The following is a 57,671-nucleotide window of genomic DNA, read 5'->3' as shown; positions in this document are numbered from 1 at the left end:
GACAAGAAGAACGCGTAACGAAACGCGGCTTATGACGACCGGCCCCGCTTGCCAGACGGCAGGCGGGGCCGTTTCATAAAACTTGCATCATTCGACCGGGCGCCCATGTCAGCAGACATGGTCTTTGGGTCATTCGCGACCGCACGATCCGAGGCTCAACACGGACGGCGGGCGCCGAGAAAAGTAAGAGGACGAACGCCTGATGGCGCAGCGTGACTATTACGAAATCCTGGGGGTCGAGCGCACGATCGACGCGCCGGGCCTGAAGTCGGCCTATCGCAAGCTGGCCATGGTTCACCACCCGGACCGCAACGGCGGCTCGGAAGACTCCCTCGCCAAGTTCAAGGAAATTTCCGAGGCCTATACGGTCCTGTCGGACGAACAGAAGCGCGCGGCCTATGACCGTTATGGTCATGCGGGCGTGAACGGCGGCGCCGGCGGCGGCGACCCGTTCGGACGCGGCGGCGGCCAGGGCTTCCACGACATCAACGACATCTTCTCCCAGGTCTTCGGCGACGCCTTCGGGGACGCCTTCGGCGGCCGGGGCGGCGGGCGTCAGCAGCAGGGCGGACCGCGTCGCGGCTCGGATCTGCGCTACGATCTCGAGATCACCCTGGAGCAGGCCTACAAGGGCGCCGAGGTCGAGATCGCGGTGCCCACCACCATGACCTGCGAGGTCTGCGACGGCTCGGGCGCCAAGGCCGGGACCAAGCCGACCATCTGCTCCACCTGCGGCGGCGCCGGGCGCGTGCGTCAGGCCAACGGCTTCTTCCAGGTCGAGCGCACCTGCCCCCGCTGCGGCGGCTCGGGCGAGATGATCGCCGACCCCTGCGGGACCTGTCACGGTCACGGCCAGGTCCGCAAGAACCGCCAGCTCAGCCTCAAGATTCCCGCCGGCGTCGACGACGGCTCACGCATCCGCCTGTCGGGCGAGGGCGAGGCCGGTCAGCGCGGCGGTCCGCGCGGCGACCTCTATGTCTTCCTGTCGGTGCACGACCACGAACTGTTCGAGCGCGACAACCTGGACCTGCTGGTCACGGTGCCGGTGCCGATGACGGTGGCGGCCCTGGGCGGCGTCGTCGACGCCCCCTGCCTGGTGTCCGAGGCCTGCGACGGCAAGTGCAAGGCCACGGTCGAGGTGCCCGCTGGCGCCCAGACCGGCAAGACCATCCGCATCAAGGGCAAGGGCATGCCCCACCTGAACGGCCGCCAGCGCGGCGATCTGGTGGTGGAACTGTTCGTCGAGACCCCCGCCGATCTGACCCCGCGTCAGAAGGAACTGATGCAGGAGCTGGCCGCCTCGTTCGGGGAAAGCCAGAATCCGCGCAACTCCAGCTTCGCGGGCAAGGCCAAGCGGTTCTGGGCTGATATCCTGGGCGGCGACGCTGACAATCCGAAAGAGACTGTGTGAGCGACATCTTCCACGCCGGCATCTCCGGCGCCCGGGGCCGTATGGGCCGCGCCGTTTCGCAAGTTCTGGACGCCCGTGAGGACGTGGTGGTCGCTGCCCGTTTCGACCGCGGCGAGACGCCCGACCTGAAGCTGTGCGACGTCATCATCGACTTCTCGACGCCTGAGGCCTCGGTCGAACTTGCGCGCGCCTGCGCCGAGCGCGGCGGTCCGGCCCTGGTCATCGGCTCCACCGGCCTGTCGCCGGAACAGGACGCCCTGATCGAGGCGGCGGCGGAAAAGATCGCCATTGTCCGCAGCGGCAACTTCTCGCTGGGTCTCAACATCCTGATCGGTCTGGTCGAGCACGCGGCCCAGCGTCTGGACGGGCGCGACTGGGACATCGAGGTGCTGGAGACCCATCACCGGCGCAAGGTGGACGCCCCCTCGGGCACCGCCCTGATGCTGGGCGAGGCCGCCGCCAACGGCCGGGGTCGCGATCTGGAAGAGCTGAAGACCGCCCCCTACGACGGCATCACCGGCCCGCGCGAACCGGGCAAGATCGGTTTTGCGTCCTTGCGCGCCGGCGGCGTCATCGGCGAGCATACGGTCCTGTTCGGATCGGAAGACGAGCTGCTGACCCTGTCGCACTCGGCCATCGACCGCTCGCTGTTTGCCAAGGGCGCCGTGGCCGCCGCCGCCTGGGTCCGCAACCGCCGCCCCGGCCTCTATGACATGCAGGACGTGCTCGGCTTCCGTCAGGCCTGACCGGCGGATGAGCCGCCAGGGCGTCAGACAGGGGACCAGCTACGGCATGGCGCTGCGGGCCGCAGCCGCCCTCAGCTTCTCCCTGATGTACGCCCTGATGAAGTGGGCGGCGACGCTGGAGCCCGTCTCGGCGGGCGAGATGGTCTTCTACCGCTCGCTCTTCGGCCTGCCGGTGGTGTTGTTCTGGGTTCAGAGCGCGAAGGGCGGGCTGGCCTCGCTCTCGACCCGCCGACCCATGGTTCATGTCTGGCGCTGCGCCCTGGGCGTGACCGGCATCCTGCTGATCTTCCAGGGGCTGAAGCTTCTGCCTCTGGCCGACGCCACGACCATCGGCTTCACCGCCCCCATCTTCGCCACCCTGCTGTCCATCCTCTTCCTGAAGGAGAAGGTGGGGCGGCATCGCTGGACGGCGGTCGTGCTGGGCTTCCTCGGCGTTCTGGTCATGGTGCGTCCCGGCGCCGAGGGCGCGCCGCCGCTGGCCGGCCTGCTGTTCGCCCTGGGCGGGGCCTTCGTCGCCGCCGCCGTCACCGTCACCCTGCGTCAGCTGGGCAAGACGGAATCGGCCACCGCCATCGTCTTCTGGTTCTTCGTCGCCTGCGCCACGGTCGGCGGGGTCCTGACCTTGATCGACGGCCACAGCCATAGCTGGGCGGTGCTGGCCGTTCTGGCGGCGGGCGGTCTGGCGGGCGGTCTGGCGCAGCTGCTGATGACCACCTCGCTGCAACACGCGCCGGTTTCGGCCCTGGCCCCGCTGGACTATCTGCAGATGGTCGGCGCGGTGGTTCTGGGCTGGCTGCTGCTGAGCGACGCGCCGACGGCGGCGACCCTGGCGGGGGCCGCGCTGATCGTCGGCAGCGGTCTCTACACCGCCTGGCGCGAACGGGTCCTGCACCGCGAGATCACGCCGCCGTCGCCCAACGCCTCTGTTTGACGGGCCGCGCCACGCATCTTGTTCGGCCACACGGGCCGCAACCGCGCGACCTGTGGATCACCCAGGCCTCGATCAGGCGTCGGCGCCCCAGGCCAACTGGTCGTGGACGATGCGCCAGCCGTCTTCGGTGCGGCGCAGGACGCGGGTGAAGAGGCCGCGATGGGTCTTGCCTTCACGACGCATCACCACGCGGCCCGAGACGACCGTGGTGTTGACGTCGAACTGCAGGGTCTCGAACCACTCATAGGTCATCTGACCCAAGCCGCCGGGCTGGACGGCGCGAGCTTCCAGGGCGGCGCGCACGGCGTCCGGGCCCTTGATCGGGGTGTCGCCAAGGAAGACCAGCAGGGGCTCGTCGGCGACATAGGTGGCCATGACCGCGTCCACATCGCCCGACGACCAGGCTTCGGCGGCGGCGTCCAGGGTGTTGCTGACGGCGTCGAAGGTCTCGGCCGTGGTCGGCACGACGACCGGCGGGGTCGCAGCGACGGGCGCCTCCGTCCGCGCGGTGCGGATGACTTCATCGCCGCCCCCCTGCATGCCCACGCTCTGGGCGCAGGCGGACGAGCCGGCCGCTAGGACGATAGACAGGGTGAGGGCGGCGAGAGAGCGGGCGCGGATCATCACCCCTTCTAGGCTGGAACGGCGTCGGACCTCAACGTGGGTTCTGTCCGGGCTTCAGCGCGAGGAGGCCGGGTCGTCGTCCATCGCGGCCATGCGATCCTCGGCGGGGTCGTCCAGCAGGCCGGGCTCGGGGGCGACGATGGTTTCGGCGGTGCGGCTGCCCCGGCGCACCTTGAGCACCGCCCCGACCGCGAAGACGCCCGCGCCCAGCCAGATGAAGGCGAAGGAGGCGATGCGCAGGGCTCCGAGCGCCTCGCCCTGGATCATGCCGATGAAGAAGACGATGGTCGGGGCCAGAAACTGCAGGAAGCCCATGCTGGACAGGGGCATGCGCCGCGCCGCCCAGGCGAACAGGGCGAGCGGGATGACCGTGGCGGGACCGGCGAACAGCAGCCACATTGTCGCGGCCGGGTTGGCGGTGAAATGGCCCTGTCCCGTCGTCTCGATGAAGATGACCCAGGCCAGACCAGGCGCGGCCAGCAGCAGGCATTCCATGAACAGACCCGTCTGGGCGTCGACCGCGACGCGCTTTCGGATGATGCCGTAGCCGGCGAAGCTGAAGGCCAGCAGCAGGGACACCCAAGGGGCGTGGCCGAGGGCCACGGCCTGAAGCACCACGCCGACGGCGGCCAGGCCGATAGCGGCGGCGCCGAAGCGGTCGATCCTTTCCCGGAACAGCCAGGCCCCGGCGGCCATGTTGAGCAGGGGGTTGAGGTAGTAGCCGAGCGAGGCGTCCAGCGTCCGGCCGTTGTTCACGGCGATGACGTAGGTGGTCCAGTTGGTGGCGATCAGCACCGCCGACAGGGCCAGCCAGCCCAGCACTTTCGGCTGGCGGAAGACGGAGACGACCTGGCGCCACTGACGCGCGATCAGCACCAGCAGCAGCGACCACAGCACGCCCCAGACCGCGCGGTGGCCCATGATCTCCCAGGCGTCGGCGCCCTGATGGGCCATCTGCTGGAAGACCAGGGGGATGAAGCCCCACAGCAGGTAGCAGATCGTCCCGGCCGCCAGGGCGGTGCGGGCTTCGGACGAGTTCGGGGAGGGGGGCGCGGTCACAGGGCGGACCTTTCGGCCTCCGCCGCGCCAGAGACGCCGCGGAGGCTTGGAGAGGATAGAACAGGGGCCTCAAGCAGCCCCGCGCCGCGCGCGGGGCGTTAGGCCCCCTTCGCTTAAACCGTCAGCGTGCGATAGCCGCTCGACGGGGTGATGACGCCGGTTTCGTCCAGCAGCTGGGCGATCTGCACGGCGTTCAAGGCCGCGCCCTTGCGCAGGTTGTCGGACACGACCCAGAAGGACAGGCCGTTCTCGACCGTCGGGTCCTTGCGGATGCGGCTGACGAAGACGGCGTGGTCGCCGGCGGCGTCGACGGGGGTGATGTAGCCGTCGTGCTCCAGCTTATCGATGACCATGACGCCGGGCGCCTCGCGCAGGATTTCGCGGGCCTCGTCCGGCTCGATCGGGCGATCGAACTCGACCGTCACCGATTCCGAGTGGCCGACGAAGACCGGCACGCGGACGCAGGTCACGGTCAGCTTGATCGACGGGTCGATCATCTTGTGGGTCTCGTCCCACATCTTGGCTTCCTCGTCGGTATAGCCGTCGTCGCGGAACGAGCCGATGTAGGGGATGACGTTGAAGGCGATCTGCTTGGGGAACTTCTTCGGCGTGGCGTCGCCCAGGCCGTAGATGGCCTTGGTCTGGTTCCACAGCTCGTCCATGCCTTCCTTGCCGGCGCCCGACACGGATTGATAGGTCGAGACCACGACGCGCTTGGCCTTGGCCGCGTCATGCAGGGGCTTGAGCGCCACGACCAGCTGGGCGGTCGAGCAGTTGGGGTTGGCGACGATGTTCTTCTTGCGCGCCAGCTTGACCGCGTCGGGGTTCACCTCCGGCACGATCAGCGGCACGTCTGGGTCCATCCGGAAGGCCGAGGAGTTGTCGATGACGATGGGACCGGCCTTGCCGATCTTTTCCGACCATTCCTTGGACACCTTGCCGCCGGCGCTCATAAGGACGAGGTCGACGGTCGAGAAGTCGAACTGCTCAAGATCCTCGCATTTCAGCGTCTTGTCGCCGAAGGAAACCTCCACGCCCTTGGATTTCCGTGAGGCGATCGCGTGCATCTTGTCGACGGGGAAGTTCAGTTCCTCGATGATGTTCATCATTTCGCGACCGACATTGCCGGTGGCGCCAACGACGGCGACGCGATAGCCCATGATTTAATTATCCTTGTAGGGGCGCTGGGGAGAAAAGCGGTTCTGCATTTGGGTCTTTCGCAAGCGCGAAGCAACCAGTTTTACCCAAATATTCCGTCCGCCGCGCAACGGAAAGCCCGCCGCCTTTCCTGATCGGCCCCTTGAGGCTATGCCGCTGGCATGACCTCCCGTATCCGCAACGCCTACGACATCCGCGTCGAAGAGGGCGTCATCGCCCCCGATCCGAAACAACTGGAGCTGCTGGCCGCGCTGGAACGGCTGGAGGCGGATCTGGCGAAGAAGGGCCTGTTCGGCCGCCCGCCCGAAGTGAAGGGCATCTACATCTGGGGACCGCCTGGGCGCGGCAAGTCCATGCTGATGGACCTGTTCTACTCGGCCACGCCCGAGCAGAAGAAGGTCCGCGCGCACTTCCACGCCTTCATGGCCCGCATCCACGACCTGGTGAAACAGTGGCGCGACGGCGACGCTCGCACCCGCAAGGCTGTGTTCGGCACCGCCAAGGGCGATGATCCCATCCCGCCGATCGCGGCCCTGATCGCCTCGGAAGCCCGGCTGCTGTGCTTTGACGAACTGCAGGTCACCGACATCGCCGACGCCATGATCCTGGGCCGGCTGTTCGACGCCCTGTTCGAGAAGCGGGTGGTGCTGGCCATCACCTCGAACCGCGCGCCGGAAGACCTCTACAAGAACGGCATCAACCGCCAGCTCTTCCTGCCCTTCATCGACATCCTGCGGGAACGTTGCGAGGTGGTGGAGACGGCAGGGGCGCGCGACTTCCGGCTGGACCGGATGGCCGGGGCCAAGGTCTGGTTCGCACCGCTGGACGACACGGCGCGTTCCGGCTTCGAGACCCTGTGGTCGGATCTCAAGGGCGGCGAGCCCGAGGAGCCCGCGGCCCTGCCGGTGCTGGGCCGTCAGGTTCGGGTCCAGCGCACGGTCGGCGGCATGGCGCGGGCCAGTTTCAGCGAGCTGTGCGGATCGCCGCTGGGGCCGCAGGACTATCTGGCCGTCGCCCGGCGCTTCCACACCCTGTTCCTGTCCGACGTGCCGAGGCTCAGCCCGGCCAACCACCACGAGGCCCGGCGCCTGGTGACGCTGATCGACGCCCTCTACGAGGCCAAGACGCGGCTGGTGGTCCTGGCCGAGGCCGAACCGGAAGCCCTCTACGCCGAGGGCGTCGGCGCCTTCGAGTTCGAACGGACGGTGTCGCGTCTGAACGAGATGCGCAGCGCGTCCTGGCTGGAGCAGAGGGGCGAGGACGACGAGGAGGAAGAGGCGGTTCACGCCTGAGGCGGCCCATTCCCTCGCCGCTCATTCCGGCGGACGCTGGGATCCAGTGAGAGCCTCAAATGTGCCGGTGGAAACGGGCGCCTTGATCCTGGCCCAGCGCTTGTAGCCAAAGCGCTGGATCCCGGCGTCCGCCGGGATGAGCGGGTTCAAAGGATGGCGCACGAAAAAGGGCCGCGCCTTTCGGCACGACCCCCTTCGTATTTCAGACGCCTAAGCGTTCGAGCAGCGAGCCGCCGCGCGGCTCGCGTTAGCGCCCTTAAGCCAAGGAAGGCTCGATGTCCTTGCAAGCCTGGATCAGGCCGTTCACCGATTCCACCGACTTGGCGAACATAGCCTTTTCGTCGTCGTTGGTGGTGAACTCGACGATCTTCTCGACGCCGGCGGCGCCGATCAGGGCCGGGACGCCGACGTAGAGGTCCGACAGGCCGTACTCGCCCGACAGCCAGACGGCGCAGGGCAGGACGCGCTTCTGATCCAGCAGGTAGGACTTGGCCATGGCGATGGCGGATTCAGCCGGGGCGTAGAAGGCCGAGCCGGTCTTCAGCAGGGCCACGATCTCGCCGCCGCCCTTGCGGGTGCGCTCGACGATGGCGTCCAGGTCGGCCTGGCTCAGGAAGCCGGCGGCGACGGCGTCCGGCAGCGGCAGGCCGCCCACGGTCGAGTGGCGCACCATCGGCACCATGTCGTCGCCGTGACCGCCCAGGGTCCAGGCGTGGATGTCCTGCACCGAGACGCCGGTCTTTTCCGCCAGGAAGTAGGCGAAACGCGCCGAGTCCAGCACGCCGGCCATGCCGACGACCTTCTCCTTGGGCAGACCCGAGAACTTCTGCAGGGCCCAGACCATGGCGTCGAGCGGGTTGGTGATGCAGATGACGAAGGCGTTGGGGGCGTGCTGCTTGATGCCCTCGCCGACGGCCTTCATGACCTTCAGGTTGATGCCGATCAGGTCATCGCGGCTCATGCCCGGCTTGCGCGGCACGCCGGCGGTGACGATGCAGACGTCGGCGCCCGCGATGTCGGCGTAGTCGTTGGCGCCCTTCAGGGCCACGTCCTGACCGAAGACGGCCGAGGCCTCGGCGATGTCGAGGGCTTTGCCTTGCGGCGTGCCTTCGGCGATGTCGAACAGGATGACGTCGCCCAGCGCTTCGCGCGCAGCCACGTGGGCCAGGGTTCCGCCGATCATTCCGGCGCCGATAAGGGCGATCTTCGCGCGAGCCATAGAGGTCTCTCCAGTCGATGTTGCGTGTGCGAAACGGTACTCGATGTCGGGCGGTCTAGACCCGCAGCGGAGCGGGAGCAAGCGTCGGGCGTTGCGCCTTTCGTCGGCCCCTGCGAGGGTCGCGCTGATCCAGAGAAGCATGATGACCGCTGCGGAAGACGATCGACAGTACGAAGCCCGCGTCCTCGCGGAAGCCGAGGCCTGGCGTGAACGCCAGCTGCGCCGCCCGGGCTTGTGGGACATGGCCACGCGGGCGACGCAGGACCGGATCAATCGGATCATTCCCGAGCGGGTGCACCAGATCGTGACCTCGGGCGTCGAGTTGACGACGCGGGGCATCATGACCGGCGCCGACTGGACCACGGCCAGGCCCCTGCTGCACGGCAGCCTTCGCAAGCGCGAAGAGCTGATCCAGACCCGCGTCGACTTCTATCGCACCACGGCCAGCGTCGAGGGCGGGGTGGCGGGGGCGGGCGGCTTCCTGCTGGCGGCGGCGGACTTTCCGGCCTTGCTGGCCATCAAGATCAAGCTGCTGGCTGAGATCGGCGCCCTCTACGGCCATTCGGGCAAGAGCCTGAGCGAGCGGCTGTTCCTGCTGCGCATCTTCCAGATGGCTTTTTCCAGCGCCCGGCATCGGCCCGAGGCCCTGGCGGCGCTGGAGGCGGCGGGCAAGGGCCTGCACCAGCCCGAACGCATCGAGGACTTCGACTGGCGCAAGTTCCAGCTGGAGTACCGCGACTACATCGACCTGGCCAAGATGGCCCAGCTGATCCCGGTCATCGGGGCGCCGGTGGGGGTCGTGGTCAACTGGCGGCTGACGACGCGGCTGGCGACGACGGCGATGAACGCCTATCGCCTGCGCTGGTTCGAGGACGAGCATCTGACATGACTGAGTTTCGCGCTGATCCCGCCTTCGAGGCCGGGTCCGTCTTCGCCGTCGACTGGCCCCTGTGCCAGGTGCGGCTGCAGGACGACGCCCGCTTCCCCTGGCTGATCCTGCTGCCCCGCGTGGACGGGGCGGTCGAGCTGAATGACCTGACCGCCGAGCAGCGCGCCGCTCTGATGGAGGAGATGGTGCGGGCGGGCGAACGGGTCCGCGCCCTGGGTCAGGCGGCGGGGCGCCCCGTCGACAAGCTGAACACGGCGGCTCTGGGCAATGTCACGCGCCAGCTTCATGTCCACGTCGTCGGGCGTCGACGCGACGACGGCTTGTGGCCCGATCCGATCTGGGGCCGCCCCGGCGCCGTGCCTCTGTCGGCGGACGATAAAGCCGCCCTGTTGCGAGCGATTCGCGAGGCCTGATCAGGAAATCGCGATCCGCAGCGCTTATACGGCCCGGTTCGTTGACACCCGGCCTTTGCGGTCACTAAAGCCTATCGCACTGCAACCGGACCTGTTTTTCCACAGGTTTTTTGAGAATCATTCGCATGTCGAACCTTCCCCAGGGTGCGGGCGACCCGACTGGCCGCTACGTCCGCCATCCCAATGGCCATGTGGCGCCGATGTCGCCCTTCACCGACGTCTGGCGGTGGCACGTGACCATGACGGCCTCCATCCTGTTCCGCGTCACCATCGGCGCGGCCACCATCGGCGCCGTCCTGCTGCTGGCCTGGGTCGCGGCCGTCGCCGCCGGACCTGAAGCCTACGCCAAGGTTCTGGCCTGCTCGTCCTCGCCGTTCGGCCTGTTCATCTGGTTCGGCCTGTCGCTGGTCCTGTTCTCCTTCCTGCTGAACGGGACGCGCCACCTGATCAACGACGCCGGCAAGGGCCTTGATCTGAAGTCCGCCAATCTGATGGCCAACATCGCCGTCTGGGGCCCCCTGGTCCTGGTCGTGCTGTTCTGGGCCGTCCTGTTCGCCGCCGGAAAGGTTTCGCTGTGAGCGCCGCCCCCAAGTTCAAGAACCATGTGAAGGTCTCCGAGCGCCACGGCGCCGGCGAATGGAAGATCGAGAAGCTGGCCCTGCTGGCCCTCATGCCGCTGGGCCTGTGGGTCCTGTCCAGCGCCTTCACCCTGGCCGGCGCCGGCTATGAGGCCGTGGTCGCCTGGTTCGGCAGCGCGCTGAACATGGGCCTGCTGGCCGTGACGGCGATCGTCTTCTTCCTGTTCGCCAGCCTGGCCTGGAAGGTGATCATCGAGGACTACGTCCCCGCGCCCTCGACCCGGACGACCCTGATCAACCTGTCGAACCTCGTCTTCCTCGTGCTGGCCGCCGCCAGCATCTTCTTCATCGTGCGTGTGGCGATGGGCTCCGCCCCGCTGCCCGCCGGAGTCTGATCCCGTCATGGCTGCTTACGAGCTTATCGATCACGAATACGACGTCGTCGTCGTCGGCGCGGGCGGTTCGGGCCTCCGCGCCGCTTTGGGCGCCGCCCAGCAGGGCCTGAAGGTCGCCTGCGTCACCAAGGTTTTCCCCACACGTAGCCACACGGTCGCGGCGCAGGGCGGCATCTCCGCCTCGCTGGGCAACATGGGCGAGGACAGCTGGCAGTGGCACATGTACGACACCGTCAAGGGGTCGGACTGGCTGGGCGACCAGGACGCCATCGAATACCTGGTCCGCAACGCGCCCAAGGCCGTTTACGAGCTGGAACACTGGGGCGTGCCCTTCTCGCGCACCGAAGAAGGCAAGATCTACCAGCGCGCCTTCGGCGGCATGACCCGCAACTTCGGCGAAGGCCCGGTGCAGCGCACCTGCGCCGCCGCTGACCGCACCGGCCACGCCATCCTGCACACCCTCTACGGCCAGTCGGTCCGTCGCGAGGTCAAGTTCTTCGTCGAATACTTCGCCCTGGACCTGATCATGCAGGACGGCGCGTGCACCGGCGTCACCGCCCTGCAGCTCGACAATGGTCAGATGCACCAGTTCCGCGCCAAGATGGTGGTGCTGGCGACCGGCGGTTACGGCCGCGCCTACTTCTCGGCCACCTCGGCCCACACCTGCACCGGCGACGGCAACGCCATGGTGCTGCGCGCCGGCCTGCCGCTGCAGGACATGGAGTTCGTGCAGTTCCACCCGACCGGCATCTATGGCGCCGGCTGTCTGATCACCGAGGGCGCCCGCGGTGAAGGCGGCTATCTGACCAACTCGGAAGGCGAGCGCTTCATGGAGCGCTATGCGCCGACCGTGAAGGACCTGGCCCCGCGCGACATGGTCTCGCGCTCCATGACCATCGAAATCCGCGAAGGCCGGGGCGTGGGCCCGAACAAGGACCACATCTTCCTGCACCTGGACCACCTGGACCCGAAGATCCTGCACCAGCGCCTGCCGGGCATCTCGGAATCGGCCAAGATCTTCGCCGGCGTCGACGTGACCAAGGAGCCGATCCCGGTCCTGCCGACGGTCCACTACAACATGGGCGGCATCCCGACCAACTATCACGGCGAAGTCCTGACGCTGCGCGACGGCAACCCCGACAGCGTGGTTCCGGGCCTGATGGCCGTGGGCGAGGCCGCCTGCGTCTCGGTGCACGGCGCCAACCGTCTGGGCTCCAACTCGCTGACCGACCTGGTGGTGTTCGGCCGCGCCGTCGGCCTGCGCTGCGGTGAAGTCGTCGACAAGGCCTCGGCCGTGCCCTCGGCCTCCAAGGCCCAGACCGACGAGCACCTGGCCCGTCTGGACCGCTTCCGCAACGCCTCGGGCTCGACCCCGACCGCCAAGCTGCGCCTTGAAATGCAGCGCGCCATGCAGTCGGACGCCGCCGTCTTCCGTACCGGCAAGACCCTGGACGAGGGCGTCGCCAAGCTGCGCGCCATCGACGCCGCCGGCGCCGACATCAAGACCACGGATCGCGGCCTGATCTGGAACACGGACCTGATCGAGACCCTGGAATACGACAACCTGATCGCCCAGGCCCTCGTGACCATCGAAGGCGCGGCCAACCGCACGGAATCGCGCGGCGCCCACGCCCGCGAGGACTTCCCCGACCGCGACGACGTCAACTGGATGAAGCACACCCTGGCCTGGAAGCGTCCGGGCGAAGGCGTTCAGATCGACTACCGTCCGGTCCACAAATACACGATGACCGACGACGTGGCCTACATCGAGCCCAAGGCTCGGGTTTACTAAGGGAGTCCCGCAGATGGTTCAGCTCACTCTCCCGCGCGGCTCCAAGCCCACGACCGGCAAGGTCCACAAGGCCCCGGCCGGCGCCAAGAACGTCAAGACCTACAAGGTCTATCGCTACGACCCGGAAACGGATTCCGATCCGCGCTGGGACAGCTTCGAGGTCTCGTCCGACGATCACGGCCCCATGCTTCTGGACGCCCTGATCCACATCAAGAACGAGATCGACCCGACCCTGTCCTTCCGTCGCTCGTGCCGTGAAGGCATCTGCGGCTCCTGCTCGATGAACATCGACGGTCGCAACACCCTGGCCTGCACCAAGGGCATGGATGAGTGCTCGTCGCACAACATCACCATCGCCCCCCTGCCTCACCAGCCGGTGGTCAAGGACCTGGTGACGGACCTGTCGCTGTTCTACGCCCAGTACGACTCGATCCAGCCCTACCTCCAGTCGGACGAGCCGGACCCGGAAACCGAGCGTCTGCAGTCGCCCGCCGACCGCGAGAAGCTGGACGGCCTGTACGAGTGCATCCTGTGCGCCTGCTGCTCGACCTCCTGCCCCAGCTACTGGTGGAACCAGGAAGAGTACCTCGGCCCGGCGGCCCTGCTGCAATCCTACCGCTGGATCTCGGACAGCCGCGACGATGCGACCCAGAAGCGCCTCGATGACCTTGAGGACCCCTTCAAGCTGTATCGCTGCCACACGATCATGAACTGCGCCCAGGTCTGCCCCAAGGGGCTGAACCCGGCCAAGGCCATCGCCGAGACCAAGAAGCTGATGGTCGCGCCGAGCCGCAAGCGCGCGGCGGCCTAAGAGCCTCCTGCCTTTGGATCCGAACAGCCCCCGGCGCCGACAGGCTCCGGGGGTTTTTCATGCGCGATTTCCGTATGCCGTCACCCCGGATGCCCGCAGGGGCGATCCGGGGCCCAGGCGGTTCATCAGGCTGGGGCTGAGCGGTTTCTGGCGTCTGGGTTCCGGGTTCGCTTCGCGCCCCGGAAGGACGGCACGAGGAGGCGGAGCGGCTCGACCGCTTTTTCATCGCCGTCTGGGCTTGCCTACAACGCGGCCTGGGCTAAGACGCCTGCATGGCCAAGATCACCTATATCGAGCACGACGGGACCGAGCACACGGTCGAGGTCAAGACCGGCCTCAGCGTCATGGAAGGCGCGATCCGCAACAATGTGCCGGGCATCGACGCCGACTGCGGCGGCGCCTGCGCCTGCGCCACCTGCCACGTCTATGTGGACGAGGCCTTCGCCGCCGAGACGGGTCGCCCCTCGGCCATGGAGGAGTCGATGCTCGACTTCGCCGAGAACGTCGAGCCGAACAGCCGTCTGTCCTGCCAGATCCGCGTCAGCGACGACCTGGACGGCCTGATCGTGCGCCTGCCGCAAAGCCAGCACTGAGATGATCGACGCCCGGCTGCTGGACGCGGTCGGGGCCCTCATCAACGCCCATGCGCGGCCCGGCCATGTCCCGCTGATCGGGATCGCCGGGGCGCAAGGCAGCGGCAAGACCACGCTGGCCCGCGCCGCCGCCGAAGGCTGGGGCGCGGCGCATCTGTCGCTGGACGATGTCTATCTGACGAAGGCCGAGCGCGAGGCCAAGGGCAGGGCGGTCCATCCCCTGTTCGCCGTGCGGGGGCCGCCGGGGACGCACGACCTGGGGCTGCTGGAGGCGACGGTGGAAGCCCTGCGCGCCGCCGGTCCCGACAGCCGCACAGCCCTTCCCGCCTTCGACAAGCTTGCCGATGATCGCCGCCCCGAGGCGCAATGGCCGCTGTTCGCGGGCCGCCCGTCGGCGGTGCTGGTGGATGGCTGGTGTCTGGGGGCGACGGCGCAAGCTGAGGCGGACCTCACGGCGCCGATCAATGCGCTGGAACGCGAGCGGGACGGGCAGGAGGCATGGCGACGCGCCGTCAACGAGGCGTTGGCCGGGCCCTACGCCGACCTGTTCGCCCGCTTCGACGCCGTCCTGTTCCTGAAGGTGCCCACGTTCACCGCCGTGCTGGACTGGCGCTGCGAACAGGAGGCGGGGCTTCTGGGACTGGCGCCAGTTGATCTGCCGCCAGAACGTCGCGCCGAACTGGCCGTCTTCATTCAGGCCTTCGAGCGCATCACCCGCCATATGCTGACGGGTGGCGTCCGAGCCGATCTGACGTTTGATCTCGCCCGCGACCGGACAATCAGTCCGCCGGCATCCGGCCGTAGTTGACGGCGATGCGGCCGATCAGGCCCTTGACGATCAGGTCGACCGGCGTGCCCTCGCGATAGTCGCCCTCGGCGACGAAGTTGACACGGTCTTCCGAGATCAGGCGGTGGATCTTGTTGTGGTCGCGCGGCGTATTGTCGGGGTCATAGACGGCGATCGAGAAGCCGCCCTTGGTGTGCATCATCTTCATGGTCGGCACGTCGGTGTCGCCGTCGCCGAGGAAGATCATCCGGTCGAACGGAATGGGGCGCTCCTCGTCGGGGATGAAGCGGTTGATGCGTTCGTCGTCCCAGTGGTTGTGCACGCCCTTGTTGATGCGGAACAGGTACTGGGTCTTGGTGGTGTAGTTGACGCCGACGGCGGGCCAGACGGCGACCTCGTTTTCGTCATAGGCGTATTTCGAGGCGAAGACGTGGGTGAAGGCCTCGGCGATGGGGCAGCCCTGGATCATCTCTTCCAGGCCCGCCGAGATGATGTAGTGCTCGATCTCGAGGCCGTACTGGGCGCCGAATTCGTTCATGCGGTCGAACCAGGAGCGATCCCGCAGCCCCTCGAACAGCGCCACGTCGCGGCCGTGATCCCGCAACGTCTGACGCGTGACAGGCGAGCCCTGCTCGCGCGCCGTTTGCAGCATCATCTGCATGTACATCAGGATGCCGTCGCCGTCGGAGGCGATGGTCCGTGGGCGGACGGTCTCGTTCCAGAACTGGGCCGGCGTCATCCCGATCGAGGGGATGAAACTGACCTCCTGCATATTGCCCCGCGCCAGAGTGCCGTCGAAATCATAGATGATGGCGGTCTTGAGCAGGGGGCGGGTCGTGTCGGCCATGGGGTCGTCCTGAGGGCTTGGACACGCCCTCTAGCACGAGATCAGGCGAACATCAGCCCAGCAGCAGTTCCGGCGCCGCCGTGGGGGCCGTGGCCTCGACCGGCAGGTGCAGGATGAAGGCCGCGCCCTTGCCCGGTTCGGACTGAACCTCGGCCCAGCCGCCGTGCAGTTCGACCAGGGCCTTGACCAGGGCCAGGGCCACGCCCGGCCCACCGCGCTCGCGCCGCACGAAGCGGTCGAAGACGTGGGCTTGAAGATGATAGGGGATGCCCCGCCCGGTGTCCTCGACGCGGATGCGGACCTCGCCCGCGCCGACCTCGGCGGTCAGGGTCACGGCCCCGCCCTCGGACACGGCGCGGCAGGCGTTTTCCAGCAGGTGATCGACGGCCTGACCGATGCGGCGGGCGTCGCCGCGGATCGGCTTGAGACGAGGCGGACAGGCGACGGTCAGGACGGCGCCGCGGCCTTCGATCTTGGCCCGCACCTTTTCGGCGGCGGCCTCCAGAAGGTCGCAGACGCGCATGTCGCCGAGCGTCAGCTCCATCTCCCCGGCGTCGATCTGGGCCATGTCCAGCACGTCGTCGATGGAGCGGGCCAGATGGCTGGCGGCGACGCGGATGGCCCCGGCGTGCTGGCGGCTGCGCTCGGGCAGGTCGCCCATGGCTTCCAGCAGTTCGGAATAGCCGACGATGGTGGTCAGAGGGGTGCGCAGTTCATAGGAGACGCTGCCGACGAACTCGCGCTTCAGCGCCTGGCTTTCGGCCAGGGCGGCTTCCTTGGCGGCCAGGGCCTGTTCCAGCTCGCGCCGGGCGGTGACGTCGGAGAAGGCGACCAGGGTGGCGCCGTCGGGCAGGGGGCGGGTCTGCCAGGACACCACGCGGTCGTCGTCGGTGCGGCCTTCGCCCGAGATGGGCACGCGGCTTTCGGGATCGGGGTCGGCGACGCGCGCCTTCAGCCCCAGCCACAGGGCGGCGTCGTCCAGAACCGGGCGGCACAGGGCGGCCACGGCGTCGAAATCGCCCGCCTCGATCAGCCGCTCCGCCGACACGCCCCAGAAGGTCTCGAAGGCGTCGTTGTGCAGCCGCAGCCGCCCGTCCGAGCCGAAGACGGCGACGGCGTCGTTCAGCTTGTCCAGCGTCGCCGTCTGGACCTGGATCTGGGCGTTGTAGCGGCTGCGCAGCTGCAGCTCGTCGGTGATGTCCGAGAAGATCAGCAGGATGCCGCCGAGCGGATGCGGCTGGCGCACCACGCGCAGGGTCCGCCCGTCGGGCAGGGACCAGCTGTCGTCGGGCGAGGCCTCGGCGGCGCCGTAGAATTCCAGCTCGCTGGCCTTCCACCCGGCGTAGTCGATGACCTCGGGCAGCTGGCGCTTCTGGCGCAGGCGGTCCAGCAGCTCGGCGTGGGTCGGGCGCTCGTCCAGCCAGGCCGGGTCGATGTTGAACAGCGACTGGAAGGCGGTGTTGTGGAAGGCCAGCCGCTTGGCCGGGCCGAAGATGGCCACGGCGTCGGCCAGGTGATTCAGGGTTTCGTCGTGGGCCTCGACGTGACGGCGCAGGGTGTCGCGCGTCTCCTCGGCCTCGGTCATGTCGATGGCGAAGGCGATGACGGCGCCGCGCCCGCCCGCCAGAGGCTCGGCCAGGATGCGCCAGGCCTTGCGGCGCCCATCTGACGACACCCAGCGGAAGCCGTCCTGACGCGCGTTCAGGCGCGAAGCCTCAGCCACGATGGCGTCGGCGCCGCGATCGAAGCTGAGACCCTGCTCGTGCGCCTCGGCAAGGGTCTCGGCCCGCACCTCGGTCAGCCAGGCCCTGTTGGCCCAGATCAGCTGCCCGGCCCCGTCGACCACCCAGGTCGGGGCGGGGGAGGCTTCGGCGAGGGCGCCCAGGCCGGCGTCGGCGGCGGTTTCCGCCCCGCCCAGCTTCGACAGGCGCAGCCAGGCCGAACCGCCGAGCGCCCGGCCCTCGACCGCCCAGGCGCCGTCGGCGGATTCCAGCAGGGTCTCGAACGGCTCGCCGCGCCGGACCAGCCCCTCCATCTGTCCCGTGTGGGTTTCGTTCAGCGCCCGGACGATGGCCTCGGCCGCCGCCGCGCCTTCGCGACCGGGCGCGAGCACCGCCAGGGCTTCAGGCGCGCCGAACACCGACTGGGCGTGACCCTCGGGCGTCAGGGCCAGCCGCACGTCGTCGAAGACGTTGAGGGCGCCCTCGCAGGCGGCGGCGTGGGCGCGTTCGCCTGACAGCCAGGCCTCGACCTCAGCCTCACGCGCGCCCAGACGCTTGCGCAGCCGCCAGGCCCAGGCGCTGATCGCCAGCGCCAGACCCGCTGCGCCCGCAGTGGCCACATAGGCGATGTCGGCCTCGGCCATCGCGTCCCCAGAAAAATCTTCGATCAAGCGGCCAGCGTCCAAAGGCGCCGACCGATTCGCGTTTACCATACCCTGATTGCGCGATTTGCGATGCGGCGAGACGGCCGATTGCGACACCGCCTGATGCGGGCGATATCGGGGTCATGACCCAGATCATGATCCCGGCGTGGAACGACCAGTCCGCCCCCTCGCTCGACGACTTCGCCCGGCTGGCCGAAGCCGCCTTCGCGGCTCTGCCCGCCCTGTTTCGACAGGCGGCCGGCGACGTGGTCATCCGCATCGACGACTTTGCCGACGAGGAGACCCTGGCCGAGCTGGAGATCGAGGACCCGTTCGAGCTGAGCGGCCTCTATTCCGGCGTCCATATCGGCGAGCGGGACGCCATGGGTCCGGCGCCTGAGCCGTCGCGCATCTTCCTCTATCGTCGCCCCATCCTCGACGAGTGGTGCGAACGCGGCGACGTCGGTCTGGCCGAGATCATCGCCCATGTCCTGATCCACGAGATCGGCCACCACCTCGGCCTCGACGACGATCAGATCCACGCCATCGAGGACGAGGACTGAAGGCGGGGCGCTCAGCGGTTGGACTCACTCGGCAGACGGCGCCATAGTCGTGCGGTCGGGGAACGCCGAATTCGGAGTTCGACATGTGCTACGCGTGCAACTCGGGACTAGCGACCCTGACGTCCCTGATGGCGTCTCGGCGCAGTGTCTTGGCCGGGGGCGCCGCCGCCTTCGCCCTGCCGTCCCTGGCCCGCGCCGCGCCGCAGAGCGCCCGTCAGGGCGGGGCGGAGTTCCTGTTCCTGGGCGGTCCGATCATCACCATGGACCCCGCCCGGCCGCGCGCCGAGGCGGTCGCTGTCGCGGACGGCAAGATCCTGGCTGTCGGCTCCCTGTCCGATCTGGAGGGCCTTCGCACCCCCTACACCAAGGTCGTCGACCTGGAGGGCGGCGCCCTGCTGCCCGGGTTGAACGACCCGCACATGCATACCGTCTTCGTCGCCTTCGAGGACTGGATCGACGTCGGTCCCTTCGCCTCGAAAGACATGGCGGAGGTGGTCGCCAAGCTGAGCGAGGCGGCGGCGAAAGCCGCGCCGAACCAATGGGTCAGAGGCTGGCAGCTTGATCCCTCCATCACCCCCGGCGCCACGACGATCGACCTGGCCCTCCTGGACCGGATCGCGCCGAACAACCCCCTCTTCCTGCTCGAGTCCAACGGGCACATCGGCTATGCGAACGCCAAGGCCCTGGAGATTGCGGGGGTCACACGCGACACGCCCGATCCGCCCCAGGCCCGCTATATTCGCGACGCGAACGGCGACCTGACCGGACGGCTGGAGGAGGCCGCCTCCATGGCCCCCTTCATCATGAAGATGCCCATGCCGGATGCGCAGCAGACACGGGCGGCGATCGGGCGGCTGTTCCAGAAGGCTGCCAGCCGCGGATGCACCGGCCTGTTCGACTGCAGCATCGGGGCGCAGGGGATGGGGGACCTCGACATCCTGCGCGACGTCATGGGCGAGGACCCGCCTGTCCGCTACGGCGGGACCCTGGTGTCCACCAACATGAAGCTGTGGAAGGAGGCGGGTCTGAAGCCAGGCATGGGCGACGACCGCTTCCGCATCTCGGCCATCAAGGCCTGGTCCGACGGCTCGAACCAAGGGCGCAGCGGCTATCTGCGCGAGCCCTATCTGAACTCCGACAGCCGGGGCTCGCTGAACTACACCCCCGAGCAGCTGACCGCGGCTATCCGAGAGGCCCATGAGGGCGGGTGGCAGGTCTGCGTCCACGCCAACGGCGACGCCGGGATCGACACCACGCTGGACGCCTATGAGGCGGTGCTCAAAGACCTGCCCGGTCCCGATCACCGCCACAGGATCGAGCACTGCACCCTTCTGCACGACGATCAGATCGCACGGATGAAGGCGCTGGGCCTGTCGCCGTCCTTCCTGATCGGCCATGTCTATTACTGGGGACGCGCCTTCCGCGACGACATCCTGGGCCCGGCGCGGGCGGAACGGCTGGACCCCTGCGCCTCTGCGCTCAGGGGCGGCTTGCGGCCCACGCTGCACTCGGACTGGAACGTCACTGAAATCGAGCCGCTGCGCATGGTCGAGAACGCCGTGACGCGGATCATGCGCGACGGCGGCGAGGTGCTCAATCCCGCCGAGCGGGTTCCCGTCGAGACGGCGCTGCGCATGGTGACAGCCGACGCCGCCTGGCAGTGCAAGCGCGACTTCACCGGGGTTCTGGCGCTCGGGAAGGCGGCGGACCTGGTGGTCCTGGCGCAGGACCCGACCAGCGTCGATCCTACCCAGCTGCGCCATATTCCCGTTCGCGAGACCTGGCTGGACGGGAAGCGCCGCTTTGAGGCCTGACGCCTAGGTCAGTGCGGGTCGCCGGCCGCCCCGGCGGGGCTGAGCTTCCAGCGGATCTTGGTGTCGGCGTCGGTGCGGGCGGAGCCGCGGACGACAATCTGCAAGGAACGCCGGGTCAGGCCCTCGTCGACGTGGACGGCGGGTTCGATGGCCACGTCGGGGCCGTCGCTGCGGAACCACCAGCCGCGACCCGAATAGCCGCGCAGCAGGATGGAGCGGCGGTCGCGGGCCAGCGACGCCTGAACGCCGGGCTCCAGCTGGAAGCGCAGGGCGTAGGGGGCGGCGATGGCGCGGGTCACGTCCGGGCGGTTCTCGGGCGGATGCAGGCGTTCCTCGGCGCGCAGTTCGTCGAGGCGCTGATCCAGATAGAGGCGACGCTGATGCATCAGGCCGTAGGCCGGCATCCAGCCGTCGTGCTCGACCTCCAGCCAGACGGCGCCGTCGCCTTCGCGGTGGTCGCGGTTGACGTGCAGGGTCGGGCCGACCAGGCGCGGGCCCAGCAGCTCGGCCTTCCAGCCGGACAGGGGCTCGCCCAGGGGCTGCTCGCCGAGCGTCAGGGTCGAGGCCCCCGGCGTCAGGCGCAGGGCCTGACGATCCAGGGCGCGCGGGGTCCAGCCGGCCGAGGTGAACAGGCGGTCACGGCCGCAGACGACCTCCAGCGCGGCCGGCTGACCGCAGGCGGCGGCCGACCAGGCGCCGCGCGCCGGGGCGTCGACATCGACCATGACGGTCAGCAAGGGGCTGGAGATGCGCACCAGACCGCCGACCGCGCCGCTGGGCGGCGGGGCCGGCGTGTCGTCATGGGTGCGGGCGGCAGAGACTCTTTCTGGCGTGGATGGCCCTCCGCCCTGGAAGGCTGCGAGGCGGCCGTCGGGCAGGGCCAGGACGCGCAGCGCCGTGGTCAGGCGCGAGATGGCGGCGGCGACCGGCTCGGGCGTCGGCTCGGACAGCTGGGCCAGGGCGTCGTCCAGGGTCAGCAGGTCGAGCAGCAGCTCCAGTCCCATTTCCGGTGCGCGGGCGGCGTGATGGCCGTCGGCGGCCACTGTGGCTTCCAGCGCGGCGGGCAGACGTTTCAGGGCGGTTCGGCGGATGCCGGCGCCGGCCTTGCCCGCCAGGGCGCAGCCGGCCACGGCGGCGGCGGTCAGGCGCTCGGCCCGGCCCATCAGCCCGCCGGGCGGACGCAGCAGCTGACGCGCTTGCCGCGCCAGGATGTCGGTCAGGCGCAGGCGCTCGGCCTCGGTCGCGACCTGGGCCAGGCGCCGTCCGGCGCAGGCCAGATGATAGGTGCGCCGCGCCAGAATGTCGGGGTCCCACGAGAAGGGCGACCAGCGGTTGAAGGTGTCGTCCCAGGCCAGGGTCAGGGCCAGGGCCTCGCGCAGGCCGCGATCCCCGTGCGCCATCATCTCGGCCATCCAGGCGAAGGCGTGCAGCTCGACGGCGAAGGCGCGACTGGGCGTGGGGCGGTTCCACAGGTCAGCGGGACCCTCGGCGTCGAGGCTGAGCCCGGCCAGGGTGAAGCGGCCCGACAGCAGGGGGCGCGGCGCCTCTTCGCGCAGGGGGCGGAAGTCGCGGGGGCTGACGGCGAACCCTTCGGCGCGGGCGCCCTTCAAGGTCATGGTGTAGCCGGGCAGGCCGTACAGCTCGATCCACAGCTGGCGGGCGGCCAGTTGTCCGGCGACGGCGCCCCACAGGGCCGGATCGGCCTTTGGGCCGCTGGCCGAGCGCACCGGGGTGCGAACGGGCGCGCCCTTCAGGCCGGGGATGTGGCCCTCGGTCAGTCCGCCTTCCGTTTCGCGCGCGGCGAAGGGGCCAAGGGGGCTCACGCGGCGGCGGCTTTCAGGGCCTGGATGTTGGCGGCGTAGGCGTCGGGCCCGCCCTTGAAGACGAAGGAGCCGGCGACCAGGGCGTCGGCCCCGGCGGACAGGCAGGCCCCGACGTTGTCGGCGATGACGCCGCCGTCGACCTGCAGGTGGGCCTCGGACCCGGCGCGGTCGAGGATGGCGCGGGCGCGCTCGATCTTGTTCAGCGAGGAGGGGATGAATTTCTGACCGCCGAAGCCCGGGTTGACCGACATGATCAGCACCAGATCGACCAGATCGACGACCTCTTCGAGGATCGACAGCGGGGTGGCCGGGTTGAAGACCAGACCAGCCTTGGCGCCCAGCTGGCGGATGCGGCCCAGGGTGCGGTGGACGTGGGGGCCGCTTTCCGGGTGGATGCTGAGGATGTCGGCGCCCGCCTCGCGATAGGCCTCCAGCCAGTTGTCGACCGGGGCGCACATCAGGTGGACGTCGAACGGCAGGCGGGTGTGAGGGCGCAGCGCCTTCACGACGTCCGGGCCGATGGTCAGGTTGGGCACGAAGTGGCCGTCCATGACGTCGACGTGGACCCAGTCGGCCCCGGCGGCCTCCAGGGCGCGGACCTCTTCGCCCAGCTTGGCGAAGTCGCTGGCGAGGATGGAGGGGCAGATCAGCGGGGCGGTCTGGACGGACTGGGTCATGGGTCTGCGATTTACGGCCATGGCGCGCGGGGGGCAAGCCGGGCCGCTGACGCAGGGGCCGCGACGGGCGGCGGCGCGGGTGGTCGTTGGCGCTTCGCGAACGGTCGGCGGTGGTCGTTGGCGAAGGCGGAGCGGTCGAGGACGCAAGGCCGCTGGCGAGGCGGGGCGGCGCGGGAGAGGAAGACGGCGACATCTTCAGCCGTCCCCGAAAGGACCTCTTATGACCCGCATCCTCGCCGTCGCCGCCCTGCTGGCCTTCGCCGCTCCCGTCTTCGCACAGTCCGCCGACAACCGCCTGACCCTGACCTTTGAAACCGGCGCCGAGACCGGCGCGATCATGGTCGCCCTCTATGACAGCGAGGCCGCCTATGAGGGCGGGCAGCCGGCGCGGGTGGCTCAGGTCAATGTGGCCACGGGTCAGCATGAGGCCGTGTTCGACCTGCCCGCCGGCGCCTATGGGGTTAAGGCCTTCCACGACGTCAACGGCAACGGGCAGATGGACACCAACCCCTTCGGCATGCCGACCGAGCCCTTCGCCTTCTCCAATAATGCGGTCGGCAACATGGGGCCGGCCAAGTGGGATCGCGCCCGCTTCGAGGTTTCGGGCGCCACGGCCCAGACCATCCGCATCCGCTAAGTCCAGACGCCCGGAGAGACCGCCATGACCCCCAACCGTCGCACCCTGTTCATGGGCGCCGCCGCGCTCGCCGCCGCCCGCGTCCTGACCCCCGACAAGGCCTATGCCGCGCAGGCGATGGCGGCGACCGCCGACTGGTCGCTGGCCACCGCCGATGTCGAGGGCGACGTGGCGCCGCGCGGCCTGGCGCTGGTCCACGGTCGGGCGCCCGCAGGGTTGTCGGGCAGTCTCTATCGCAACGGTCCGGCCAAGTTCCGGCGGCCGGGCGGCTCGGCCCAGCACTGGTTCGACGGCGACGGCCTGATCCGACGCTGGCGCATTGAGGACGGGCAGGCGACCCTGGCCGCTCGCTTCGCCGACACGCCCAAGCGCCGTCAGGAGGCCGAGGTCGGCGCCATGCTGATGCCGGGCTTTGGCACGGTGGCGGACCCGCGCGCCAAGATCGGCTCAGCCGACGACGCCAGCCCGGCCAATACCTCGGTCCACAAGGTCGGCGGCAAGCTGTGGGCGCTGTGGGAGGCAGGCTCGCCCCTGGCCATGGACCCTGAGACGCTGGAGACCGAGGGCTTTGTCGCCCTGCGTCCCGATCTGAGGAACATGCCCTTCCTGGCCCATCCACGCATCGAGCCGGATGGCCGCATCTGGAACCTGGGGGTGAACGGGCGTCAGGCCATGGTCTGGCGGCTGGCGGCGAACGGTACGCTGGAGGCGGCGGAGGTCATCGCCCTGCCGCGCGCCAGCTATATCCATGACTTCAGCGCCACGGCCCGGCATCTGGTCATCGTGCTGCAGCCCTGGGTGCATACGCGCAACGTCATGCCGATCTCGGCAGGCTTCGAATGGACGCCGCAGGCCGGGACCCAGGTCCTGGTGATCGACAAGTCGGACCTGACCCAGCGCCGGATCTATGAGCTGCCGCCCTTCGGCTTCTTCCACGCGGGCGACGCCTGGGAAGAGGCGGACGGTACGATCCGTCTGGATCTGTGCGCCCACAAGGACATGGATTTCGCCGCGCGTGGCGCCCACGAGGTGTTGAACGGCGTGCCATTGGGCGGCGAGCCGGCCGAACTGGCCATGGTGGTGCTGGAGTCCGGCGGGCGCGGACGGCTGGAGCGGACCGGGGTGGTGGGCGAGTTCCCGCGCAGCGACCCACGCCGCGCCGGGCTGGCGCGCCGTTTCAGCCTGCACACGACGGGCGAGCGCGCCGACCGGCCCCTGGCCTCGGCTGTGGCGGTCACCGACTGGACGTCAGGCCGCACGCGGTCGTTCGACTTCGGCCCCGGCCATGTGACCGACGAAATGGTCTATGTGCCCAAGCCCGGCGGGACGCACGAGGCCGACGCCTGGCTGGTCGGCCCGACCATCAACCTGAAGGCGGGGGTCAGCGAACTTCACGTGCTGGACCTGATGCAAATCGAGGACGGCCCCGTCGCCACCTGGCGCGCCGACGTGGCCCTGCCGGCGGCGTTCCATGGGAACTGGGCGTAGGAAGAACGTGGCCTGATCCGGATCGAACCCCTCAACGTCGCCGACTTCGCCGGGATCAAGGCCCTGGCTGACCGCGTCTCCAGTCTCATCGGCGCCCTAGTCAACAATGCCGAGATCGGGCGCGCTGGGCCAGTCCGAGAGCGCTTCAAAGTCGTTGCGGGGGCAGGCGGCTGAGCGCCACTAGCGAGAGACCGACTAGAAACGTGGTGATTGAGGAGACGCCCAGATCAGTCACGCAGCGGTATAGGCCCAGGCAAGAGACAGCCGCGCCCAAGAAGAAAACCAGTTTGTTTCTCATTTGGAAGCCACAGTCCTTACCACCATCCCGCCTCGCGCAGCGCCCGCGCGTAGCGGCGGCTGACGGGGGCGGTGAGGTTGTCGGTCAGGGTCAGGGCGGCGCGGCCGTCGCCGCGAGCGACGGAGGCGACGGCGCCCTTGGCCACCCACCAGCTGCGGTGGGTCTGGGCGCCTTCCAGGCCTTCCAGTTCGGCAAGCGCATCAGACAGGCGCATCAGGATCAGGTCGGACCCCCGGTCGGTGTGCAGGCGCAGGTAGTGATCCTCGGCCTGGACGGCGATCAGGCGGGCGCCGCGCAGTTTCGGCGGCAGGCGTTCCAGAAAGCGGGCCGGGGCGGCGCCGGGGGCGGCGGCGTGAGTCTCGACTGGCGTTTCTCGACCCAGGAAGACGTTCAGAGCGCTGAGGACGGCGGTGATCAGGGCGACAGGGGCGAAGAAGTGGATCAGGGCGTCGGCGTGGCGCAGCCGCCCTTCGAACAGCAGGCCGGTCAGGGCCCAGACCACGACGGTCAGGGGGCCTGTGATGATCAGGGTCAGGGCGGCGGTCGCCAGCCAGGGACGGGCGTCCACGTCGATGAAGCGGCCGATCAGGATGCCGCAGGCGTGCCCCCACAGGCCGCCGACCACCAGCAGGGGAATCCAGTAGGCCAGACGCTGGGCCAAAGGCGCGCCGCTGGAGCCGAAGGCGCCGCTGAAGGCCAGGAAGACGCCGGCGATGGCGGCCACGATCAAGCCGCGTAGAAATTCACGCGCCTTCGACCTCGGCGAAAGATCGGGCAGGCGCATCAGCCGCTCTGCTTGGGAGCGCATACCGCGCGGAAACCGGCGGCGGCGAAGCGCACCATGTAGTCGCAGGCGCTGTCCAGATCGCCGGACTTGCACAGGCCGCCGGACAGCCGGTCCAGACGGCCGGTCTCGCCCAGGGTCAGGGTCAGGGCGCCCGACAGGTTGTGCCAGGCCCAGTAGAGGTCCTCGTCGCGGGCCTGTGGCAGCAGGCGCCTGACGAGCTCCAGCAGTCGGATGATGGCCGGGTCGAAATAGCGAGCCATGGTCTCGCCGCCGAAGGCCGGGTTGGCGTTGGTCTGGGCCACGAGGGCGGCGTAATGCTTCCACCCCGGCCCGCCCTTGAGCGACCACTGGAACGGCGGACGCAGAAAGGCTTCGAACAGCCCCTCCAGCGTCATGGCCTCGCCCGCGGCCTCGGCGTAGCGATCGACGGCGGCGACGCGTTCGCTGTTCCACACCTCGGCGCGGCGGATGAAGACGGCGTCGAACAGGGCCTTCTTGGCTCCGAAATAATAGTGGACCAGGGCCGTATCCACGCCGGCCTCGCGCGCCACCTCGCGGATGGTGACGCCGTAGAAGCCGTGCTTGGAAAACAGGTCTTCGGCGGCGTTGAGGATGGCGTCGCGGGTCTCGCCCGCGCCGGCGGCCTTGGTCTTCTTGGGCCGACCGCGACGGGCCGGGGCGGGCGCGACGGGCGGCAGGGTCGGGGCGAGATCGTCGTCACGTGTCATGCGCGCAAGCTAGAGCGAAATCGGTTCAGATGCGATTGTCTGTGAACCCAGATATTCGCTCCGGCTCGAGGCGTGGTTTGAGCTGCAGTGCAACGGCGCCACAGGGGCGGCGGATTTGCGGCGGCTTTCAGCGTGGCCGTTTGACAGATCGGCGAAAGAGCGGCACGTTCCGGGAAAATCATTGAACGCTGAATAAAAGCGTCGATTGGGCTGGAAACAGAGATTGGGATGCACATGAACAGACTCGTGAAGACCGCCTTGCTGGCGGGCGCCGCCATGGGCGCGATCGCCTCGGCCGCCTATGCGCAGGATGCGCACGCCCAGAGCGGGGCGCAGGACGCGCAGCCGACATCCAGCGTCGAAGACATCATCGTCACCGCCCGCCGCACCGAGGAGTCGGCGCAGAAGACCCCTCTGGCCCTGACGGCCTTCAGCGGCGAGACGCTGGAGCGTACGGGCGCGCAGCAGGTCACGGACCTGCAAGGCGCGGTGCCGAACCTGAACCTGGTCCAGGGCCGCGGCTCGTCGAACTCGACCAACATCTATATCCGCGGCGTGGGCCAGCCGGACGCGCTGCAGACCTTCGACCCGGCGGTCGGCGTCTATGTCGACGACGTCTATTACAGCCGTATCCGCGGCAGCCAGTTCGACCTGCTGGACCTGGAACGCGTGGAAATCCTGCGCGGTCCGCAAGGCACCCTCTACGGCAAGAACACCATCGGCGGCGCCATGAAGCTGGTGTCGCGTCGTCCGGGCCAGGAATTCCGCGCCCGCGCCTCGGCGGCCTATGGCGACTATGACCTGATGGAGTTCCAAGGCGCGGTTTCCGGCCCGGTGACGGACACCCTGGCGTTGGGCCTGTCGGCTCTGCATTCGGAGCGCGGCGGCTATGTCGTCGATCCGGCCACCGGCGCGGAATACAACGACAAGAACACCTCGGCCGCTCGCGCCAGCCTGGCCTGGGACCCGACCGCGACCTTCCGCGTCGACCTGAACGTCGACTATTCGAAGGACGACGCCGGCATGACGGTGGGGCAGGCGACCAACAGCCTGTCCTATCTGGGCTATGGCGTGGCCTATCCGGTGCCGACGCCGACGCCGGAGTACGACTTCAAGACGCGCACCACGCCGGGTCTGCCCAACGAGACGCGGCTGGAGACCTGGGGTACGGCCCTGCGCATGACGTGGGACCTGTCCGACGCCCTGACGCTGAAGTCGATCACCAGCTATCGCGAGCTGAACACCGACGACTACATCGACTTCGACGCCACCCAGCTGGAGATCGCCGACGCCCTGGTGGCCGTGGATCAGAAGCAGACCAGCCAGGAGCTGCAACTGACCTATGACAGCGGTCCGCTGACGGCGGTCGGCGGCCTGTACTGGTTGAAGGAGGACGTGTCCTCGCACCAGGAGAGCTACAACGACGACCTGCTGGGTCCGCTTTACGGCAACGCCACCTTCATCCGCTATATCGACGACGCGCTGGAGACGACGTCCAAGGCCGCCTACGCCAACGTCAGCTACGCGGTGACAGACGCTCTGCGCCTGTCGGCCGGCGTTCGCTACACCAAGGAAGAGAAGGACTACGCCCGTTCGACCTCGGTGGTGAGCAGCTTCCTGTTGAACGGCCTGCCGATCCTCAACACCAGCTACGCCTTCGCTCCGCCGACGGGCGAGTGGGAGGACACCTCGATCATGCTGTCGGCGGACTATCAGCTGTCAGACGACGCCATGGTCTATGCGCGCTACGCTCAGGGCTTCAAGTCGGGCGGCTTCAACGGTCGGGCCAACTCCGTGAGGGAGTCCACCGTCTATGCCCCCGAAACCGCCGACACCTTCGAGGTCGGGGCCAAGACCACCTTCTGGGATCGTCGCTTCCGTTTGAACGCCGCCGCCTTCATGACGAAGTATGAAGACTTCCAGGCGCGTGTCGCGGGCCAGGATGTCGATCCGATTTCCGGCGTGCCGGAGCCCAAGCTGTCGGTGCTCAATGCCGGCCAGCTGGACATCTTCGGCTTTGAACTCGAAAGCGTTCTGGCGCCGATCAACGGTCTGATGCTGGACGCCCAGGTCGGCTTCCTGAGCGCCGACTACAAGGAGTTCAAGGACGAGAGCTTCCCGGCCTTCGGCAATAGCCGCGCCTTCCAGGACCCGGCCTTCTCGCCGAAGTGGACGGTGCGGGTCGGCGGTCAGTACGAGTGGGCGCTGAGCGGCGGGTCCTCGGTGACGGTCGGCGGGGCGGCCAAGTATCGGTCGCGCATGGCCCTGGCGGTGGACAACACCCTGGGCAACACCGACACCGAACTGCCCGGCATGTACCAGGACGCCTACTGGCTCTACGACGCCCGCGTCGTCTGGTCGGATGCGGCGGACCGCTACAGCGTCGGCCTGTACGGCCAGAACCTGGCGGACGAGGTCTACAAGACCGACGCTCAGGAGTTCTCCGCCATCGGCAACATCCGCACGGCCTACTACGGCGCGCCGCGCACCTGGATGGTCAAGGTCACGGCCAAGTATTGATTGAACGATCTCCCCAACGCCTGATCATCTGATCGCGGGCGGCGGTCCAGACTGGACCGCCGCCCTTTTTCTTTGGCGCCGCCGAACGGCGCCGCTACCGTCGCCGTCAAACAAGAAACCGCACGCTCGAGGGGGCACGTCATGACCACGTCCGGGACCGCAGCGCCGCAGGAGGCTGCCGAGCCGCCCGTTTCGGCGGGCTATCGCTATTACGTCCTGGCGATCCTGGTCTTCGTCTACATGCTGAACTTCGTGGACCGGCAGATCATCGGCATCCTGGCGGCGCCGCTGAAGCAGGAGTTCCAGCTGTCGGACAGCCAGTTCGGCCTGCTGGGCGGCATCGCCTTCGCCTCGGTCTATTCGACCCTGGCCATTCCCCTGGCCTGGCTGGCGGACCGCTCCAGCCGGGTGTGGATCATGACCGGGGCTTTGACGGTCTGGTCGGGCTTCACCGCCCTGTGCGGGATCGCGGGCTCGTTCGGCCAGCTGTTCCTGTTCCGCATGGGCGTCGGGGTCGGCGAGGCGGGCGGCGTGGCCCCGGCCTATTCGCTGATCGCCGACTACTTCCCGCCCAATCAGAGGGCGCGGGCCATGGCCGCCTTCGCCTTCGGCATTCCGCTGGGCACGGCGGGCGGCACCCTGATCGGCGGGCTGCTGGCGGCCCAGTACGGCTGGCGCACCGCCTTCATCGTGGTCGGCGTGATCGGGGTTCTGGTCGCGCCGATCCTGAGGCTGACGGTTCGCGATCCGAAGCGCGGCGGCGCGGATGCGGCGGCGGCCAAGTCCGCCAACTCGGCAGCGGCGGTCGTGGCTCCGGCGCTGGTTCTTCCGGCCGACGACGGCCTGGGCCGCAAGGTGGCGCTGGCGGCCTTCGGCATCGCGGGGGGCATGGCCCTGCTGGCGGGCCTGTCTCTGGCGGGGGTCGGCGCGGCCAATCCACTGATTCCGGCCTTCGGCGCCGGACTGTTCGCGGTGATCGGCGTTTCGCTGCTGATCGCCCGCAGGACGGGTTCGGTCATCATGCGCAAGAAGAGCTTCTGGCTGCTGGCCCTGGGGGCGGCCTCGTCTTCGGTGTGCGGCTATGGCGTGGCGGGCTGGCTGCCCCTGTTCTTCATGCGCAGCTTCGACCTGACCCTGGCCCAGGTCAGCTGGTATTACGCCGGCATCGCCCTGATCGGCGGCCTGTTCGGCATCTGGATGGGCGGTTCGGTGGCGGACAAGCTGGCGCGGCGCTCAAAGGGCGCCTATCCGATGGTGCCGGCGGTGGCCTTCCTCATCTCGGCGCCCTGCTTCATCCTGGCCATGAACTCGCCCTGGCTGATCGGCCTGCTGCCCGGCGGCGGCAGTCCCGCCCTGGCCCTGACCGTGGCCTTCCTCATCTTCCTGATCCCGACGGGCCTGAACCTGGCCTGGCTGGGCCCGGTGACGGCGGCGGTCCAGCATCTGGCCCCGGCGCCGATGCGCTCGACGGCCTCGGCCATCTTCCTGCTGATCAACAACCTGCTGGGGCTGGCGGTCGGCTTCTTCTACTTCGGCTGGATGAGCGACCTGCTGCGCCCGACCTTTGGCGAGGAGAGCCTGCGCTGGGCCATCTACACCGGCATGGGCTTCTACCTGCTGTCGTCGGCCCTGCTGTTCGGCGCCTCGCGCACGCTGAAGAAGGACTGGGTCGACTGATCCAGCCCCGCCGGACGCTGAACCGAGCTAAGCCGTTTCGCGCATAAGAAAAGCTTGGGGGGAGCATAAGGCGACGAACGGTTGCGTCTGCGAAGGGCCGACGCCTATAAGCGCGACCAAAGTTTCCACAAACCTCCTCCCAACGGCGCGGATCAGACATGAACATTCACGAGTATCAGGCCAAGCAGGTTCTCAAGGCCTTTGGCGCTCCGGTCGCCGAAGGCGTCGCCATCACCTCGGCCGACCAGGCCGAAGCCGCCGCCAAGCAGCTGCCTGGCCCGCTCTATGTGGTGAAGTCGCAGATCCACGCCGGCGGCCGCGGCAAGGGCAAGTTCAAGGAACTGCCGGCTGACGCCAAGGGCGGCGTGCGCCTGGCCTTCTCGATCGAGGACGTGGTCAAGAACGCCAAGGACATGCTGGGCAACACCCTGGTGACGGCTCAGACGACCGACGCCGGCAAGCAGGTCAACCGCCTCTATATCGAAGACGGCGCCGACATCTCGCGTGAACTGTACCTGTCGATCCTGGTCGACCGCGCCTACGGCCGCATCGCCTTCGTCGTCTCGACCGAAGGCGGCATGGACATCGAAGCCGTCGCTCACGACACCCCGGAAAAGATCATCACCGTCGTCATCGACCCGACGGCCGGCGTGACCGAAGCCGACTGCGCCGCCCTGTCGGACGCGCTGAAGCTGGAAGGCGACGCCCGTGAAGACGGCAAGTCGCTGTTCCCGGCCCTGTACAAGGCCTTCGTCGAGAAGGACATGGCCATGCTGGAAGTGAACCCGCTGATCGTCATGGAAAACGGCCGCCTGCGCGTTCTGGACGCCAAGGTGTCGTTCGACGGCAACGCCCTGTTCCGTCACCCCGACATCAAGGAACTGCGCGACGTCACCGAGGAAGACGCCAAGGAAATCGAAGCCTCGGAATGGGACCTGGCCTACGTCGCCCTCGACGGCAACATCGGCTGCATGGTCAACGGCGCCGGTCTGGCCATGGCGACCATGGACATCATCAAGCTGTACGGCAAAGAGCCGGCCAACTTCTGCGACGTCGGCGGCGGCGCCGGCAAGGACAAGGTCGCGGCGGCCTTCAAGATCATCACCGCTGACCCGGCTGTCCAAGGCATTCTGGTCAACATCTTCGGCGGCATCATGAAGTGCGACGTCATCGCCGAAGGCGTGGTCGCAGCCGTCAAGGAAGTGGGCCTGAAGGTGCCGCTGGTGGTGCGTCTGGAAGGCACCAACGCCGAGCTGGGTAAGAAGATCCTGAACGAGAGCGGCCTGGCCATTACGGCTGCAGACGATCTCGACGACGCCGCCCAGAAGATCGTCGCGGCGGTCGGCTGACGTCAACCGCTCACGGCCCTCGCCCTTGGCGGGGGCCTGGTTGGAGTGAGCCCTTGGTCAAGTTCGAAGTCGTTGCAATGGTCCTGGCGCCGGAGCAGCACATCGCCACCTTCGTCGCCCATTATCGTCAGAGGGGCGCGGATCGCATTCGCGTCTTCTTTGACGGCGATGCGGCGTCGATCGGCCCTTTCGAAGGGGCCGAGATCGTGGCGTGCGACGACGCCTTCTGGCGTGACCTGGGCATGGCGCGGCCTTACGGCGTGGAGAACCGCCAGCGTGCGGTTTACAATCACGCCTATCGGCAGTCGGCCGCAGACTGGCTTCTGGTCGTGGACGTCGATGAGTTCATTCTCGGCGACGACGCGATCAGCGATCTGTTGTCATCCATCGCGCCGGAGCGGGAATCCGTCATCTTCCGCTCGGTCGAGGCCGTCTACTCCGACCGCCATGATCTGAGCCGGGAATACGGCGCCGCCTTCTTCCGGAAGCCCTACGGCCGCCCCTACTGCTCCGTCCTGCCGCATCTGGTCTATCCCGGAAGCGGCGGGTGCTTCACCAAGGGCCTGTTGGGTCATGACATGGGCAAGCACGCGGTTCGCACCGGCATCGCCGACATCGTGGTCGACATCCACGAGTCCAAGCGGAACGGAGAGCCTCTGGACGCGGCCCGGAACGTTCCGGGTCGCTCGAAGAAGCCGCTGCTGCTGGCTCACTATGACGCCATCAGTCTGGAGCAATGGCGCGCCAAGTGGGATCGCCGTCTGGAGGCCCAGGACCTGCTGGAGGCCGGCCGAAAGCGGACCCGACAGTTCGAACTCTACGCCGCCGCGCGGCGGCAGGGGACGGAGGCGCAGTTGTTTCGGCGGCTCTATGCCCTCGGCGCGTTCCAGACCTTCCTGCTCAGCTGCCTCAACCTGATCATTCCTCACAAACCTAACGACCTGACCGTTTAGAGAAAGTCTTCCGATGTCCATTCTCGTCGACAAGAACACCAAGATCATCGTGCAAGGCCTGACCGGCAAGACCGGCGGCTTCCACACCGAGCAGGCCCTGGCCTACCACGGCACCCAGATGGTCGCCGGCGTGCACCCGACCAAGGGCGGCACCAACTGGACCGGCTCGCACGGCGAAACCCTGCCCATCTACGGCTCGGTCGCTGAAGCCAAGGAGCGCACGGGCGCCGACGCCACCGTGATCTACGTCCCGCCGGCAGGCGCGGCCGACGCCATCATCGAAGCCATCGAGGCCGAGATCCCCTTCATCACCTGCATCACCGAAGGCATCCCGGTGCTGGACATGGTGCGCGTCAAGGCGCGCCTGGACCGCTCCAACTCGCGCCTGCTGGGCCCGAACTGCCCCGGCATCCTGACCCCGGAACAGTGCAAGATCGGCATCATGCCGGGCAACATCTTCTCCAAGGGCTCGGTCGGCGTCGTCTCGCGTTCGGGCACCCTGACCTATGAAGCTGTGTTCCAGACCACCAACGCCGGCCTGGGTCAGACCACGGCAGTCGGCATCGGCGGCGACCCGGTCAAGGGCACCGAGTTCATCGACGTCCTGGAAATGTTCCTGGCCGATCCGGAAACCCACTCGATCATCATGATCGGTGAAATCGGCGGCGGCGCCGAAGAAGACGCCGCTCAGTTCCTGATCGACGAAGCCAAGAAGGGCCGCTCCAAGCCCATGGCCGGCTTCATCGCCGGTCGTACGGCTCCGGCCGGCCGCACCATGGGCCACGCCGGCGCGATCGTTTCGGGCGGCAAGGGCGATGCGGAATCGAAGATCGCTGCGATGGAGGCTGCGGGCATCCGCGTCTCGCCGTCGCCGGCGCGTCTGGGTCACACGCTTCTCGAAGTGCTGAAGGGCTAAGAACCCCTTCAAAAATAAAAGAACGATGTTCCGGGGCGAAATTTAGCGTCCCGAGACCTTTTAAAACGCCCTCGGAATCGTCCGGGGGCGTTTTTTCTTGCGGATTCGACCAATTTCCACCCGCATCGCCCCGCTTCGGTCATGACCAGTAAGGAAACACGGCCTATATGAGCGGCGCCGCTCACCGCGCAGGCGTGCGCGCGCGGCTGAATGTAGGACGACGAGAGAAACATGGCGGACGATGCAGGTCAGCTGAACCAGGTCTTTGCCGAGACCAGCTTCCTCTATGGCGCGAACGCCGCCTTCATTGAGGACCTGCACGAAAAATGGGCCGCAGACCCCGGCTCGGTGTCGGGGGAATGGCGCGCCTTCTTCGATCAGTTGAAGGATAACGCCGACCTGGTGAAGCAGTCGGCCGCCGCCGGCTCCTGGGGTCGCGGCGCCGCCACCGATCCGAGCGAGGACACCGCCGTGTTCGACGGCCGCTGGCCGGCCCCCAAGGTCGATCCCAAGGCCGCCGCCGGCAAGCCCGGTCCGCGACCGGCGGCTCCGGCGGCTGACGCCTCTGGCGGACTGACCGCCGCCGACGTGCGCGCCGCCGCCCATGACTCGATCCGCGCCCTGATGCTGATCCGCAGCTACCGCGTGCGCGGCCACCTGCAGGCCACGCTGGACCCGCTGGGCATCGAACAGCCGATCGACAACCCCGAGCTGACCCCCGAATTCTACGGCTTCACCGCCGCCGACATGGATCGCCCGATCTTCCTCGACGGCGTCCTGGGCCTGCAGACCGGCTCGATCCGTCAGGTGCTGGAAATCCTCAAGCGCACCTACTGCGGCAACATCGGCGTGCAGTACATGCACATCGCCGAGCCGGAAGAGAAATCCTGGCTGCAGCAGCGCTTTGAAGGCCCGGACAAGTTCGAGCAGAACGCCTTCACCAAGGAAGGCAAGCTGGCCATCCTGCACAAGCTGATCGAGGCCGAGGGCTTTGAACGCTTCCTGCACAAGCGCTTCCCCGGCACCAAGCGCTTCGGCCTGGACGGCGGCGAGGCCATGGTCCCGGCCCTGGAGCAGGTGATCAAGCGCGGCGGCAACCTGGGCGTTGACGAGATCGTCTTCGGCATGGCCCACCGTGGTCGCCTGAACACGCTCGCCGCCGTCATGGGCAAGCCCTACAAGGCCATCTTCCACGAGTTCCAGGGCGGTTCGACCGTGCCGTCGGACATCGAGGGTTCGGGCGACGTCAAATACCACATGGGGGCCTCGTCGGACCGTGAGTTCGACGGCAACAAGGTCCACCTGTCGCTGACCGCCAACCCGTCGCACCTGGAGATCGTCAACCCGGTCGTCCTGGGCAAGGCGCGCGCCAAGCAGGCCTTCGACATTCGTGAAGCCAACGCCGGCAAGCCGGAGGCCGAATGGGCGCTGGACCGCTCCAAGGTCGTACCCTTGCTGATCCACGGCGACGCCGCCTTCGCCGGTCAGGGCGTGGTGGCCGAGTGCTTCGCCCTGATGGGGCTGAAGGGCTACCGCACCGGCGGCACCCTGCACTTCGTCATCAACAACCAGATCGGCTTCACCACCAGCCCGCGCAACTCGCGCTCGTCGCCCTATCCGTCGGATGTGGCGCTGATGGTCCAGGCCCCGATCTTCCACGTCAACGGCGACGACCCGGAAGCGGTCGTCTTCGCCGCCAAGGTGGCGACGGAATACCGTCAGAAGTTCCACAAGGACGCGGTCGTGGACATGTTCTGCTACCGCCGCTTCGGCCACAACGAAGGCGACGATCCCACCTTCACCCAGCCGCTGATGTATTCGAAGATCCGCGCCCAGCCGTCGACGCGCGAGATCTACGCCAAGCGCCTGGTCGAACAGGGCGTCGTCACCCAGGCCGAGGTCGACGCCGAAGTCGCCCGCTTCGAGGCCTTCCTCGACGCCGAGTTCGAAGCCGGCAAGACCTTCAAGGCCGACAAGGCCGACTGGTTGGACGGTCAGTGGCAGGGTCTGGGCATCGACAAGGGCGACGACCAGCAGCAGCGCGGCAAGACCGCCGTTCCGGCTGAAAAGCTCGTCGACTACGGCCATCGCCTGACGCATATCCCCAACAGCGTCGACATCCACAAGACGCTGAAGCGCGTCGTCGAGGCGCGTCGCGAGACGGTCACGACCGGCCAGAACATCGACTGGGCCACCGCCGAAAGCCTGGCCTTCGCCTCGCTGCTGGACGAGGGCTATAATGTCCGCCTGTCCGGTCAGGACTCGGTGCGCGGCACCTTCTCGCAGCGTCACTCGGGCATCACCGACCAGACGACGGAACAGCGCTACATCCCGCTGAACCATCTGCGCGACGGCCAGGCCCACTTTGAAGTCATCGACTCGGCCCTGTCGGAAGAGGCGGTGCTGGGCTTCGAGTACGGCTACTCGCTGGCCGACCCCAACACCCTGACCCTGTGGGAAGGCCAGTTCGGGGACTTCGTCAACGGCGCCCAGGTGGTCATCGACCAGTTCATCAGTTCCGGCGAACGCAAGTGGCTGCGCATGAGCGGCCTGACCATGCTGCTGCCGCACGGCTATGAAGGCCAGGGCCCCGAGCACTCCTCGGCCCGCCTTGAGCGCTTCTTGCAGCAGTGCGCCGAGAACAACATGCAGGTCGCCAACTGCACCACCCCGGCCAACTACTTCCACATCCTGCGTCGCCAGATGCACCGGGATTATCGCAAGCCGCTGATCCTGATGACGCCCAAGTCGCTGCTGCGTCACAAGAAGGCGGTCTCGACCCTGGCCGACATGGCCGAGGGTTCGTCCTTCCACCGCGTTCTGCGCGACGATGCTCAACTGCGTCCGGACGTGGCCGGCATCTCGATCAAGGCCGATAAGGACATCCGCAAGGTCATCGTCTGCTCGGGCAAGGTCTATTACGACCTGCTGGACGCGCGCGAGAAGGCGGGCGTCAATGACATCTACATCCTGCGCCTGGAACAGTTCTATCCGTGGCCGATCAAGTCGATCTCGGCCGAGCTGGCCCGCTTCCCCAACGCCGAGCTGGTCTGGTGTCAGGAAGAGCCCAAGAATATGGGCGGCTGGACCTTCGTCGATCCGTGGATCGAACTGACGCTCGAGAAGATGGATATCAAGGCCAAGCGCGCGCGTTACGTCGGGCGTCCGGCCTCCGCCTCCACGGCGGCCGGCCTGATGAGCCGCCACCTGAAGGAACTCGAGACCTTCCTCGCCGAGGCCATGGCCTGACCGGCCCTGCCTGACCTATAGATACGCCAAGACACAAAAAGACACTGGACCGAACCATGGCCGATATCCTCACTCCCGCCCTCGGTGAATCCGTCAGCGAAGCCTCCATCGCCAAGTGGACCAAGAAGGTCGGCGACGCCGTCCGTAAGGACGAAGTCCTGGTCGAGCTGGAAACCGACAAGGTTTCGCTGGAAGTCGTGGCTCCGGCCGACGGCGTCCTGGCGGCGATCAACGCCGCTGAAGGCGACACCGTCGTTCCCGGCACGGTGCTGGGTTCGGTGAGCGAAGGCGCTTCGGCCCCGACCGCCGCGCCGGCTGCGTCCGCCGCGGCTGCGGCCCCCGCCGCCGCTCCGGCCGCTTCGGGCGGCGCCTCGGTCGAGATCGCCGTCCCTACCATGGGCGAAAGCGTCGCCGAGGGTTCGATCGGCACCTGGCTGAAGAAGTCGGGCGACACCGTCGCCAAGGACGAACTGCTGGTCGAGATCGAGACCGACAAGGTCGCGGTGGAAGTCTCGGCCCCGGCCGCCGGCGTCCTGACCATCGCCGCCGACAACGGCGCGACCGTGACCCCCGGTCAGGTCATAGGTTCGGTTTCGGCCTCGGGCGCTGCTGCGGCCCCGGCGGCTGCGCCTGCCGCCGCCGCTCCGGCCAACACCGGCTCGGCTCAGGCCCAAAGCCAAGATAAGGCTTCGGCTCACCTGTCGCCGGCCGTTCAGCGCGTGGTTTCGGAAAACAACCTGAATCCGGCCTCGCTGTCGGCCTCGGGTCCGAAGGGTAACATCACCAAGGCGGACGCCATCGCCGCCATCGGCGCCGCCGCTCCGGCTGCGCCCAAGGCTGCTGCCGCGCAATCCCAGGCTTTGGCCGCCCCGCGCGCCGACCAGCCGCGCGAAGAGCGGGTGAAGATGACGCGCCTGCGTCAGACCATCGCCCGTCGCCTGAAGGAATCCCAGAACACGGCCGCCCAGCTGACCACCTTCAACGAGGTGGACATGACCAACGTCATGGCCCTGCGCGCCCAATACAAAGAGGTGTTCGAGAAGCGCCACGGCGTGAAGCTGGGCTTCATGTCCTTCTTCACCAAGGCGGTGGTTCAGGCCCTGCGCGAGCTCCCGGCCGTCAACGCCGAGATCGACGGCACGGACATCATCTACAAGAACCACTACGACATCGGCGTGGCCGTCGGCACCGACAAGGGTCTGGTGGTTCCGGTCCTGCGCGACGCCGACACCCTGTCGCTGGCGGGCATTGAAAAAGGCATCGGCGCCCTGGGCAAGGCCGCTCGTGACGGCGCCCTGACCATGGATCAGATGCAGGGCGGCACCTTCACCATCACCAACGGCGGCACCTATGGCTCGCTGATGTCGACGCCGATCCTGAACGCGCCGCAGTCGGGCATCCTGGGCATGCACAACATCGTGCAGCGCCCGATGGCCATCAACGGCGAGGTCAAGATCCGCCCGATGATGTACCTGGCCCTCAGCTACGACCACCGCATCGTCGACGGCAAGGAAGCCGTGACCTTCCTGGTCCGCATCAAGGAACTGCTGGAAGACCCGGCCCGCGCCCTGCTGGACCTGTAAGGACCGCCAGCAAAGCGAAGTATGACGACGGCGGCTCTTTCGGGAGCCGCCGTTTTCAATTGGGCCCGGCGTGCTAGCCTCGCCCCATGAGCCTTGTTGAAATCGCCCGCTATCAGGATGTCTATGAGGCCGACCTCGCTGCGGCCTTCCTCGCCTCGCACGGGGTGGACGTGGATGTGACCGAGCGGTTCCAGACGACGGTCGATCCCCTTATGCAGCGCGCGCTGGGTCTGCGGCTGATGGGCCGGGCCGATCAGGCGGCACAGGCTCGTGATCTGCTGGCGCGGGTTCGGGCGGGCGAGTTTGGGTTGGAAGAAGGCGATGATCTAGGCCCCGCTGCGCCCGGCGAAAGGGTGGCGGCCCGAGGATTGGCCTTGGCTCTGTTCGTCACAGCCGGCGGCTTCGCCGGCACCAGCCTGCCGCGCCGGATGGGCGTGTTGCAATGGACGGGGTTCGCCCTCGTGGCGGCAATGGTCGTGTGGATGCTGGTGTTTTGGCTCTCGGCGGTTGGATAGGGCGCTAGTCGGCCTTCAGCGTCGCCAGCACGTCGTCGGTGTCCTGCCCCAGCTTCGGCGGCGGGGCGTCGTAGCGGACGGGGGTCTTCGACAGGCGGATGGGCGAGGCCACGGTGCGGATCGGCGCCGCCAGATCGGGACGCGACTGCTCGACGGTCAGGCCGCGATGGATCGCCTGGGGTTCTTCGAAGACCTGATCCACGGTGTTGACGGGGCCGCAGGGCACGCCCGCCGCCTCCAGCGCCGCCATCAGCCCCTTCATGGTGAAGCCCGCCGTCAGGGCCGACAGGGTGGGCGACAGCTCGGCGCGGTGCTGGACCCGCAGGGCGTTAGTGGCGAAGCGCGGATCGGCGCCCATGGGCGCGACGCCGAGGGCCTTGGCCAGGGCGCGGAACTGGCCGTCGTTGCCGACGGCGATGACCACCATGCCGTCCGCACAGGGGAAGGGCTGGTAGGGGGCCAGGTTGGGGTGAGCGTTACCCATCCGCGTCGGGGCATTGCCCGAGACGAAGTAGTTGGTCGCCTGATTGGCCAGCATGGCCGCCTGGACGTCGAACAGGGCGATGTCGATGGACTGACCCTCGCCCGTGGCGCGCGCGTGCATCAGAGCGGCCAGGATGGCGTTGGAGGCGTAGAGACCGGTGAACAGGTCCACGACCGCCACCCCGACCTTCATCGGCTCGGCGCCGGACGCGCCGTCCGGCTGGCCGGTGATCGACATCAGCCCGCCCATGGCCTGGATCATGTAGTCGTAGCCGGCCCGGTGCGCGTCCGGCCCGTCCTGACCGAAGCCTGTGATGGAGCAATAGACGAGGCGCGGATTGACCGCTGACAGGCCGGCGTAGTCGAGGCCGTATTTCTTCAATCCGCCGGTCTTGAAGTTTTCGACCACCACGTCGCAGGTCGCGGCCAGACGACGCACGGCCTCGGCGCCGTCAGGGCTGGCGATGTCCAGCTCGACCGACTTCTTGCCCCGGTTGGCGCACATGAAATAGGCGGCGTCGCCCTTGGCCCCTTCGGTCGTGGTGGTGAAGGGCGGACCCCAGTGGCGGGTGTCGTCGCCCTCGCCTGGACGTTCGATCTTGATCACCTCGGCGCCGAGATCGGCCAGGGTCTGCGTCGCCCAGGGGCCGGCCAGAACGCGGCTGAGGTCGAGAACGCGAACGCCGGAGAGGGGGCCTTGGGTCTGGGTCATGGCGTTTCATACCTCTCCCTCCCCTTCATGGGGAGGGTGGTCGCGTAGCAACCGGGTCGGGAGGGCGCTGTGAACGTGCGGCGCGCCTGACCTGCCGAAGCGCCCCCACCCGTCTGCCGCTTCGCGTCAGCCACCCTCCCCATGAAGGGGAGGGAGAAAACGAGCTCAAAACAATCGGCCAAAGAAAAAGGCCCCGCTGTTTCCAGCAGGGCCTTCTTCATTTCAATCGTGAGGCCTAGTCGCGACGGCGACGGCCGCGGTCGCCGCCGTTGCGGTCGCCTTCACGCTTGGGACGGCCGCCGGTGTCGTCGGACAGCGGGGCTTCACCGCGTTCAGCGCGCTCGGCGTTGATCTTGTCGGTGATGTCTTCGCCGGTTTCCTGATCGACGACCTTCATCGACAGCTTGGTCTTGCCGCGATCGTCGAAGCCCAGGAACTTGACCTTGACCTCTTGGCCTTCCGACAGGACGTCGGCCGGGTTGGCGACGCGTTCCAGAGCGATCTGGGACACGTGGACCAGGCCGTCCTTGGCGCCGAAGAAGTTCACGAAGGCGCCGAAGTCGACAACCTTCACGACCTTGCCGGAGTAGATCATGCCCAGCTCGGGTTCCGAGGCGATGGACTGGATCCAGGCCTTGGCGGCGTCGATCTTCTCCTGGTCGTTGGCGGCGACCTTGATGGTGCCGTCATCGCCGATGTCGATCTTGGCGCCGGTCTTCTCGACGATCTCGCGGATGACCTTGCCGCCCGAACCGATCACTTCACGGATCTTGTCGACCGGGATCTTGATCGTTTCGATCTTCGGAGCGTGTTCGCCCAGCTCAGCGCGCGGGGCGTCCATAGCCTTCGACATTTCGTCGAGGATGTGGAGGCGACCGGCCGAGGCCTGCGTCAGAGCCTGTTCCATGATCTCCTTGGTGATGCCGGCGACCTTGATGTCCATCTGAAGGCTGGTGATGCCTTCCGAGGTGCCAGCGACCTTGAAGTCCATGTCGCCCAGGTGATCTTCGTCACCCAGGATGTCGGACAGGATGGCGAACTCGCCCGACGGCTCCAGGATCAGACCCATGGCGATGCCCGAGACCGGACGGATCAGCGGCACGCCGGCGTCCATCAGGGCCAGCGACGAACCGCAGACCGTGGCCATCGAGGACGAGCCGTTGGACTCGGTGATCTCCGAGACCAGACGGATGGTGTAGGGGAAGTCTTCCTTGGTCGGCAGCATCGGACGGATCGCGCGCCAGGCCAGCTTGCCGTGACCGATTTCGCGACGGCCGGGCGAACCCATGCGGCCCGCTTCACCCACCGAATAGGGGGGGAAGTTGTAGTGCAGCAGGAAGGATTCCTTGTACGTGCCCGACAGGCTGTCGATGTACTGCTCGTCCTCGCCGGTGCCGAGGGTGGCGACGACCAGGGCCTGGGTTTCGCCGCGCGTGAACAGCGACGAACCGTGGGTGCGCGGCAGGACGCCGACTTCCGAAACGATGGCGCGGACCTTGTCGAGGGCGCGGCCGTCGACGCGGTGAGCGTTCTCGATGATGTCGCGACGCAGGACGTCGGCTTCGCATTCCTTGAAGGCGGCCGAGAACTTGGACGAGTCGACGCCCTCAGGGTTCTCGTCGGACTTCACCAGGGCGGCGGCGGCGGTCTTCTTGGCCGCATCGACGCCCGAACGGCGCTCATACTTGCCCGGGTGGGCGTAGGCGGCCTTGATGTCTTCGCCGACCAGCTTCTTGATCGAGGCGACGACGTCGGAGTGGTCTTCGGCCTGGAAGTCGAAGGGCTCCTTGGCGGCGTGTTCGGCCAGTTCGATGATGGCGTCGATAACCGGCTGCATGCCCGCGTGCGCGAACATCAGGGCCTCGAGCATCTTCTCTTCCGACAGCTCCTTGGCTTCGGATTCGACCATCATCAGGGCGTCTTGCGTACCGGCGACGACCAGGTCCAGCGTCGAGTCAGCCAGGGTGTCGATGGCGGGGTTCAGCACCAGCTCGCCGTCGATCAGGCCGACGCGGGCGGCGCCGATGGGGCCCATGAAGGGCACGCCCGAGATGGTCAGGGCGGCCGAGGCGGCGACCATGCCGACGATGTCCGGGTCGTTCTCCATGTCGTGCTGCAGCACGGTGATGACGACCTGGGTCTCGTTCTTGAAGCCCTTGACGAACAGGGGGCGGATCGGACGGTCGATCAGGCGCGAGACCAGGGTCTCTTTTTCCGACGGACGGCCTTCACGCTTGAAGTAGCCGCCCGGGATCTTGCCGGCGGCGAAGGTCTTTTCCTGATAGTTGACGGTCAGGGGGAAGAAATCCAGGCCCGGCTTGGGCTGGCGGCCATAGACGACGGTGGCCAGAACCACGGTCTCGCCGTAGGTCGCCAGCACGGCGCCGTCAGCCTGACGGGCGATGCGGCCGGTTTCCAGCGTCAGCGGGCGGCCGGCCCACTCGATCGTCTTGCGTTTGATATCGAACATTTTTCTTCTTTCAGATCCCGGCGGGCGTATTCCCGGCGGGGGCGGAGCGGCAGGCGTTTTCGTCCCACGGTTCCCGATGAACCCGGCGGCGCTTCGCGGCCGGGCGGGTGGAGTGAGGACCGCCTTCATGGCCCTCGCGTCTGCGCCGATTTAGGACCTGCGGCGCGCAGGAAGCTCACTGTTTGGCATATCCGGAGGCGGACGACAGCCCGCTCCATCGGAAATGCTCTAGGTGCGGAACGAGGCGCGGACGTGTCCGCCCGCGCCTCGAAAATCGTTTCCGCTGCTGGTCGGCCGCCTTAGCGACGCAGGCCCAGCTTGGCGATCAGAGCGGTGTAACGCTCGCGATCGGTCTTGATCAGGTGGTCAAGAAGACGACGACGCTGCGAGACCATCTTGAGCAGGCCGCGACGCGAGTGGTTGTCTTTCTTGTGGGTCTTGAAGTGGTCGGTCAGGTTGGCGATGCGTTCCGAAAGGATCGCGACCTGAACCTCGGCCGAGCCGGTGTCTGCAGCCGAACGAGCGTTGTCAGCAATGACTTCGCTCTTGCGTTGAGCCGTAATCGACATCGAAAGTCTCCATGTTGGAGCCCTGTCGCGTCGTCCGAAAACGAACGCTAGGGGAGATTGAAAACGCGGTCGGGTTCTAGCCGTCCGGCCCGCATGGTGCAGAGCGCGACCAGGGTTTCTCCCGCGAAGGCCGACACCGTGCGTGAACCGGCGCAAAGCTGGCTCTTCAAGGTTTCAACCTGACGGGGGAGCAGAACGATCGGCCGACCCTGCCTTAGCGAGAAGGCGTCCTGATCCGTAACGGCCAGTTCCGGGATGTCGTCCAGAGCGGTCGAAACGGGCAGCAGGCCTTCCAAGGCGGCGCCCTTATGCGCCAGATCGGCGAGAAAATCCAGAGTGACGGCGTTCTCGGCGGTAAACGGCCCCACCCGTTCGCGCCGCAGAGCGGAAACATGCCCCTCGGCGCCCAGCATCACAGCCAGGTCGCGGGCCAGCGAACGCACATAGACGCCCTTGCCCGTGCGCATGGTGATTTCGACGTGGTCGGCGTCTGGAGCGTCCGTCACCGCCGCCTCGTGGATCATGACCTTGCGGGCTTCCAGCTCGAACTCGGCCCCGTCGCGGGCCAGGTCATAGGCGCGCTCGCCGTTGACGCGGATGGCCGAGAACTGGGGCGGAACCTGATCGATCTCGCCGACGAAGGACGGCAGGGCCGCCTTCACCGCCTCGACCGAAGGGCGCACGTCGGACCGGGCGATGATCTCGCCCTCGCGGTCGATGCTGTCGGTGGAGATGCCCCAGTGGATGGTGAAGCGATAGACCTTCTCGGCGTCCATCATGAAGGGCACGGTCTTGGTCGCCTCGCCCAGGGCAATCGGCAGAACGCCCGAGGCCAGCGGGTCCAGCGTCCCGGCGTGACCGGCCTTCTGGGCGTCGAACAGGCGGCGGACCTTGGTCACCGCCTCGGTCGAGCCCATCTCATAGGCCTTGTCGAGGCAGACCCAGCCATTGACGATCTCGCCCTTCTTGCGGCGCGCCATTAAACTTGGCCTTCGTCGTCGCTTTCCGGGCGTTCCAGATCGGCGCGGATGCGCGGATCGTCCATCAGCCGGTCCATATAGCTGGCCGCCTCGAAGCTCTCGTCGTGGCGGAACTTCAGGTCCGGCGTGTATTTCATGTCGATCAGACGGCCCAGCTGGCCGCGCAGGAATTTGGCGTGAGTGTTCAGCGCCTTGATGATCACCGACTCCTGCCCCGCCGTCTCGGCTGTCTTGACCCCGGCGCCCAGGGGTTCGACGAAACAGATGGCGTGACGCAGGTCCGGCGACAGACGCACCTCGGTGACGGTGATCGACACGCCGTCCAGGGCCTCGTCGTGGATGCCGTGTTCGCGCAGGACGTCGACCAGGGCGTGGCGGATCAGTTCGCCGGCGCGCAGCTGGCGCTGTGACGGACCCTGAGGGCCGCTGGCGTTGCGGGTATGTTGTTTGCGGCTCATGGCGCGCCTCCCTTGTCGCTCGCCGGGGATCGGACGCCGGCTGAAAAAGCGAAGGGCCGGGGTCTAGTCTCGGACGAGCTGCAAGTCCAGCTTGGCCGCATCCGCCCTGCCCGCATCGATCTGGCCCCGCGCCGCCATGCGCATCACCTCGCCCGAAGTCAGGGCTCGCCAGGGCCGGATCGGCAATCCCGCCGCCGACAGCAGGTCCGCCGTCCAGTGGTTGCACAGATGACCGACCCAGAAGGTCTCGCGGCTTTCAAAGAATCGCGCGTCGTCGCCGGATCGGGCCGTCGCCAGCATAGGCCGCCCTGCTGCGTCGGTCGCGAGCGAGGCCTGGACCCGCCTTCGCAAGGCCGCCATGCCCGCCGCCGACAGGGTCAGCGCCTGTCGGTCCTCGGCCCGGAACCGCCGCGCGGGGTGGGTCGCCACCGGGTCCAGCATGACGACCGAGGCGTTGCCCGGCTTGAGAAAGGCGCGGACGCCGTCCACCAGCCGCGCCGAGATCGGGCTCTGATCGACATAGAAGGTCGCGTCGCCCCAGCCGACCAGGACCCAGTCGCCAGGCGCCAGCCCCGCCGTCGCCTCGGCCAGCGGCCCGCCGCCCTCGACCAGGGCCGCGCGCGGCACGGCCAGATCGGTGTGGAAACCGTTGTCGAGCAGATAGACGGTCACGCCCGCCTCGCTCGGCCCGGCCGGATAGAGGGCGGGGTCGCCGGGCCGGGTCAGGGTCCACAGCGCCGCGACCGCACCGATCAGGGCCGCGATCAGGAACCGGCCCGGCGCCCCCACGGCGTCCTCAGTTCGGCCCGTAGGCCAGGGGCGCGTCCCTGGCCGGACCGGCGCCCTGCTGCGTCGCCCATTCGCCGCGGTAGTCGTAGTTCAGCTGCACGCAGTGGCGATACTGGCCGTCGCTCCACCGGCCCACGGCCTGCATGGTCATGGGACGCCCGGCCTTGACCCGACCGATCACCACCCAGCTCTCGTCCGCACCGGGGCACAGGGCCCGCGCCAGACCGCGTCCGTCGCCTTCCTGAACGATGGCATAGACGCCGCTCTCGCTGGCCCCCGCCGGCAGGGCGCGACGCACCGCGTCAGGGCCGCCGCGCTCGAACCGGGCCGACCCGCGCGAGGTGCTGGAAAACAGATTGCGCACCGCCACGGCGCCGAACAGGCCGCGCTCGACCTCCAGGGTCACGCCGCGCGTCAGGGCCTGGGTCGTGCGGTCGCGCGCGTCAAAGGCCAGAAAGCGGGTGTCGGCGGCGGCCGTGCCCGCCGCGGCGGAGGCGGCGACTAGAGCCGAGATCAGGATGTGGCGGCGCATGGCGACCCTTTGATGAACGCCCCCCGGCGACGGCCCGACCCTAGAACCGGCGAGGCCCGAGGTGAAGCCTCCATAAGGCTTCGCCCAAAGACAAAGGGCGCGGTCCCTTGCGAGACCGCGCCCTGAAGCCTTGAGCGAACTCAGACGTCCTAGTCGAGGGTGCGCTTAACCGATTCCACGGTGAAGCACTCGATGTAGTCGCCTTCCTTGATGTCCTGGAAGCCCTGGAACTGCATGCCGCACTCCTGGCCCGAGGGCACTTCGTTGACCTCGTCCTTGAAGCGCTTGAGCGTGTTGAGGACGCCCAGTTCCAGCACCACGACGTCGTCGCGGACGATACGGACGCGCGCACCCTTGCGGACCACGCCTTCCGACACCCGGCAGCCGGCGATCTTGCCGACCTTGGTGATGTCGAAGACCTGCAGCACCTTGGCGTTGCCCAGGAAGGTTTCGCGCTGGAGCGGCGCCAGCATGCCCGAGAGCACGCCCTTAATGTCGTCCAGCAGGTCGTAGATGATCGAGTAGTAGCGGATCTCGACGCCTTCACGGTCGGCCAGATCACGCGCCTGCTTCGACGCACGAACGTTGAAGCCGAGGATCGGCGCCCCGGCCGACTTGGCCAGGTTGACGTCGCTCTCGGTGATGCCGCCGGCGCCCGAATAGATGGTGCGCGCACGGACCTCGTCGTTGCCCATCTTATCCAGCGAACCGACGATGGCCTCAGCCGAGCCCTGAACGTCGGCCTTGATGAGGACCGGCAGTTCGTTGACCTTCTTGGACTGCAGCTTCTGCATCATGTCGACCAGCGAGGCCGAACCACCCGAAACCTGATTCTTCTCGCGGCGCGCACGCTCGCGATATTCGGTCAGTTCGCGAGCGCGGGCTTCGCTTTCGACGACAGCGAAGACATCGCCCGGCGACGGCGCTTCCGACAGGCCGAGAATCTCGACCGGAACGGAGGGACCGGCTTCGGTCAGTTGAGCATTGCGTTCGTCCAGCAGGGCGCGCGCCTTGCCCCAGGCGGAGCCGGCCACGACGATGTCGCCGCGCTTCAGCGTGCCGCGCTTGACCAGGACGGTGGCGACCGGGCCGCGGCCCTTGTCCAGCTTGGCCTCGATGACCACGCCTTCGGCCGAACGGTCCGGGTTGGCCCGCAGGTCCATGACCTCGGCCTGGACCAGGATGGCTTCCAGCAGGCCGTCGAGGTTGGTGCGGTTCTTGGCCGACACCTCGATGATCTGCGTGTCGCCGCCCAGGCTTTCGGCGATGACTTCGTACTGCAGCAGTTCGTTGACCACCTTCAGCGAGTTCGCGTCCGGCTTGTCGATCTTGTTGACCGCCACGATCAGGGGCGCGCCGGCCGCCTTGGCGTGCTGGATGGCCTCGATCGTCTGCGGCATGACGCCGTCGTCGGCGGCCACGACCAGAACCACGATGTCGGTGACATTGGCGCCGCGCGCCCGCATCGCCGAGAAGGCGGCGTGGCCCGGGGTGTCCAGGAAGGTGACGCGCTGGCCGCTTTCCAGACGCACCTGATAGGCGCCGATGTGCTGGGTGATGCCGCCGGCTTCGCCGCCCGCCACATCCGTGGTGCGCAGGGCGTCGAGCAGCGAGGTCTTGCCGTGGTCGACGTGGCCCATGATGGCCACGACCGGCGGACGCGGCGTGGTGGCTTCCTCGTCGTCGGCCTCGGCCAGGAAGCCGGTTTCGACGTCGGATTCCGACACGCGCTTGACGGTCATGCCGAACTCTTCGGCCACCAGTTCGGCGGTGTCGGAGTCGATCACGTCGTTGATCTTCATCATCAGACCCTGACGCATCAGGAACTTGATGATGTCGACGCCGCGGACGGCCATCCGGTTGGACAGCTCCTGCACGGTGATGACGTCGGGGATGACCACTTCACGCGCCGTACGCGGCTCGTCCGTGGACCCGCCCTTGCGCTTTTCCTTCTCGCGTTCGCGCGCCCGGCGGACCGAGGCCAGCGAGCGCATCCGCTCGGCGGTGTCGCCGTCCCCGGCGACCGACTGGATGGTCAGGCGGCCTTCACGGCGCTTGGGTTCGCCGCGCGTGCGCGACACGGCCTTGCCGGCGTCCGAGAAACGCTTGTCGCGATCGTCCTCGGGACGGATCGGACGACCGAAGCCGACGCCGGGGGCGCGGCTCGGGCGCGCCACGTCGGGCGTGGCCGGCGGGGCGTTCGGCGTCGGACGGCCGCCGGGGCCGGCGCGGGCGGCGCCCGGACGAGCGGCGCCGGGAGCCGGTTTCGGGTTCAGGGCCGAATAGCGGACGGTCTGGCTGGCGGCCGGACGGGCGCCCTGCGGACGATCACCTTGCGGGCGAGCGCCTTGCGGACGGTCCGAAACCTGGGGCCGGTCGGACGCGGGACGGTCGCCTTCGCCCATGGCCTGTTCGCGGGCCGAGCGGCCGCCGAAGGCGGGACGCTCGATCGGCGCACGGCCGGTCGGGATCTTGGGCGCGCGCTGGCCGAAGTTGACCACGGGACGCGCGGGCGGAGCCGGACGCGGCGCGGGCGCCGGCGTCGGCGCAGCGGCGACCGGGGTCGGCGCAGGCACGAGCGGCTTGGGCAGTTCGACCTTGGGCAGCTCGACCTTCGGGGCGGCGGGCTTGGCCGGGGCGGCTGAGGGCGCAGCGGCCGTCAGCTTGGCGGCTTCGGCGCGGGCGGCGTCAGCAGCGGCCTGGGCGGCTGCGGCTTCGGCGCGAGCGGCTGCAGCGGCCTTGTCGGCGGCGGCGGCCTGATCGCGCTGGGCGGCTTCGCGGGCGATCTTCTCGGCGTCGGCGGCGCGAGCGCGCTCAGCCTGCGCCTGGGTGGCCAGGGCGATGGCGCGGCGACGCGCCTCCTGTTCCTCGACCGACAGCGCGCCGCCGGCGGGACCGCCGCGGGGGGCGTTGGAACGGGGTGCGTTGGAGCCGCCCTGATCGGCGCGCGGACGCGAAACATCGAAGCCCTGCGGACGCTGATGTCCGGGGACCGCGCCGGCGCGGCGCTTCGTCTCGACGACCACGGTCTTGGATCGGCCGTGGCTGAAGCTCTGCTTCACGGTGCCGGTCGAGACCGATCCCGCGGCGCGCGGCTTCAGGCTCAGCGGAGCGCGCGGCCCCGTTTGAGAAGGCGCGTTCGCAGGGGTCTTGCCGTCTTCGGTCTTGTCGTTTTCGTCGCTCATCCGGTCGCTTTACTCGGGGCGGAGAATTCCGCCATCGTCTCGTCAAACACCCATAGCCGGGCGTGGTCCCGCTTCCTGGTCAGGAAACAGGGCCTCGTCCGCCAAAAGCCTCAGGCTCTCGTTCCGGGGTCTCGCCCCGGTCGTCCTCGGCGCCGTCGCCGGGGCCATCCCGGCGCCAGCTCTCTGGACGCAGAGGCCGAAATCCCGCCAGTCGCTCGACCTCAATGGTCCAGCGATCGGCTCGCCCGCCTTTCAGCAGGATGGCGTGTATCGCATTTTCCAGCCCAAGGGCCAAACTCAAATCGTCCGCGCTGAAAGCGCCGCAGATTTTGGGCGCCGGGGACGGGTGTTTCGCCAGGGCCAGAAGCTTGCCTCGACCGTCGGCGGACCCGTCCGCCGCCTCGATGACCCAAGCCGCTCGCCCGCCACGAATGGCTGCGGCGCTCTTTTCAAAGCCAGAGATAAGCACGCCTTCGCGCCGGGCAAGACCCAGCTGGTCGAGACAGCGCCGAACCAGCAGCTTCTCGACCAGATCGGCCAGGTCCGCCGCCGGTTTCAACGGCGCCTTGGCCGAGCGGGCGAACAGGTTCTTCTTCACCGCCGTCTCGATCGAGGCGCGGTCGGCGGCGACCCAGAGGCCGCGGCCGGGCAGTTTTCGTCCGAGATCAGGAGCCACCGAGCCGTCCGGCGCCGGCACGAAGCGGATCAGGCGAGATTCATCGAGAACCTGGCGGGTCACCAGGTCCTGACGGTCTCTATCGATCAGCGCCTCGTTCGAAGTCATGGACAGCTGCGGCTCCCATCACGCGTCTTGGGTCGGCTCGAGGTCTTCGGCGAAGACCTCCGCATCGACATCAACGGCTTCAGCCTCGTATTCGGCGGCCTCTTCACCGGCTTCGGCGAAGATTTCTTCCTCATACTCGGGCTCTTCGACCTGCGGCAGCTCCGAGGCGTCGATCCAGCCGGCGGCCACGCGGGCCTGCAGGATCAGCAGCTCGGCGTCCTGTTGCGACAGGTTGAAGCTTTCCAGAACGCCCGGCAGTTTCACCCGCTCGCCGTTCTTGACCTCATAGCCGCCGCGGATTTCGTCGGTGGCCAGGTCGGCCAGGTCCTCGACCGTCTTCACGCCGCCTTCGCCCAGGGCGACTGCGATGGCGCCGGTGACGCCCGGAACAGCCAGGACGCCGTCCTCGACGCCCAGGGCTACGCGCTTGGCGTCCAGTTCGGCGGCCTTGCGGTCCAGGAACTCACGGGCGCGGGTCTGCAGTTCTTCGGCGGTGTCCTCGTCGAAGCCTTCGATCTCGGCGACTTCATAGGCTTCGACGAAGGCCAGATCTTCGACCGTGGCGAAGCCTTCGGTGACCAGCAGTTGCGCGATGGTCTCATCGACGTCCAGGGCTTCCTGGAACAGGGCGGTCCGCTCGGCGAACTCCTTCTGACGACGCTCCGAGTCCTGCGACTCGGTGATGATGTCGATCTGCCAGCCGGTCAGCTGCGAGGCCAGACGGACGTTCTGGCCGCGACGGCCGATGGCCAGCGACAGCTGCTCGTCCGGCACCACGACTTCGACGCGGTCGGCGTCTTCGTCCATGACCACCTTGGCCACTTCAGCCGGGGCCAGGGCGTTGACGATGAAGGTGGGCTCGTCGTCATTCCACTGGATGATGTCGATCTTCTCGCCCTGCAGTTCGGCGACGACCGCCTGAACGCGGCTGCCGCGCATGCCGACGCAGGCGCCGACGGGGTCGATCGAGCTGTCGTTCGACAGAACGGCCATCTTGGCGCGCGAACCGGCGTCGCGGGCGGCGGCGCGGATCTCGATCACGCCGTCATAGACTTCCGGCACTTCCTGCGCGAACAGCTTGGCCATGAAGCCCGGATGGGCGCGGCTCAGCATGACCTGCGGGCCCTTGGCCTCGGGACGGACGTCGTAGATGTAGGTGCGGACGCGGTCGCCGACGTTGAACACTTCGCGCGGGATCGACTGGTCGCGGCGCATGATGCCTTCGCCACGGCCCAGGTCGACGATGGTGTTGCCGTATTCGACGCGCTTGACCGTGCCGTTGACGATCTCGCCGACGCGATCCTTGAACTCTTCGTACTGGTTGGCGCGCTCGGCCTCACGGACCTTGCCGGTCACGACCTGGCGAGCCATCTGCGTCTGGACGCGACCGAACTCGAACGGCGGCAGGGTCTCGACGTATTCCTTGCCGACCACGGCTTCCGGGTCGCGCTTGGAGGCGTCGGTCAGGCGCACCATGGCGCTGTCGTTGAACTCTTCCAGCTCGTCTTCCGGCTGCCAGTCGTCCGGCACGATGGTGACGTGGCGGGTCAGCGACAGCTCGCCGGTCTTGTGGTCGATCTTGGCGCGGATGTCGTGATGAGCGCCATAGCGCGACTTGGCGCCCTTCTGGATCGCCTCCTCGATCGCCTCGATGACGACTTCCTTGTCGATGTTCTTTTCACGCGCGACAGCGTCGGCGATCGAGAGGAGTTCGAGACGGTTGGCGGAAATACCGGTGACGGCCATCAGGCTTTGTCCTTGGTCGAGGTCGTGATGTTGGTCGTGTCTTCAGTGTCGGCTTCGCCTTCCGGCAGGCCGTCGTCTTCGGGTTCGCCGCGCGCCGCGCGCAGAGCCGCGCCCCGCTTCAGCAGCTCGTCGGTCAGGATCAGCTTGGCGTCCGACACCCACTCGAAGGGGATCAGGGCGGTGTCTTCCTCGCCGTCCAGATCGATGGCGACGTTGTCGCCCTCGACGCCGGCCAGCACGCCCTTGAAGCGCTTGCGGCCCTCGACCATGCGGTCGGTCTCCAGGCGCGCCTCGAAACCTTCGAACAGCTGGAAGTCCAGCAGGCGGGTCAGCGGCCGGTCGACGCCGGGCGACGAAACCTCCAGCAGGTACTCGCCCGAGATCGGGTCGGCGGCGTCGAACACTTCCGACACCGCACGCGACAGGCGGGCGCATTCCTCGACCGAGATGTCGTTGTCGACGACGCGCTCGGCCATGATCTGCAGGCGACGACGCAGCGTGCCGCCCATCAGGCGCACGCGCACGACAGCCAACCCCAGGCTTTCAGCCACCGGGTCGATCATCTCCAGCAAGGCGCGGTCTTCAGCAGTCTTTGCGCGCAAAGGCTTCACTCTTTATCCGGCCGCCACGCAGGCGCCGGATGGGTCCAAAACAAAAGCGGCGGTCCGTCCGGGCCGCCGCTTGAAACGACGCCGTTGGACGCCGGTCTAACGATGTGAGCGGTCATATAGGCGAAAGCGGGGGCCGTGTCAGCCCCCGCCGTCGTCAGACTCGATTCAGAACTCCTCCCAGCCGTCCGTGACCACCGCCAGGGCCGGCTTGCGCGCGGCGCCGCCGGTGTGGCGCAGGGCGGCGACCGTCTGGGCCACCGGCTGCGGCGTGCGAACCTGAGCCGAGGCCAGGGCCGGCTTGCGCGCGGCGACCGGGGCCGAGGCCGAGGCATGGCCGGTGCGGAAACGGGCGACCGAGGCGGCCAGGGCGTCGGCCTCCTGCGAGAGGGAATGGCTGGCCGCAGTCGATTCCTCGACCATCGCCGCGTTCTGCTGCGTCACCTGATCCATCTGGTTCACGGCGGTGTTGACCTGTTGCAGGCCGGTGGCCTGCTCCTGGGCCGAGGCCGAGATTTCCGAGACCAGGCCGTCGATTTCGGCCACGCGGCTGACGATGCGTTGCAGCGCCTCGCCCGTCTGACCGACCAGGGCCACGCCCTGCCCGACCTGCTGGCCCGAGGCCGAGATCAGGGTCTTGATCTCCTTCGCCGCTTCGGCCGAACGCTGGGCCAGGGCCCGCACTTCCGAGGCGACCACGGCGAAGCCGCGACCCGCGTCGCCCGCACGCGCGGCTTCGACGCCGGCGTTCAGGGCCAGGAGGTTGGTCTGGAAGGCGATCTCGTCGATGACGCCGATGATGTTGCCGATCTCGGTCGAGGACCGTTCGATGGCGGTCATGGCCTGGACGGCGTCGTGCACGACCTTGCCGCTGGTCTCAGCGTCACCGCGCGCGGATTGCACCACGCTGGAGGCCTGACGAGCGCCGTCGGCGGTCTTGTTCACCGTGGCGGTGATCTGATCCAGAGCGGCGGCGGTTTCTTCCAGCGAAGCCGCCTGCTGCTCGGTGCGGCGCGACAGATCGTCAGACGCCTGGCTGATCTCGCCGGCGCCCGAGCGGATGGCGGCGACATTGTCGACCACCACGGCCACGGCCTGCTCCAGCTGGGCGATGGCGGTGTTGAAGTCGGTCTTCAACTGTTCCGAACGGGCCGCGACCTGGGCGGTCATGCGGTGGGTCAGGTCGCCGCTGGCCATGGCCTGCAGACCCTGGCCCAGGGCGGTGACGGCGACGTGGTCTTCCTCGGCGATACGGGCCTTTTCGGCCTCTGCGCGAGCGCGTTCTTCGTCAGCGGCCTGACGCGCGGCGGCGGCTTCGACTTCCAGACGCTCGTTGGCGATGGCGGCGTCCTTGAAGGCCAGCAGGGCGTCGGCCATCTCGCCGACCTCGTCCTTGCGACCCACGGCGGGGACGACGATGGTCTTGTCGCCGCCGGCCAGGCGACGCATGGCCGCCGTCATGGCCGCGATCGGCGCAGCGATCATCTTGGCCAGCCCCAGACCGAACAGGATCGACAGAACCAGGGCCACGGTCACGCCGACGCCCAGAGCGATCTTGGTGGTGGCGAAGGCGGCGCTTTGATCTTCGACGGCGGCGGCCTTGCGGCTGGCCTGAGCCTGGATGATCGTGTCGAAGGCGGCGTCGACCGGCTCCATCATCTGCGCCGGAATCTCGCTTTCCGTCAGAGCCAGGGCTTCGGCGCGGGTTTCCGGACGGCTGGCCAGACGCACCTCGGGATCAATAACCGCGGCCTGATAGGCGCCGACCGCCTCGGTCAGGGCCACTATGCGCTCATCGGCGCCGGGAATGTGGGCCGTCAGCGCCGTCATTTCCTCGATGCCCGTGCGGAAGCCGGCCTTGTGCCGCTCGATCCGCTCCAGGTGATCCGGTTTTCCGGTCAGGATATAGGCCAGAACGGCGCTCTCCTGCTGGTCCACCGCCCGCTTCAGCTGGCTGGTCTTGGCCGTGACCGTCTCGGCCAGGGCCACCGTCTCCTTGGCCGCCTCCAGCTCGCGAACCTGCATGAAGACCACCACGCCCAGCGCGACGATCACCGCCACGATCAGGGCGAAGGCCCCCGCCAGCTTGCGGGAAATTCTTACGTTGTCCAAGTTCACCGGGGGAGGTCCTGTTTACTGCAGTGCGACGCACGCCGACGAAGGCCGACGCGAAATAAGGTTTTCAGAGATTGAAGGGATCAGCGGGCGCCGATGGCGGGCATCAGCCGCTCAGCAGCCCCACAGGGGCTCAGCGGTGCGTGATCCGAAGCGTAAGGCGCCATCGTCGGCGTCGGCCGCCGGTCTGAACCGCCGCCGATCATCATCATCCGCATTTTGCCCGCCCCTCGAGAAACTCGAAGGGAAAATCCTTGATACGGGTAAACGTCAGGCGAAGTGAAACCTGCGGGGTATCCCTGAGCGTAATTACACGTAACGACGGGACGTCAGGCCAGCGCCAGCTGGCCCATGTAGTCGCGCTTGCCCAGCGCCACCCCGGCGTGACGCAGCAGGGCGTAGACCGTCGTCACGTGGAAGTAGAAGTTCGGCAGGGCGAAGCTGGTCAGATAGCCGGCGCCTTCGAAATCCAGCTCCATGCCCGGAAATTTCAGCTGCACCGCACGGGTCTCGGCGCCCGCGAACTGTTCCGGCCCCACGCTCTCGACATAGGCGATGGTGCGCATGATCCGCGCCCTCAGCTGGGCCAGGGTCGTTTCATCGTCGGCCAGAACCATAGGCTCCACCTCGGCCAGCCGTGCCACGGCGCCCTTGGCCAGGTCGGTGGCGATCCGCACCTGCGACACGAAAGGCAGCATGTCGGGCGCCAGACGCCCCTGCATCAGGCCTTCTTCGTCCAGGCCCGAGGCGGCGGCCTTGTCGATCAGCCCGACCAGGACGTTGAGGCCGCGCACGAACATGGGCGCGGAGGCGTCATAGAGGCTGAAGGTCATGCTCGGCTCCTCGGATCAGATCCGCAACATATGGCTAGGCTCGGCGCTCGAACTCAAGAAAGATCGGCGCGGTGTCGCCCAGCTTCTTTTCCTCATAGCGGGTGACGACGTGGTCGGCGGGAACCGCGAACCAGTCCTCGCCGGGCGTCTCCAGCCGCGTCAGGCCCGGCGTGCGCGCCAGCCGCTCCAGCGCCCATTCGGCATAGTCCAGCCAGTCGGTGACGAAGCGCACCCGACCGCCGGGCTTCAGCAGGCGGGCGATCTCGACCGCCGTTTCGTCCTGAAGGAAGCGGCGCTTATTGTGGCGCACCTTGTGCCAGGGATCGGGGAACAGGATCATCACCCGGTCCAGCGAGGCGTCCGGCAGGGCCGTCATCACGGCGCGGGCGTCGTCGGCGTGCAGGCGAACGTTCTTCAGACCGCCCTCCTCCACATGGCGCAGGGCCGAGGCCACGCCGTTCAGGAAAGGCTCGCAGCCGATCATCAGGGCCTCGGGACAGCGCGTCGCCTGCGCCGCCAGATGCTCGCCCCCGCCGAAGCCGATCTCCAGCCAGACTTGTTTCGCTTCCGGCATCAGGGCCGCAGGGTCGATCGGCCCCTTGGTCGGGTCCGGCACGGCGATCTGCGGCATCAGGGTGTCGAACAGGGCCGCCTGACGCGCCTTGATCGGCCGCGACTTGATGCGCCCGAATGAGCGCAGAGGGCCGTGGGCCTGTGCCCACTCGGGGCGGTCGCTGTCGAAGGCGGGCAGATCGGCGGGGTCGGACTTGTCGGTCATGGCGCGCGCTCTAACCTCTTAAGGCCGCGCACGCAAAGGCGATCCGCCGGAGGTCAGCCCCAGGGACCGCGCGATGCGCTCGGCGTCGAAGGCGTGGTCGGCACGCTGGTGCGAGGCGCGCCCACACGCTGGGCGGACGCGACGGACGCCGGCGCCGGGCGTCGGTTCATGCCCATCTTGGTCCCCAGATCCATCAGGGCGCGGACGCGGTTTCCGGTCGCCGGATGGGTCGAGAACAGGCTGTCGGCGCCCTTGCCGTTCAGCGGATTGATGATGAACATATGGGCCGTGGCCGGATTGCGCTCGGCGGGCGCGTTCATCGCCCCCCGGGCATAGGCTTCGATCTTCTGCAGGGCCGAGGCCAGGGCGTGGGGATCATTGGCGATCTCGGCCCCGACGCGGTCGGCTTCGTATTCGCGCGACCGGCTGATGGCCATCTGCACCAGGCCCGCCGCCATGGGCGCCAAGAGCATCAGGGCGATGGTTCCGATCATGCCGCCCGGCCGTTCGCGGTCGTCGCCGCCGCCAAAGAAGAAGGCGAAGTTGGCCAGCATGGCGATGGCCCCGGCCACCGTCGCCGTCACCGTCATGGTCAGGGTGTCGCGGTTCTTCACATGGGCCAGTTCGTGCGCCATCACGCCGCGCACCTCTTCGCGCGTCAGCATGTCCAGCAGGCCGCTGGTGGCGGCCACGGCGGCGTTCTGAGGATTGCGGCCGGTGGCGAAGGCGTTGGGCTGGTCGTTGGGGATGATGGTGATGGTCGGCAGGGGCAGGCCCGCATCGGTCGCCATCTGCTTCACGTCGGCGACATAGGCCCGGACCACGGCGTTGGGGTGGGTCTCGTCCACCACCTGGGCCCGGTACATCTTCAGCACGATCTTGTCGGCGTTCCAGTAGCTGAACAGGTTCATCGCACCCGCCACAACCAAGGCGACGACCATGCCCGTCGCGCCGCCGATCAGATAGCCGATCCCCATGAACAGGGCGGTCATCACGGCCAGCAGGGCGAAGGTCTTAAGGTGGTTCATCGGGTCCGGGCGTCGTCAGGGGTGGCGAAGAAGTCCTGAACGTCTATGTGAGGCCCTGTATCCCCGCCCTCAAGGCAGTCCCCCTGTGACCGAACAGCCCACCTCCCCCGCCGC

At 67.9% G+C, this 57,671-nt stretch carries 50 protein-coding genes (1 of these 50 running past the window's edge); 25 read left to right on the top strand and 25 right to left on the bottom strand.

Annotated features, from left to right (window positions below):
• The 4 genes from dnaK to HX774_RS04720 form a co-directional block, all read left to right on the top strand.
• Positions 1-18: the 3' portion of a molecular chaperone DnaK gene (gene dnaK / locus HX774_RS04735; protein ID WP_178824674.1), read on the top strand. Its footprint begins 1,893 nt before the window's first position; the window shows 18 of its 1,911 coding nt (coding positions 1,894-1,911); the start codon falls outside the window, past its left edge; it ends in the stop codon at positions 16-18.
• A gap of 184 nt (positions 19-202) precedes the next feature.
• Entirely contained in the window at positions 203-1,411 is a 1,209-nt protein-coding gene (dnaJ, locus tag HX774_RS04730) for a molecular chaperone DnaJ (RefSeq protein WP_178824672.1), read from the top strand.
• A complete protein-coding gene (gene dapB / locus HX774_RS04725; protein ID WP_178824670.1) occupies positions 1,408-2,157 on the top strand; it encodes a 4-hydroxy-tetrahydrodipicolinate reductase in 750 nt (249 codons plus the stop codon). The genes dnaJ and dapB overlap by 4 nt, the downstream gene beginning before the upstream one ends.
• A 7-nt stretch (positions 2,158-2,164) precedes the next feature.
• Positions 2,165-3,088 carry a DMT family transporter gene (locus HX774_RS04720; protein ID WP_178824668.1) on the top strand — a complete coding sequence of 308 codons (924 nt, stop codon included), beginning with the start codon at positions 2,165-2,167 and terminating at the stop codon, positions 3,086-3,088.
• Between the two features lie 72 nt (positions 3,089-3,160).
• On the opposite strand, the gene HX774_RS04715 is transcribed toward HX774_RS04720, so the two are convergent.
• The 3 genes from HX774_RS04715 to HX774_RS04705 form a co-directional block, all read right to left on the bottom strand.
• Positions 3,161-3,712: a DUF4440 domain-containing protein gene (locus tag HX774_RS04715; RefSeq protein WP_178824666.1), complete on the bottom strand. Its 552-nt coding sequence runs from the start codon at positions 3,710-3,712 to the stop codon at positions 3,161-3,163.
• Between the two features lie 54 nt (positions 3,713-3,766).
• A complete protein-coding gene (gene rarD / locus HX774_RS04710) occupies positions 3,767-4,771 on the bottom strand; it encodes an EamA family transporter RarD (protein WP_178824664.1) in 1,005 nt (334 codons plus the stop codon).
• Positions 4,772-4,884: 113 nt separating this feature from the next.
• The gene (locus HX774_RS04705; protein WP_114817182.1) at positions 4,885-5,931 is read right to left on the bottom strand and encodes an aspartate-semialdehyde dehydrogenase; all 1,047 of its coding nucleotides are present in this window, start codon (positions 5,929-5,931) and stop codon (positions 4,885-4,887) included.
• Positions 5,932-6,090: 159 nt separating this feature from the next.
• Here HX774_RS04705 and zapE point away from each other — a divergent pair, with 159 nt between their 5' ends.
• Positions 6,091-7,221: a cell division protein ZapE gene (zapE, locus tag HX774_RS04700; RefSeq protein WP_178824662.1), complete on the top strand. Its 1,131-nt coding sequence runs from the start codon at positions 6,091-6,093 to the stop codon at positions 7,219-7,221.
• Positions 7,222-7,477: 256 nt separating this feature from the next.
• Here zapE and mdh read toward each other — a convergent pair whose 3' ends face one another.
• Positions 7,478-8,440: a malate dehydrogenase gene (gene mdh / locus HX774_RS04695; RefSeq protein ID WP_114817180.1), complete on the bottom strand. Its 963-nt coding sequence runs from the start codon at positions 8,438-8,440 to the stop codon at positions 7,478-7,480.
• Between the two features lie 139 nt (positions 8,441-8,579).
• On the opposite strand from mdh, the gene HX774_RS04690 reads away from it, so the two are divergent.
• The 8 genes from HX774_RS04690 to HX774_RS04655 all read left to right on the top strand — a co-directional run bounded on the left by HX774_RS04690 (position 8,580) and on the right by HX774_RS04655 (position 14,719).
• Positions 8,580-9,329: an EcsC family protein gene (locus HX774_RS04690; RefSeq protein WP_255500042.1), complete on the top strand. Its 750-nt coding sequence runs from the start codon at positions 8,580-8,582 to the stop codon at positions 9,327-9,329.
• Positions 9,326-9,742 carry an HIT domain-containing protein gene (locus HX774_RS04685; protein ID WP_178824658.1) on the top strand — a complete coding sequence of 139 codons (417 nt, stop codon included), beginning with the start codon at positions 9,326-9,328 and terminating at the stop codon, positions 9,740-9,742. Before HX774_RS04690 ends, HX774_RS04685 begins: the two co-directional genes overlap by 4 nt.
• A 200-nt stretch (positions 9,743-9,942) precedes the next feature.
• Positions 9,943-10,320 (top strand): succinate dehydrogenase, cytochrome b556 subunit, encoded by a 378-nt coding sequence (gene sdhC / locus HX774_RS04680; RefSeq protein WP_178824687.1) that lies wholly within the window; start codon positions 9,943-9,945, stop codon positions 10,318-10,320.
• On the top strand, positions 10,317-10,715 hold the full coding sequence (locus HX774_RS04675) for a succinate dehydrogenase, hydrophobic membrane anchor protein (RefSeq protein ID WP_178824656.1): 399 nt from the start codon (positions 10,317-10,319) through the stop codon (positions 10,713-10,715). Before sdhC ends, HX774_RS04675 begins: the two co-directional genes overlap by 4 nt.
• 7 nt (positions 10,716-10,722) lie before the next feature.
• The gene (gene sdhA, locus HX774_RS04670) at positions 10,723-12,507 is read left to right on the top strand and encodes a succinate dehydrogenase flavoprotein subunit (RefSeq protein WP_178824654.1); all 1,785 of its coding nucleotides are present in this window, start codon (positions 10,723-10,725) and stop codon (positions 12,505-12,507) included.
• Positions 12,508-12,520: 13 nt separating this feature from the next.
• Entirely contained in the window at positions 12,521-13,318 is a 798-nt protein-coding gene (locus HX774_RS04665; RefSeq protein ID WP_178824652.1) for a succinate dehydrogenase iron-sulfur subunit, read from the top strand.
• Between the two features lie 272 nt (positions 13,319-13,590).
• On the top strand, positions 13,591-13,911 hold the full coding sequence (locus HX774_RS04660) for a 2Fe-2S iron-sulfur cluster-binding protein (protein WP_114817175.1): 321 nt from the start codon (positions 13,591-13,593) through the stop codon (positions 13,909-13,911).
• A 1-nt stretch (position 13,912) separates the two neighbouring features.
• Positions 13,913-14,719, top strand: coding sequence for a kinase (locus tag HX774_RS04655; RefSeq protein ID WP_178824650.1), 807 nt, complete (start codon positions 13,913-13,915; stop codon positions 14,717-14,719).
• Here the strand turns inward: HX774_RS04655 and HX774_RS04650 are convergent.
• Positions 14,691-15,545, bottom strand: a complete 855-nt coding sequence (locus tag HX774_RS04650) for an HAD family hydrolase (protein WP_114817173.1) — start codon at positions 15,543-15,545, stop codon at positions 14,691-14,693. The genes HX774_RS04655 and HX774_RS04650 overlap by 29 nt on opposite strands.
• 52 nt (positions 15,546-15,597) lie before the next feature.
• Entirely contained in the window at positions 15,598-17,910 is a 2,313-nt protein-coding gene (locus HX774_RS04645) for a PAS domain-containing sensor histidine kinase (RefSeq protein ID WP_178824648.1), read from the bottom strand.
• A gap of 155 nt (positions 17,911-18,065) precedes the next feature.
• Between HX774_RS04645 and HX774_RS04640 the strand changes: the two genes are divergently transcribed.
• Both HX774_RS04640 and HX774_RS04635 read left to right on the top strand, forming a co-directional pair.
• The gene (locus HX774_RS04640) at positions 18,066-18,473 is read left to right on the top strand and encodes a metallopeptidase family protein (RefSeq protein WP_178824685.1); all 408 of its coding nucleotides are present in this window, start codon (positions 18,066-18,068) and stop codon (positions 18,471-18,473) included.
• Positions 18,474-18,556: 83 nt separating this feature from the next.
• Complete coding sequence (locus HX774_RS04635) at positions 18,557-20,287, top strand: amidohydrolase (RefSeq protein WP_178824646.1); 1,731 nt, start codon at positions 18,557-18,559, stop codon at positions 20,285-20,287.
• 8 nt (positions 20,288-20,295) lie between these two features.
• Here the strand turns inward: HX774_RS04635 and HX774_RS04630 are convergent, their stop codons facing one another.
• Both HX774_RS04630 and rpe read right to left on the bottom strand, forming a co-directional pair.
• A complete protein-coding gene (locus HX774_RS04630; protein WP_178824644.1) occupies positions 20,296-22,110 on the bottom strand; it encodes a heparinase II/III family protein in 1,815 nt (604 codons plus the stop codon).
• Positions 22,107-22,787 carry a ribulose-phosphate 3-epimerase gene (gene rpe / locus HX774_RS04625; RefSeq protein ID WP_178824642.1) on the bottom strand — a complete coding sequence of 227 codons (681 nt, stop codon included), beginning with the start codon at positions 22,785-22,787 and terminating at the stop codon, positions 22,107-22,109. The genes HX774_RS04630 and rpe overlap by 4 nt, the downstream gene beginning before the upstream one ends.
• Before the next feature lie 220 nt (positions 22,788-23,007).
• On the opposite strand from rpe, the gene HX774_RS04620 reads away from it, so the two are divergent.
• Both HX774_RS04620 and HX774_RS04615 read left to right on the top strand, forming a co-directional pair.
• Positions 23,008-23,424, top strand: coding sequence for a DUF2141 domain-containing protein (locus HX774_RS04620; protein ID WP_178824640.1), 417 nt, complete (start codon positions 23,008-23,010; stop codon positions 23,422-23,424).
• Positions 23,425-23,448: 24 nt separating this feature from the next.
• The gene (locus HX774_RS04615) at positions 23,449-24,912 is read left to right on the top strand and encodes a carotenoid oxygenase family protein (RefSeq protein ID WP_178824638.1); all 1,464 of its coding nucleotides are present in this window, start codon (positions 23,449-23,451) and stop codon (positions 24,910-24,912) included.
• A 314-nt stretch (positions 24,913-25,226) separates the two neighbouring features.
• On the opposite strand, the gene HX774_RS04610 is transcribed toward HX774_RS04615, so the two are convergent.
• Positions 25,227-25,994 (bottom strand): LytTR family DNA-binding domain-containing protein, encoded by a 768-nt coding sequence (locus HX774_RS04610; RefSeq protein WP_178824636.1) that lies wholly within the window; start codon positions 25,992-25,994, stop codon positions 25,227-25,229.
• Entirely contained in the window at positions 25,994-26,725 is a 732-nt protein-coding gene (locus tag HX774_RS04605; protein ID WP_178824634.1) for a TetR/AcrR family transcriptional regulator, read from the bottom strand. Before HX774_RS04605 ends, HX774_RS04610 begins: the two co-directional genes overlap by 1 nt.
• 234 nt (positions 26,726-26,959) lie before the next feature.
• Between HX774_RS04605 and HX774_RS04600 the strand changes: the two genes are divergently transcribed.
• From HX774_RS04600 to HX774_RS04565, 8 genes are all read left to right on the top strand, one after another.
• A complete protein-coding gene (locus tag HX774_RS04600) occupies positions 26,960-29,245 on the top strand; it encodes a TonB-dependent receptor (RefSeq protein ID WP_178824632.1) in 2,286 nt (761 codons plus the stop codon).
• A gap of 141 nt (positions 29,246-29,386) precedes the next feature.
• Complete coding sequence (locus HX774_RS04595) at positions 29,387-30,922, top strand: MFS transporter (protein WP_178824630.1); 1,536 nt, start codon at positions 29,387-29,389, stop codon at positions 30,920-30,922.
• Between the two features lie 158 nt (positions 30,923-31,080).
• The gene (sucC, locus tag HX774_RS04590; protein WP_114817162.1) at positions 31,081-32,271 is read left to right on the top strand and encodes an ADP-forming succinate--CoA ligase subunit beta; all 1,191 of its coding nucleotides are present in this window, start codon (positions 31,081-31,083) and stop codon (positions 32,269-32,271) included.
• Between the two features lie 53 nt (positions 32,272-32,324).
• Complete coding sequence (locus tag HX774_RS04585) at positions 32,325-33,224, top strand: glycosyltransferase family 2 protein (RefSeq protein ID WP_114817161.1); 900 nt, start codon at positions 32,325-32,327, stop codon at positions 33,222-33,224.
• A gap of 13 nt (positions 33,225-33,237) precedes the next feature.
• On the top strand, positions 33,238-34,140 hold the full coding sequence (gene sucD, locus HX774_RS04580) for a succinate--CoA ligase subunit alpha (protein WP_178824628.1): 903 nt from the start codon (positions 33,238-33,240) through the stop codon (positions 34,138-34,140).
• Positions 34,141-34,371: 231 nt separating this feature from the next.
• On the top strand, positions 34,372-37,389 hold the full coding sequence (locus HX774_RS04575) for a 2-oxoglutarate dehydrogenase E1 component (protein ID WP_178824626.1): 3,018 nt from the start codon (positions 34,372-34,374) through the stop codon (positions 37,387-37,389).
• A gap of 56 nt (positions 37,390-37,445) precedes the next feature.
• Positions 37,446-38,972, top strand: coding sequence for a 2-oxoglutarate dehydrogenase complex dihydrolipoyllysine-residue succinyltransferase (gene odhB, locus HX774_RS04570; RefSeq protein WP_178824624.1), 1,527 nt, complete (start codon positions 37,446-37,448; stop codon positions 38,970-38,972).
• A gap of 86 nt (positions 38,973-39,058) precedes the next feature.
• Positions 39,059-39,487: a hypothetical protein gene (locus HX774_RS04565; protein ID WP_178824622.1), complete on the top strand. Its 429-nt coding sequence runs from the start codon at positions 39,059-39,061 to the stop codon at positions 39,485-39,487.
• A 4-nt stretch (positions 39,488-39,491) separates the two neighbouring features.
• On the opposite strand, the gene HX774_RS04560 is transcribed toward HX774_RS04565, so the two are convergent.
• The 15 genes from HX774_RS04560 to htpX all read right to left on the bottom strand — a co-directional run bounded on the left by HX774_RS04560 (position 39,492) and on the right by htpX (position 57,557).
• Positions 39,492-40,682, bottom strand: a complete 1,191-nt coding sequence (locus HX774_RS04560) for a CaiB/BaiF CoA-transferase family protein (protein WP_178824620.1) — start codon at positions 40,680-40,682, stop codon at positions 39,492-39,494.
• A gap of 235 nt (positions 40,683-40,917) precedes the next feature.
• The gene (pnp, locus tag HX774_RS04555; protein ID WP_114817195.1) at positions 40,918-43,152 is read right to left on the bottom strand and encodes a polyribonucleotide nucleotidyltransferase; all 2,235 of its coding nucleotides are present in this window, start codon (positions 43,150-43,152) and stop codon (positions 40,918-40,920) included.
• A gap of 299 nt (positions 43,153-43,451) precedes the next feature.
• On the bottom strand, positions 43,452-43,721 hold the full coding sequence (gene rpsO / locus HX774_RS04550; RefSeq protein WP_114817196.1) for a 30S ribosomal protein S15: 270 nt from the start codon (positions 43,719-43,721) through the stop codon (positions 43,452-43,454).
• A gap of 47 nt (positions 43,722-43,768) precedes the next feature.
• Positions 43,769-44,701, bottom strand: a complete 933-nt coding sequence (gene truB / locus HX774_RS04545; RefSeq protein WP_178824618.1) for a tRNA pseudouridine(55) synthase TruB — start codon at positions 44,699-44,701, stop codon at positions 43,769-43,771.
• On the bottom strand, positions 44,701-45,159 hold the full coding sequence (gene rbfA / locus HX774_RS04540) for a 30S ribosome-binding factor RbfA (protein WP_178824616.1): 459 nt from the start codon (positions 45,157-45,159) through the stop codon (positions 44,701-44,703). The genes truB and rbfA overlap by 1 nt, the downstream gene beginning before the upstream one ends.
• Before the next feature lie 63 nt (positions 45,160-45,222).
• Positions 45,223-45,948: a DUF2459 domain-containing protein gene (locus HX774_RS04535; protein ID WP_178824614.1), complete on the bottom strand. Its 726-nt coding sequence runs from the start codon at positions 45,946-45,948 to the stop codon at positions 45,223-45,225.
• Positions 45,949-45,955: 7 nt separating this feature from the next.
• The gene (locus tag HX774_RS04530) at positions 45,956-46,480 is read right to left on the bottom strand and encodes a hypothetical protein (RefSeq protein WP_178824612.1); all 525 of its coding nucleotides are present in this window, start codon (positions 46,478-46,480) and stop codon (positions 45,956-45,958) included.
• Positions 46,481-46,629: 149 nt separating this feature from the next.
• A complete protein-coding gene (gene infB / locus HX774_RS04525) occupies positions 46,630-49,665 on the bottom strand; it encodes a translation initiation factor IF-2 (RefSeq protein WP_178824610.1) in 3,036 nt (1,011 codons plus the stop codon).
• A 79-nt stretch (positions 49,666-49,744) separates the two neighbouring features.
• Complete coding sequence (locus HX774_RS04520) at positions 49,745-50,449, bottom strand: RNA-binding protein (RefSeq protein WP_178824608.1); 705 nt, start codon at positions 50,447-50,449, stop codon at positions 49,745-49,747.
• A gap of 18 nt (positions 50,450-50,467) precedes the next feature.
• Entirely contained in the window at positions 50,468-52,195 is a 1,728-nt protein-coding gene (nusA, locus tag HX774_RS04515) for a transcription termination factor NusA (protein WP_114817202.1), read from the bottom strand.
• Positions 52,195-52,797: a ribosome maturation factor RimP gene (rimP, locus tag HX774_RS04510; protein WP_178824606.1), complete on the bottom strand. Its 603-nt coding sequence runs from the start codon at positions 52,795-52,797 to the stop codon at positions 52,195-52,197. Before rimP ends, nusA begins: the two co-directional genes overlap by 1 nt.
• Positions 52,798-52,971: 174 nt before the next feature.
• Positions 52,972-54,921: a methyl-accepting chemotaxis protein gene (locus HX774_RS04505; RefSeq protein ID WP_178824604.1), complete on the bottom strand. Its 1,950-nt coding sequence runs from the start codon at positions 54,919-54,921 to the stop codon at positions 52,972-52,974.
• A 326-nt stretch (positions 54,922-55,247) separates the two neighbouring features.
• Complete coding sequence (locus HX774_RS04500; RefSeq protein ID WP_178824602.1) at positions 55,248-55,751, bottom strand: DUF1993 family protein; 504 nt, start codon at positions 55,749-55,751, stop codon at positions 55,248-55,250.
• 34 nt (positions 55,752-55,785) lie between these two features.
• Positions 55,786-56,529, bottom strand: coding sequence for a tRNA (guanosine(46)-N7)-methyltransferase TrmB (trmB, locus tag HX774_RS04495; protein ID WP_178824600.1), 744 nt, complete (start codon positions 56,527-56,529; stop codon positions 55,786-55,788).
• Between the two features lie 53 nt (positions 56,530-56,582).
• The gene (gene htpX / locus HX774_RS04490; protein ID WP_178824598.1) at positions 56,583-57,557 is read right to left on the bottom strand and encodes a zinc metalloprotease HtpX; all 975 of its coding nucleotides are present in this window, start codon (positions 57,555-57,557) and stop codon (positions 56,583-56,585) included.
• Between the last annotated feature and the right edge of the window lie 114 nt (positions 57,558-57,671).

The sequence above is a fragment of the Brevundimonas sp. P7753 genome, assembly GCF_013386595.1.
GTDB lineage: Bacteria > Pseudomonadota > Alphaproteobacteria > Caulobacterales > Caulobacteraceae > Brevundimonas > Brevundimonas bullata.
Note: the sequence above shows the minus strand (reverse complement) of the source record. Positions and strands in the feature narration are given on the sequence as shown.

Coding starts and splice junctions, on each gene's coding strand:
- dnaJ (WP_178824672.1), top strand. CDS start 203: ATGGCGCAGCGTGACTATTACGAAATCCTGGGGGTCGAGCGCACGATC.
- HX774_RS04720 (WP_178824668.1), top strand. CDS start 2,165: ATGAGCCGCCAGGGCGTCAGACAGGGGACCAGCTACGGCATGGCGCTG.
- HX774_RS04715 (WP_178824666.1), bottom strand. CDS start 3,712: ATGATCCGCGCCCGCTCTCTCGCCGCCCTCACCCTGTCTATCGTCCTA.
- HX774_RS04705 (WP_114817182.1), bottom strand. CDS start 5,931: ATGGGCTATCGCGTCGCCGTCGTTGGCGCCACCGGCAATGTCGGTCGC.
- zapE (WP_178824662.1), top strand. CDS start 6,091: ATGACCTCCCGTATCCGCAACGCCTACGACATCCGCGTCGAAGAGGGC.
- mdh (WP_114817180.1), bottom strand. CDS start 8,440: ATGGCTCGCGCGAAGATCGCCCTTATCGGCGCCGGAATGATCGGCGGA.
- HX774_RS04690 (WP_255500042.1), top strand. CDS start 8,580: ATGATGACCGCTGCGGAAGACGATCGACAGTACGAAGCCCGCGTCCTC.
- HX774_RS04685 (WP_178824658.1), top strand. CDS start 9,326: ATGACTGAGTTTCGCGCTGATCCCGCCTTCGAGGCCGGGTCCGTCTTC.
- sdhC (WP_178824687.1), top strand. CDS start 9,943: ATGTCGCCCTTCACCGACGTCTGGCGGTGGCACGTGACCATGACGGCC.
- sdhA (WP_178824654.1), top strand. CDS start 10,723: ATGGCTGCTTACGAGCTTATCGATCACGAATACGACGTCGTCGTCGTC.
- HX774_RS04665 (WP_178824652.1), top strand. CDS start 12,521: ATGGTTCAGCTCACTCTCCCGCGCGGCTCCAAGCCCACGACCGGCAAG.
- HX774_RS04660 (WP_114817175.1), top strand. CDS start 13,591: ATGGCCAAGATCACCTATATCGAGCACGACGGGACCGAGCACACGGTC.
- HX774_RS04655 (WP_178824650.1), top strand. CDS start 13,913: ATGATCGACGCCCGGCTGCTGGACGCGGTCGGGGCCCTCATCAACGCC.
- HX774_RS04650 (WP_114817173.1), bottom strand. CDS start 15,545: ATGGCCGACACGACCCGCCCCCTGCTCAAGACCGCCATCATCTATGAT.
- HX774_RS04645 (WP_178824648.1), bottom strand. CDS start 17,910: ATGGCCGAGGCCGACATCGCCTATGTGGCCACTGCGGGCGCAGCGGGT.
- HX774_RS04640 (WP_178824685.1), top strand. CDS start 18,066: ATGATCCCGGCGTGGAACGACCAGTCCGCCCCCTCGCTCGACGACTTC.
- HX774_RS04635 (WP_178824646.1), top strand. CDS start 18,557: ATGTGCTACGCGTGCAACTCGGGACTAGCGACCCTGACGTCCCTGATG.
- rpe (WP_178824642.1), bottom strand. CDS start 22,787: ATGACCCAGTCCGTCCAGACCGCCCCGCTGATCTGCCCCTCCATCCTC.
- HX774_RS04620 (WP_178824640.1), top strand. CDS start 23,008: ATGACCCGCATCCTCGCCGTCGCCGCCCTGCTGGCCTTCGCCGCTCCC.
- HX774_RS04615 (WP_178824638.1), top strand. CDS start 23,449: ATGACCCCCAACCGTCGCACCCTGTTCATGGGCGCCGCCGCGCTCGCC.
- HX774_RS04610 (WP_178824636.1), bottom strand. CDS start 25,994: ATGCGCCTGCCCGATCTTTCGCCGAGGTCGAAGGCGCGTGAATTTCTA.
- HX774_RS04605 (WP_178824634.1), bottom strand. CDS start 26,725: ATGACACGTGACGACGATCTCGCCCCGACCCTGCCGCCCGTCGCGCCC.
- HX774_RS04600 (WP_178824632.1), top strand. CDS start 26,960: ATGAACAGACTCGTGAAGACCGCCTTGCTGGCGGGCGCCGCCATGGGC.
- HX774_RS04595 (WP_178824630.1), top strand. CDS start 29,387: ATGACCACGTCCGGGACCGCAGCGCCGCAGGAGGCTGCCGAGCCGCCC.
- sucC (WP_114817162.1), top strand. CDS start 31,081: ATGAACATTCACGAGTATCAGGCCAAGCAGGTTCTCAAGGCCTTTGGC.
- sucD (WP_178824628.1), top strand. CDS start 33,238: ATGTCCATTCTCGTCGACAAGAACACCAAGATCATCGTGCAAGGCCTG.
- HX774_RS04575 (WP_178824626.1), top strand. CDS start 34,372: ATGGCGGACGATGCAGGTCAGCTGAACCAGGTCTTTGCCGAGACCAGC.
- odhB (WP_178824624.1), top strand. CDS start 37,446: ATGGCCGATATCCTCACTCCCGCCCTCGGTGAATCCGTCAGCGAAGCC.
- HX774_RS04565 (WP_178824622.1), top strand. CDS start 39,059: ATGAGCCTTGTTGAAATCGCCCGCTATCAGGATGTCTATGAGGCCGAC.
- HX774_RS04560 (WP_178824620.1), bottom strand. CDS start 40,682: ATGACCCAGACCCAAGGCCCCCTCTCCGGCGTTCGCGTTCTCGACCTC.
- pnp (WP_114817195.1), bottom strand. CDS start 43,152: ATGTTCGATATCAAACGCAAGACGATCGAGTGGGCCGGCCGCCCGCTG.
- rpsO (WP_114817196.1), bottom strand. CDS start 43,721: ATGTCGATTACGGCTCAACGCAAGAGCGAAGTCATTGCTGACAACGCT.
- truB (WP_178824618.1), bottom strand. CDS start 44,701: ATGGCGCGCCGCAAGAAGGGCGAGATCGTCAATGGCTGGGTCTGCCTC.
- rbfA (WP_178824616.1), bottom strand. CDS start 45,159: ATGAGCCGCAAACAACATACCCGCAACGCCAGCGGCCCTCAGGGTCCG.
- HX774_RS04530 (WP_178824612.1), bottom strand. CDS start 46,480: ATGCGCCGCCACATCCTGATCTCGGCTCTAGTCGCCGCCTCCGCCGCG.
- infB (WP_178824610.1), bottom strand. CDS start 49,665: ATGAGCGACGAAAACGACAAGACCGAAGACGGCAAGACCCCTGCGAAC.
- HX774_RS04520 (WP_178824608.1), bottom strand. CDS start 50,449: ATGACTTCGAACGAGGCGCTGATCGATAGAGACCGTCAGGACCTGGTG.
- nusA (WP_114817202.1), bottom strand. CDS start 52,195: ATGGCCGTCACCGGTATTTCCGCCAACCGTCTCGAACTCCTCTCGATC.
- HX774_RS04500 (WP_178824602.1), bottom strand. CDS start 55,751: ATGACCTTCAGCCTCTATGACGCCTCCGCGCCCATGTTCGTGCGCGGC.
- trmB (WP_178824600.1), bottom strand. CDS start 56,529: ATGACCGACAAGTCCGACCCCGCCGATCTGCCCGCCTTCGACAGCGAC.
- htpX (WP_178824598.1), bottom strand. CDS start 57,557: ATGAACCACCTTAAGACCTTCGCCCTGCTGGCCGTGATGACCGCCCTG.